The organism is Elusimicrobium minutum Pei191, from assembly GCF_000020145.1.
GTDB classification, from domain to species: Bacteria; Elusimicrobiota; Elusimicrobia; order Elusimicrobiales; family Elusimicrobiaceae; genus Elusimicrobium; species Elusimicrobium minutum.
Genome location: NC_010644.1, coordinates 1,095,001 through 1,152,671, shown reverse-complemented (window position 1 = coordinate 1,152,671; position 57,671 = coordinate 1,095,001). Strand labels below are relative to the sequence as shown.

At 39.4% G+C, this 57,671-nt stretch carries 51 protein-coding genes and 1 pseudogene (2 of these 52 only partly in view); 25 read left to right on the top strand and 27 right to left on the bottom strand.

From position 1 onward, the window contains the following. Positions 1-357, bottom strand: the 5' portion of a protein-coding gene (locus tag EMIN_RS09505; RefSeq protein WP_012415226.1) for a pilin. The gene continues 174 nt to the left of window position 1, outside the view; only the first 357 of its 531 coding nucleotides appear in the window; it begins with the start codon at positions 355-357; the stop codon falls past the left edge of the window. Between the two features lie 284 nt (positions 358-641). On the opposite strand from EMIN_RS09505, the gene EMIN_RS05405 reads away from it, so the two are divergent. Next, a complete protein-coding gene (locus EMIN_RS05405) occupies positions 642-2,114 on the top strand; it encodes an amino acid permease (RefSeq protein WP_012415225.1) in 1,473 nt (490 codons plus the stop codon). 131 nt (positions 2,115-2,245) lie between these two features. On the opposite strand, the gene EMIN_RS05400 is transcribed toward EMIN_RS05405, so the two are convergent. Further along, positions 2,246-2,698, bottom strand: a complete 453-nt coding sequence (locus EMIN_RS05400; protein WP_012415224.1) for an Rrf2 family transcriptional regulator — start codon at positions 2,696-2,698, stop codon at positions 2,246-2,248. Between the two features lie 317 nt (positions 2,699-3,015). Between EMIN_RS05400 and nrdG the strand changes: the two genes are divergently transcribed. From nrdG to EMIN_RS05380, 3 genes and pseudogenes are all read left to right on the top strand, one after another. Further along, positions 3,016-3,531, top strand: coding sequence for an anaerobic ribonucleoside-triphosphate reductase activating protein (gene nrdG, locus EMIN_RS05395; protein WP_012415223.1), 516 nt, complete (start codon positions 3,016-3,018; stop codon positions 3,529-3,531). Between the two features lie 17 nt (positions 3,532-3,548). Further along, a pseudogene (locus EMIN_RS05390) lies at positions 3,549-5,951 on the top strand (anaerobic ribonucleoside triphosphate reductase). Continuing rightward, positions 5,952-7,622, top strand: coding sequence for a formate--tetrahydrofolate ligase (locus tag EMIN_RS05380; protein ID WP_012415220.1), 1,671 nt, complete (start codon positions 5,952-5,954; stop codon positions 7,620-7,622). Between the two features lie 61 nt (positions 7,623-7,683). On the opposite strand, the gene EMIN_RS05375 is transcribed toward EMIN_RS05380, so the two are convergent. From EMIN_RS05375 to EMIN_RS05365, 3 genes are all read right to left on the bottom strand, one after another. Continuing rightward, the gene (locus EMIN_RS05375; RefSeq protein ID WP_012415219.1) at positions 7,684-8,097 is read right to left on the bottom strand and encodes a bacteriohemerythrin; all 414 of its coding nucleotides are present in this window, start codon (positions 8,095-8,097) and stop codon (positions 7,684-7,686) included. A gap of 138 nt (positions 8,098-8,235) precedes the next feature. After that, positions 8,236-9,681 (bottom strand): mechanosensitive ion channel family protein, encoded by a 1,446-nt coding sequence (locus EMIN_RS05370; RefSeq protein WP_012415218.1) that lies wholly within the window; start codon positions 9,679-9,681, stop codon positions 8,236-8,238. An 80-nt stretch (positions 9,682-9,761) separates the two neighbouring features. Beyond that, positions 9,762-10,643, bottom strand: coding sequence for a VIT1/CCC1 transporter family protein (locus EMIN_RS05365; RefSeq protein WP_012415217.1), 882 nt, complete (start codon positions 10,641-10,643; stop codon positions 9,762-9,764). Positions 10,644-10,756: 113 nt separating this feature from the next. Here EMIN_RS05365 and EMIN_RS05360 point away from each other — a divergent pair, with 113 nt between their 5' ends. Continuing rightward, positions 10,757-11,632 carry a diaminopimelate dehydrogenase gene (locus tag EMIN_RS05360; protein ID WP_012415216.1) on the top strand — a complete coding sequence of 292 codons (876 nt, stop codon included), beginning with the start codon at positions 10,757-10,759 and terminating at the stop codon, positions 11,630-11,632. Positions 11,633-11,677: 45 nt separating this feature from the next. Here the strand turns inward: EMIN_RS05360 and EMIN_RS05355 are convergent, their stop codons facing one another. The 9 genes from EMIN_RS05355 to EMIN_RS05315 form a co-directional block, all read right to left on the bottom strand. Then, the gene (locus EMIN_RS05355; protein WP_012415215.1) at positions 11,678-12,793 is read right to left on the bottom strand and encodes an ABC transporter permease; all 1,116 of its coding nucleotides are present in this window, start codon (positions 12,791-12,793) and stop codon (positions 11,678-11,680) included. Further along, a complete protein-coding gene (locus EMIN_RS05350; RefSeq protein ID WP_012415214.1) occupies positions 12,790-13,941 on the bottom strand; it encodes an ABC transporter permease in 1,152 nt (383 codons plus the stop codon). Before EMIN_RS05350 ends, EMIN_RS05355 begins: the two co-directional genes overlap by 4 nt. Continuing rightward, a complete protein-coding gene (locus tag EMIN_RS05345; protein ID WP_012415213.1) occupies positions 13,941-14,876 on the bottom strand; it encodes an ABC transporter ATP-binding protein in 936 nt (311 codons plus the stop codon). Before EMIN_RS05345 ends, EMIN_RS05350 begins: the two co-directional genes overlap by 1 nt. Then, entirely contained in the window at positions 14,866-15,585 is a 720-nt protein-coding gene (locus tag EMIN_RS05340) for an ABC transporter ATP-binding protein (protein WP_012415212.1), read from the bottom strand. The genes EMIN_RS05345 and EMIN_RS05340 overlap by 11 nt, the downstream gene beginning before the upstream one ends. 13 nt (positions 15,586-15,598) lie before the next feature. Beyond that, positions 15,599-16,318, bottom strand: coding sequence for an efflux RND transporter periplasmic adaptor subunit (locus tag EMIN_RS05335; RefSeq protein ID WP_012415211.1), 720 nt, complete (start codon positions 16,316-16,318; stop codon positions 15,599-15,601). 9 nt (positions 16,319-16,327) lie between these two features. Continuing rightward, positions 16,328-17,671: a TolC family protein gene (locus EMIN_RS05330; protein ID WP_012415210.1), complete on the bottom strand. Its 1,344-nt coding sequence runs from the start codon at positions 17,669-17,671 to the stop codon at positions 16,328-16,330. Beyond that, positions 17,668-18,294, bottom strand: a complete 627-nt coding sequence (locus EMIN_RS08315) for a TetR/AcrR family transcriptional regulator (protein ID WP_012415209.1) — start codon at positions 18,292-18,294, stop codon at positions 17,668-17,670. Before EMIN_RS08315 ends, EMIN_RS05330 begins: the two co-directional genes overlap by 4 nt. Before the next feature lie 121 nt (positions 18,295-18,415). After that, positions 18,416-19,342, bottom strand: a complete 927-nt coding sequence (locus EMIN_RS05320) for an SDR family NAD(P)-dependent oxidoreductase (RefSeq protein WP_012415208.1) — start codon at positions 19,340-19,342, stop codon at positions 18,416-18,418. 944 nt (positions 19,343-20,286) lie between these two features. Further along, complete coding sequence (locus EMIN_RS05315) at positions 20,287-20,655, bottom strand: YbbC/YhhH family protein (RefSeq protein ID WP_187146153.1); 369 nt, start codon at positions 20,653-20,655, stop codon at positions 20,287-20,289. 243 nt (positions 20,656-20,898) lie between these two features. Here EMIN_RS05315 and EMIN_RS05310 point away from each other — a divergent pair, with 243 nt between their 5' ends. From EMIN_RS05310 to EMIN_RS05290, 5 genes are all read left to right on the top strand, one after another. Next, on the top strand, positions 20,899-21,717 hold the full coding sequence (locus tag EMIN_RS05310) for a PI-PLC domain-containing protein (RefSeq protein WP_148204465.1): 819 nt from the start codon (positions 20,899-20,901) through the stop codon (positions 21,715-21,717). A 364-nt stretch (positions 21,718-22,081) separates the two neighbouring features. Next, entirely contained in the window at positions 22,082-22,483 is a 402-nt protein-coding gene (locus EMIN_RS05305; RefSeq protein WP_012415205.1) for a Fur family transcriptional regulator, read from the top strand. Further along, entirely contained in the window at positions 22,480-23,019 is a 540-nt protein-coding gene (gene rbr, locus EMIN_RS05300; RefSeq protein ID WP_012415204.1) for a rubrerythrin, read from the top strand. Before EMIN_RS05305 ends, rbr begins: the two co-directional genes overlap by 4 nt. 317 nt (positions 23,020-23,336) lie before the next feature. Next, positions 23,337-24,707 carry an amidophosphoribosyltransferase gene (purF, locus tag EMIN_RS05295; protein ID WP_012415203.1) on the top strand — a complete coding sequence of 457 codons (1,371 nt, stop codon included), beginning with the start codon at positions 23,337-23,339 and terminating at the stop codon, positions 24,705-24,707. Next, positions 24,704-25,090, top strand: a complete 387-nt coding sequence (locus tag EMIN_RS05290) for a GyrI-like domain-containing protein (RefSeq protein ID WP_012415202.1) — start codon at positions 24,704-24,706, stop codon at positions 25,088-25,090. Before purF ends, EMIN_RS05290 begins: the two co-directional genes overlap by 4 nt. Positions 25,091-25,301: 211 nt before the next feature. Here the strand turns inward: EMIN_RS05290 and carB are convergent, their stop codons facing one another. Together carB and carA are read right to left on the bottom strand one after the other, a co-directional pair. Next, positions 25,302-28,610, bottom strand: a complete 3,309-nt coding sequence (gene carB, locus EMIN_RS05285) for a carbamoyl-phosphate synthase (glutamine-hydrolyzing) large subunit (RefSeq protein ID WP_012415201.1) — start codon at positions 28,608-28,610, stop codon at positions 25,302-25,304. Between the two features lies 1 nt (position 28,611). After that, positions 28,612-29,784 (bottom strand): glutamine-hydrolyzing carbamoyl-phosphate synthase small subunit, encoded by a 1,173-nt coding sequence (carA, locus tag EMIN_RS05280; RefSeq protein WP_012415200.1) that lies wholly within the window; start codon positions 29,782-29,784, stop codon positions 28,612-28,614. 132 nt (positions 29,785-29,916) lie between these two features. On the opposite strand from carA, the gene EMIN_RS05275 reads away from it, so the two are divergent. Next, the gene (locus EMIN_RS05275; protein ID WP_012415199.1) at positions 29,917-31,395 is read left to right on the top strand and encodes a bifunctional metallophosphatase/5'-nucleotidase; all 1,479 of its coding nucleotides are present in this window, start codon (positions 29,917-29,919) and stop codon (positions 31,393-31,395) included. 66 nt (positions 31,396-31,461) lie between these two features. After that, positions 31,462-32,349, top strand: coding sequence for an SPL family radical SAM protein (locus EMIN_RS05270; RefSeq protein WP_012415198.1), 888 nt, complete (start codon positions 31,462-31,464; stop codon positions 32,347-32,349). Positions 32,350-32,556: 207 nt separating this feature from the next. Here EMIN_RS05270 and EMIN_RS05265 read toward each other — a convergent pair whose 3' ends face one another. Beyond that, positions 32,557-33,660: a GMP reductase gene (locus EMIN_RS05265; protein ID WP_012415197.1), complete on the bottom strand. Its 1,104-nt coding sequence runs from the start codon at positions 33,658-33,660 to the stop codon at positions 32,557-32,559. 445 nt (positions 33,661-34,105) lie between these two features. On the opposite strand from EMIN_RS05265, the gene EMIN_RS05255 reads away from it, so the two are divergent. The 7 genes from EMIN_RS05255 to EMIN_RS05225 are packed head-to-tail and all read left to right on the top strand — an operon-like array spanning position 34,106 to position 39,687. After that, positions 34,106-34,609 carry a MarR family winged helix-turn-helix transcriptional regulator gene (locus tag EMIN_RS05255; RefSeq protein ID WP_012415196.1) on the top strand — a complete coding sequence of 168 codons (504 nt, stop codon included), beginning with the start codon at positions 34,106-34,108 and terminating at the stop codon, positions 34,607-34,609. Then, the gene (locus tag EMIN_RS05250; RefSeq protein WP_012415195.1) at positions 34,596-35,954 is read left to right on the top strand and encodes a TolC family protein; all 1,359 of its coding nucleotides are present in this window, start codon (positions 34,596-34,598) and stop codon (positions 35,952-35,954) included. The genes EMIN_RS05255 and EMIN_RS05250 overlap by 14 nt, the downstream gene beginning before the upstream one ends. 34 nt (positions 35,955-35,988) lie before the next feature. Then, positions 35,989-36,969 (top strand): HlyD family secretion protein, encoded by a 981-nt coding sequence (locus EMIN_RS05245; RefSeq protein WP_012415194.1) that lies wholly within the window; start codon positions 35,989-35,991, stop codon positions 36,967-36,969. Between the two features lie 7 nt (positions 36,970-36,976). Then, a complete protein-coding gene (locus EMIN_RS05240) occupies positions 36,977-38,152 on the top strand; it encodes an ABC transporter permease (RefSeq protein ID WP_012415193.1) in 1,176 nt (391 codons plus the stop codon). Then, positions 38,152-39,033 carry an ABC transporter permease gene (locus EMIN_RS05235; RefSeq protein WP_012415192.1) on the top strand — a complete coding sequence of 294 codons (882 nt, stop codon included), beginning with the start codon at positions 38,152-38,154 and terminating at the stop codon, positions 39,031-39,033. The genes EMIN_RS05240 and EMIN_RS05235 overlap by 1 nt, the downstream gene beginning before the upstream one ends. Further along, complete coding sequence (locus EMIN_RS09690; RefSeq protein ID WP_012415191.1) at positions 39,024-39,287, top strand: hypothetical protein; 264 nt, start codon at positions 39,024-39,026, stop codon at positions 39,285-39,287. Before EMIN_RS05235 ends, EMIN_RS09690 begins: the two co-directional genes overlap by 10 nt. 37 nt (positions 39,288-39,324) lie before the next feature. Next, positions 39,325-39,687 (top strand): protease inhibitor I42 family protein, encoded by a 363-nt coding sequence (locus tag EMIN_RS05225; protein ID WP_012415190.1) that lies wholly within the window; start codon positions 39,325-39,327, stop codon positions 39,685-39,687. Positions 39,688-39,790: 103 nt separating this feature from the next. Here the strand turns inward: EMIN_RS05225 and EMIN_RS05220 are convergent, their stop codons facing one another. Beyond that, positions 39,791-41,053, bottom strand: coding sequence for an alginate export family protein (locus EMIN_RS05220; protein ID WP_012415189.1), 1,263 nt, complete (start codon positions 41,051-41,053; stop codon positions 39,791-39,793). 311 nt (positions 41,054-41,364) lie between these two features. After that, positions 41,365-41,970, bottom strand: a complete 606-nt coding sequence (locus EMIN_RS05215; RefSeq protein WP_012415188.1) for a LexA family protein — start codon at positions 41,968-41,970, stop codon at positions 41,365-41,367. Between the two features lie 120 nt (positions 41,971-42,090). On the opposite strand from EMIN_RS05215, the gene EMIN_RS05210 reads away from it, so the two are divergent. Next, the gene (locus EMIN_RS05210) at positions 42,091-42,657 is read left to right on the top strand and encodes a thymidine kinase (protein WP_187146174.1); all 567 of its coding nucleotides are present in this window, start codon (positions 42,091-42,093) and stop codon (positions 42,655-42,657) included. Between the two features lie 55 nt (positions 42,658-42,712). On the opposite strand, the gene EMIN_RS09500 is transcribed toward EMIN_RS05210, so the two are convergent. Genes EMIN_RS09500 through EMIN_RS05195 form a run of 3 tightly spaced genes read right to left on the bottom strand, consistent with a single transcriptional unit; the run spans position 42,713 to position 44,186 of the window. Next, a complete protein-coding gene (locus tag EMIN_RS09500) occupies positions 42,713-43,198 on the bottom strand; it encodes a type IV pilin protein (RefSeq protein WP_012415186.1) in 486 nt (161 codons plus the stop codon). Between the two features lie 13 nt (positions 43,199-43,211). Beyond that, positions 43,212-43,811 carry a nitroreductase family protein gene (locus EMIN_RS05200; protein WP_012415185.1) on the bottom strand — a complete coding sequence of 200 codons (600 nt, stop codon included), beginning with the start codon at positions 43,809-43,811 and terminating at the stop codon, positions 43,212-43,214. 57 nt (positions 43,812-43,868) lie between these two features. Continuing rightward, on the bottom strand, positions 43,869-44,186 hold the full coding sequence (locus EMIN_RS05195) for a thioredoxin family protein (RefSeq protein WP_012415184.1): 318 nt from the start codon (positions 44,184-44,186) through the stop codon (positions 43,869-43,871). 87 nt (positions 44,187-44,273) lie between these two features. On the opposite strand from EMIN_RS05195, the gene dapF reads away from it, so the two are divergent. Together dapF and EMIN_RS05185 are read left to right on the top strand one after the other, a co-directional pair. Continuing rightward, entirely contained in the window at positions 44,274-45,098 is an 825-nt protein-coding gene (gene dapF, locus EMIN_RS05190) for a diaminopimelate epimerase (RefSeq protein ID WP_012415183.1), read from the top strand. A 3-nt stretch (positions 45,099-45,101) separates the two neighbouring features. Continuing rightward, positions 45,102-46,331 carry an LL-diaminopimelate aminotransferase gene (locus EMIN_RS05185; RefSeq protein WP_012415182.1) on the top strand — a complete coding sequence of 410 codons (1,230 nt, stop codon included), beginning with the start codon at positions 45,102-45,104 and terminating at the stop codon, positions 46,329-46,331. Positions 46,332-46,362: 31 nt separating this feature from the next. Here the strand turns inward: EMIN_RS05185 and EMIN_RS05180 are convergent, their stop codons facing one another. From EMIN_RS05180 to EMIN_RS05170, 3 genes are all read right to left on the bottom strand, one after another. Beyond that, positions 46,363-47,379, bottom strand: coding sequence for a hydroxyacid dehydrogenase (locus EMIN_RS05180; RefSeq protein ID WP_012415181.1), 1,017 nt, complete (start codon positions 47,377-47,379; stop codon positions 46,363-46,365). Between the two features lie 17 nt (positions 47,380-47,396). Next, entirely contained in the window at positions 47,397-50,798 is a 3,402-nt protein-coding gene (locus EMIN_RS05175; RefSeq protein WP_012415180.1) for an acyl-[ACP]--phospholipid O-acyltransferase, read from the bottom strand. A gap of 206 nt (positions 50,799-51,004) precedes the next feature. Next, entirely contained in the window at positions 51,005-51,652 is a 648-nt protein-coding gene (locus tag EMIN_RS05170; protein ID WP_012415179.1) for a carbonic anhydrase family protein, read from the bottom strand. Between the two features lie 126 nt (positions 51,653-51,778). On the opposite strand from EMIN_RS05170, the gene EMIN_RS05165 reads away from it, so the two are divergent. The 3 genes from EMIN_RS05165 (at position 51,779) to EMIN_RS05155 (ending at position 54,807) form a co-directional block, all read left to right on the top strand. Further along, positions 51,779-52,273 (top strand): hypothetical protein, encoded by a 495-nt coding sequence (locus tag EMIN_RS05165; protein ID WP_012415178.1) that lies wholly within the window; start codon positions 51,779-51,781, stop codon positions 52,271-52,273. A 98-nt stretch (positions 52,274-52,371) separates the two neighbouring features. Next, a complete protein-coding gene (locus EMIN_RS05160; protein WP_012415177.1) occupies positions 52,372-54,252 on the top strand; it encodes an Orn/Lys/Arg family decarboxylase in 1,881 nt (626 codons plus the stop codon). Between the two features lie 264 nt (positions 54,253-54,516). Beyond that, entirely contained in the window at positions 54,517-54,807 is a 291-nt protein-coding gene (locus EMIN_RS05155; protein ID WP_012415176.1) for a TRL domain-containing protein, read from the top strand. 54 nt (positions 54,808-54,861) lie between these two features. Here the strand turns inward: EMIN_RS05155 and EMIN_RS05150 are convergent, their stop codons facing one another. Both EMIN_RS05150 and EMIN_RS05145 read right to left on the bottom strand, forming a co-directional pair. After that, positions 54,862-56,550, bottom strand: a complete 1,689-nt coding sequence (locus EMIN_RS05150; protein ID WP_012415175.1) for a diphosphate--fructose-6-phosphate 1-phosphotransferase — start codon at positions 56,548-56,550, stop codon at positions 54,862-54,864. 185 nt (positions 56,551-56,735) lie between these two features. Next, a protein-coding gene (locus EMIN_RS05145; RefSeq protein ID WP_012415174.1) for a hypothetical protein crosses the window boundary here: on the bottom strand, positions 56,736-57,671 show its 3' portion. Its footprint extends 135 nt past the window's final position; the window shows 936 of its 1,071 coding nt (coding positions 136-1,071); its start codon lies beyond the right edge, outside the window — the gene reads right to left on this strand; the stop codon is at positions 56,736-56,738.

The window sequence follows — 57,671 nt, the reverse complement described above, 5'->3', positions numbered from 1 at the left end:
ATCTTCCGGCGAAAATTCAATCTCATAAAAATTTTTAAATACTTGGCGTGTACCTCCGTCAATTAGCGGATAGGGAAATTGCACATCTAGCAATTCTAAATATTGTTCGGGGATATAGTCAAAATTATCAAAAGCAACCGGGTCCTGCAGCAACGTTCTGTTCATTGAATCACGCAACGCTCTGCCCAATGTAAGAACTTCCGCCGTGCGCGATTTCCTTACAGTTTTTTGGTATTGCGGCAGCGCAATAGCAGCCAATATACCTATAATTAAAACAACTACAAGCAACTCTATAAGCGTAAAGCCTTTATTTTTAATTCGAAAGATAGAACAAAAAAACATATTTCTGTTTAACATAAAATACTCCTGTAATAAATTTAAGATATATTAACATTTTATAGAAATTTTGTCGTTAAAAATTGCAGCGGCGTATACTTCCCCAACGGCGGCTTGTATCCGGCTTTGGCTTAAGCAGGCTAAAATATTTTTCATATTGCATGCGGCTTTTATTGTTAAAACCGGGTTTGACGCTTGCGCGATGACCGACGGGGTAGGACCTTTTTATAGGACTTTTTACTGTCGGGGTAAGACGTTGATATTTAATATAATTAAATGTAATCTATTTAAGATAATTGGAGAATATGAGGAAAGCGAAATTATTATTTAGAAGAAAACCGGTTGAACTTATTATAACCGAGTCTTTAGAAACGGAAGACGGGCTTAAGCGCTCTCTTTCTTTATGGCATTTGGTTGCCCTTGGTATAGGCGCTATAGTAGGCACAGGTATTTTTGTTCTTACCGGCACTGCCGCCGCTAATTATGCGGGGCCCGCGCTTACTATATCCTTTATTATCTCGGCTATGGGCTGCGCCATGGCGGGGCTTTGTTACGCGGAATTCGCTTCAATGCTTCCTATAGCTGGCAGCGCTTACGCTTACAGTTACGCCACCTTAGGTGAGTTTGTAGCCTGGTTTATAGGCTGGGATTTGGTGCTTGAATATTTATTTGCCGGCGGCACGGTCGCGGTGGGCTGGTCAGGCTACGTGATTAGCTTTTTAGAAGGTATAGGCCTTCATATTCCGGCAAAACTCGCGGGTGCGCCTTTTGCGCATATGGCGGGCGAATGGTCTTTAACAGGCTGTATCATTAACTTGCCGGCAGTGTTTATTGTTGCTATATTATCTGTTTTGCTTATTAGGGGAACAAGGCGTTCGGCCGCTTTAAACAATGTTATAGTCTGCGTAAAAGTAACGGTAATACTTTTATTTATCGGCTTTGGTCTCTGGCATATTGACACTAGCAACTGGGTGCCTTACATACCTGAGAACACGGGCCATTTCGGCCAGTTTGGCTGGTCCGGTATATTAAGAGGCGCGGGCGTTATTTTCTTTGCTTATATCGGTTTTGATGCTGTTTCAACAGCCGCTCAGGAAGCCAAAAACCCGCAACGTGATATGCCGCGCGCTATCATAATGTCACTTTTTGCCTGTACTATTCTTTATGTTCTTGTTACCGCGGTTATGACAGGTATTGTGCATTATACGGAACTTTCCGTTCCCGCTCCTATAGCGCTTGCCATTGACAGAGCAGGTTTGGTTTGGTTAAGCCCGCTGATAAAAATAGGCGCGATTTCCGGCCTTACAACGGTAATTCTTGTTATGCTTATGGGGCAGGCCCGTATTTTCTTTTCTATGGCGCATGACGGCCTTTTGCCTAAATTCTTTTCAGCGATTAACAAAAAATACCAAACGCCAAGCAATGCTACTTTTGTTACCTGTCTGCTCGCTTCGCTAATCGCGGGTTTTTTGCCCATTAACGTTTTGGGTGAAATGGTTTCCATAGGCACGCTGGCGGCGTTTGTAATAGTTTGCATCTCTATTATAGTTTTAAGAAAAACACGCCCTGAAATCAAAAGGCCTTTTAAAACGCCTTTTGTTCCATTGGTCCCTATATTAGGTTTAATCATCTGCGGCGCACAAATGCTTGCTTTGCCTGTTGAAACGTGGATGCGACTTTTTGTTTGGAGCGCTGTAGGTTTTTCCATATATTTCTTATATGGCAGAAAACACAGCAAAATGCGCAACAGGAAAAGAAGAAAACCTGAAAATGTTTAAAAAATAAAATTCCGCGCTTTAAAGCGCGGAATTTTTTATGTTTGTTATTTAATTTTAAAACCCGGGACTGTTTGCTATCTCTTGTTCGTTGGCTAAAATTTAAATATAAGATTTTGTTTTTGCAGCGTGTTTTAGTTAAAAACAAATCTGCTTACTCTTAAAAGTTCTTTTTTAGTTATAGGGCGGGTTATATCTTTTAAGGAGTACTTTGAAAGTATTTTTTCAGCCGCCTGGGAAGCTTCTTTTAAAGGATCGTATAAAGCGGAATGTATATTCGCTCCAATAAAACATTCTTTACTCGGGTTTTTGTGAAGAGGAAAAAACGTGTCCGACGGGCTTTTAACGGCATCATAAATTTCCAGAAGTGAAATTGTAAGCGGCCCTCTTTTAAGTGTTACGCCTTTAACGCCGGGTTTGCTGTCAACAATGTTCGCTTTCTTTAACATAGAGAGTATTCTTCTTACCACAACAGGGTTTGTGTTAACGCTTTTTGCCAGCAGGGCGGAGGTGTTTGCCTCTTTTTTATTTAAGGCAAGCAACGCTAAAATATGCACGGCAGTTGTGAAACGGGTATTTGTTTTCATACTGTGACCTGTAATTATTATAGTTACAATTTTACGCTTTGTCAATACAAAATGCTTAAAAAATAAGTACAAATGAAATATTTAGTATATTGTAACAAATATTGTTACAGCTTTATATTTAATTCTTTTGTATTATTTAACGCTGAAAAATAAAATACGACAAAAAATTTCAGACGTAAAAATGAGATTTTTTGCCTTTTGCTCTTTGTGTTCTACCTCGTGATTTGCAAAAACGTTTTTTTTATGTAAAAATAAATAAAACGCCTGCAGGGGAATATGTTTAAAAAGGGTGGTTTTATCTTTTTAGAAGGCTTTTTATGCAAGATGATTATTTACAAATTTCAGGCATTATTGAAGAATCTATAGTGGACGGGCCGGGGTACAGATTTACTGTTTTTACGCAGGGTTGTCCTCACTCTTGTAAAGGATGCCATAATCCCCAAACAATTCCCATGCAAGGCGGGAAACTCGTTCATATAAAAGATATTTTTGAAAGGTTTAAAATTAATCCTCTGCTTAGGGGTATTACGTTAAGCGGGGGGGAGCCTTTTATTCAGGCCAAACCGCTTGCCAAGCTGGCTAAAATGGTAAAGCAAACGGGTAAAGACATTGTTACATATACTGGATATATATATGAAACGCTTGTTGAAGGGGCTGACAAAAAAAACGGTTGGGCCGAACTTCTTAAAGAAACGGACTTTCTTATAGACGGGCCTTTTATACTTGAACAAAAAAGTTTGAATTTAAAATTCCGAGGTTCGCAAAACCAAAGGATAATTGACATAAAAAAAAGTGAAAAAGCGGGGAAAGCCGTTACGGCTGACACACTTTAAGGAGAACATACATGCTTATGACTAAGGTGCTTACTATTACAAAAAGAGACGGCAGAATCGTCTTATATGATGAGAAAAAAATAGCAAACGCTATTTTAAAATCGCTTGCCGCCACAGGGCAGGAAGACGCGGCCGCCGCGGCCCGTTTAGCTAATGAGGTGGGGAATACATTAGCGGAAAAAGGCAAGGACAACTACTTTATTGAAGATATTCAAGACGAGGTTGAACGCGCGTTGATGCATAACGGCTATGAAGAAACCGCTAAATCATATATTTTATACAGGGCAAAACGCACCAGAGTAAGAGAGTCAAACACCGCTCTTATGCAGGAATGCGACGAAATTACAAACGCCGACGCAAGAAACTCCAACTTAAAAAGAGACAACGCCAATGTTGACGGCAATACCGCTATGGGAAGCATGCTCCAGTTAGGTTCCGCGGCGGCTAAATCCTATAATAAAGCGTATCTTCTTACGGAAGCCCAGGCCAAAGCTTATGAGGAAGGCTGGATTCATATTCATGATTTTGATTTTTATTCTTTAACCACCACCTGCTGCCAAATTGACGTTGACAGGCTTTTTACCGGCGGTTTTAATACCGGCCACGGCCATTTAAGAGAACCGCAAGACATTCAAAGCTACGCGGCTTTGGCGTGCATTGCCATACAGTCTAACCAAAACGATCAGCACGGCGGGCAGAGCATTCCCAATTTTGACTATGCTTTGGCAAAAGGCGTAGCAAAAAGTTACAGACGTATTTTTATTGATAATTTATATAAGTCGTTAAATTTATCCTCAGATAAAGAATGGAATAAAGAGGAAGTAGCCTCTCTTATAAGCGGCGCTGAAAAAGAAAGCGGCGTAAAAATAGCTTTAAGCGGAAATGAAAAAAATATTGAGTATTTGACTAAAGCTTTAACGCAAAGCATAAACGCCCAAACGGCTAAAAAAATAATAGATTTTACCTTAAAAGAGTCCGAAAAAGAAATTGATAAACGCACTTACCAGGCAATGGAGTCGGTTGTTCATAATTTAAACTCAATGCATTCCCGCGCGGGAGCGCAAACGCCGTTTTCGTCAATTAATTACGGGACGGACACCTCGCCCGAAGGCCGCCTGGTAATAAAAAATATTATTTTGGCTACGGAAGCGGGCCTGGGCCATGGGGAAACGCCCATATTCCCCATTCAAATATTTAAATTAAAAGCGGGCGTAAACTTTAATGAAACAGATCCTAACTATGATTTATTTAAACTTGCCTGCCGCTGCAGCGCTAAACGTTTGTTTCCTAACTTTACAAATTTAGACGCGCCTTTTAACCTGCAGTTTTATAAACCGGGTAACCCCGATACCGAAGTAGCCACAATGGGCTGCCGCACGCGCGTTATAGCTAACGTGCACGATATAAACAAACAAACTACTTTTGGCAGGGGCAATCTTTCTTTTACGTCAATTAACCTACCCAGGCTTGCCATTGAGGCCAAAGGCGATGAAAAAGCTTTTTATAAATCTTTAGAATCCATGCTTAACCTTGTAGCGCAGCAGCTGCTTGACAGGTTTGAAATACAGGCCAAAAAGAAAGTGCGCAACTTTCCTTTCTTAATGGGTGAGGGCGTTTGGCTTGGGAGCGACTCATTAGGGCCGGACGATGAAATAAGGGAAGTTCTTAAACACGGAACTCTTTCCATAGGATTTATAGGTTTGGCGGAAACGCTTGTATCTCTTTTCGGGCACCATCACGGCGAAAGCGACGAAATGCAGCAAAAAGGCATTGCCATTATTAAATATATGGACGACTTCTGCAAGCAAAAAGCTAAAGAAACGGGTATGAATTTTAGTTTGCTTGCCACTCCCGCGGAAGGCCTTTCGGGCCGTTTTGTAAGGATGGATAAAAAAAGATACGGCGTAATAAAAGGGGTAACTGACAGAGATTATTACACTAACTCTTTTCATGTTCCCGTTTATTATGATATTTCCGCTTTTGAAAAAATTAATAAAGAGGCGCCTTACCACGCACTTACGCCCGCGGGCCATATAACCTATGTTGAAATGAACGGTGACCCGCTTAATAATTTGGAAGCGTTTATGTCCGTTATCCGCTATATGCATGATAAAGGCATAGGATACGGTTCGGTAAACCATCCCGTGGACAGGGACCCTGTTTGCGGTTACGTAGGCATAATTAACGATGTCTGCCCGCGCTGCGGCCGAAGAGAAGGCGAAGCAGTTAAACATAATAATTTTTGCAGTTAACTTTTGGAGGGGAAAAATATGGAAAACAATAAATTAAACAAAAACGGACAAGGCGTAGGCTTTGAGCGTATCAGACGTATAACCGGGTATCTCGTGGGCACCATGGATAAATGGAACGACGCAAAAAGATGCGAAGAACATGAAAGAGTAAAACACGGTTTAAAATAAATGTTAAGCGATATCGAAATTGCGCAGCGCGCTAAAGTATGGCCTATCGCCAAAGTGGCCGTAAAATTGGGTATAAAAAAATCCCAAATAGAACTTTACGGACACTATAAGGCAAAACTTTCTTTTGACTGCATAAAAAAATTGCAAAAGAAACCTGACGGCAACCTTATTTTAGTTACGGCCATTTCACCAACTGCCGCGGGTGAAGGTAAATCAACCACAACCGTGGGGCTGGCGCAGGCTTTGGCTAAGATAGGTAAAAAAGCCATTGTCGCGCTGCGCGAACCTTCTTTAGGGCCGTGTATGGGCATTAAAGGCGGCGCGGCGGGGGGCGGATATTCCCAGGTTGTTCCTATGGAGGATATTAACCTTCATTTCACGGGGGATATGCACGCGATCACAGCCGCTAATAATTTGTTATCAGCTATTATTGACAATCACATACACCAGGGTAATGAACTGGGTATAGACGAAAGACGCATAGTATGGCACCGTGTTGTTGATATCAATGACCGCGCTTTAAGAAACATAGTTGTCGCTTTAGGCGGCAAAGGTAACGGGTTTCCCAGGGAAGACAGTTTTGATATAACCGTAGCTTCTGAAGTTATGGCTATTTTGTGTCTCTCCGAAAGTTTGGCCGACCTTAAAAAAAGACTTTCTAAAGTTATAGTCGGGTATAATTTCGCGGATAAACCCGTTACCGCCGGCATGCTTAAAGCGGAAGGCGCTATGGCCGCCTTACTTAAAGACGCCATTAAACCTAACCTTGTGCAAACTTTAGAAAACGTACCCGCCATTATACACGGCGGTCCTTTTGCCAATATCGCGCATGGATGCAACAGCGTTATAGCAACAAAAACCGCTTTAAAACTTGCCGACTATATTGTTACGGAGGCGGGTTTTGGCGCTGATTTAGGCGCCGAGAAATTTTTTAACATAAAATGCCGCTACGCGGGACTTACACCCAAAGTAGCGATTATTGTAGCCACTGTGCGCGCGCTTAAAATGCACGGCGGCGTAAGCAAAGATAAATTAACCCATCTTGATAAACAGGCAGTAATACGCGGGCTTGTTAATTTAGATAAACATATTGAAAACGTTAAAAAATTCGGCGTGCCGCCTGTTGTGGCCATAAATATTTTCAGCGGCGATTCCAAAGAGGAAATCGCCGCCGTAAAAGCGCATTGCAAAAAAATAGGCGTGCCTGTTGAGCTTTCGGACGTGTTTGCCAAGGGCGGCGAGGGCGGTATCCAGCTTGCTAAAAAAGTTGTGGATATTATTTCAAAAAACAAAAGCAAATTTCGGTTTACTTATGAATCGGAAGACAGTTTAGAAGAAAAAACAAAAAAAATAGTAAAAAATATTTACGGAGCCAAAGACGTGTTTTTTGATAAAAAAGCTTTAGACTCAATAAAGAAATACGAGGCTATGGGCTTTGGCAATATCCCGGTTTGTATGGCTAAAACCCAGTATTCTTTTTCGGATAATCCAAAACTTTACGGAAGGCCCGAAGGCTTTACCATTGAAGTTCGTGAAGCCAGGATTTCCGCCGGAGCGGGCTTTGTCGTTATGTTAACGGGTAATATTATGACAATGCCGGGGCTTCCAAAGTTCCCCGCGGCTGAAAAAATTGATATTTCATCCGAGGGCGTTATAAAAGGTTTATCATAACTTTTAAAAAGACAAAATAAAAAAAGGGCTCCGAAAGGAGCCCTTTTTATTTTAAGTAAACCTATTCCTGTAAATCAATTTTTCTTATATGTTTGGCAAGTTCAAGATCGTCGCCTTTGATATGTGTAATAAGCCAGGAGGCTATTATCCTTATGGTTTTTTCAACCATATGTTTGCTATACCCCTCTTCAACAAGCTGCTGCACCAGGTCTTTTATTACAAATTTGAAATGATTATGTTGGTTTTTGTGTTCTTCGTAATTGGGATAGCGGTATTTTATTTGCAGCGCTTCCTCATCTTCAAAATGGCGGACGGTGTATTCTGTCATAAATTTAAGCGCGGCGTCCAGTTCAACCGGCCCTCGCGCTTCCTGATGCGCGATAATAAGATTATTGAGCATTTCAAAAAGCTGTTTGTGCTGCCTATCAATTATTTCATTGCCGGTTTCTAAATTTTTATCCCAAGCGTAAACCATTTTAAACCCCTTTTGCGCGTCTGCTGTCGCGTATCTGACCCTATATCAAGTTTATATCATTTTATAGGGTAAAAAGCCAGTTAAAATATCTTTGGGTAAAAAGAGATAAAAAAGCCTATTTTAATAGGCTTTTTTATTTTATTTTTTTATGTCCTCGCCAGGTTGTAAAATGGGGTTTGGGGGTTGGTACGGCTGTGTTTTTAAAGATAAAATTTCAGGCACGGCAAGCTCTATTTTTTCTTTTGTAAAAGAATCTTGAATATTTTTATAAAGAACGCTGTAGATATCAAACATTTTATTCGCGTTATCTGTAAAAACATTTAGCTGGTATTTAGCATAAGAATTTTCTAACCCTGTTTGTATAACAATAGGCGGCGGGGTTTTAAGAATATCGGGCATGTTTTGGGCAGCTTGCATAAGCGCGCCGTTAACCTTTTCCCACGGTACGTCATAAGCTACGTATACTTCTGCATACAGCATCAGTCCGTATTCTTTTGCGGACACCGTATAATTAATAGTGTTTGACGTCATTATAGTTGAGTTTGGTATTGTAACAACTTCATTTTTTATTGTTTTTATGCGGGTTACAAGGCCGTTTTTTTCAATTACGTTTCCTACATTGTCGCCCATTTTAATTAAATCTCCAAGTTTGAAAGGACTCATATACGTTATAACAAAACCCGATACTATATTGCTTATAAAGGTTGTTGAACCTAAGGATAAAAGCACGCCTAAAAATACAGAAATGCCTTTAAAAACAGCGGAGTTGGATTTGGGTAAATGCGGGAATAAAAAGATAAAAGTAAAAGCAATAAGTACAACCAGAGTTATATGGTAAGTGGGAATGGCCCAGTCCGGGTCAAAATCTTTTATAACTGTTTTGCCTGTGGCAACCCTTTTCGCGGCAAGACGCATAAATTTAGACAAACCGTAAGAAATGGCCAATATTATTATAATGGCTATCAGATTGGGCAGATAATCCCACACAGCTATGACAAATGACACCAAAGGACCTTTTATAAGTAAAAAAAGTTTAGAAGCTATACCTTTTGTTACCGGAAAAAGAAATAAAAAAGAAGAGCAGAAAATATATAGAATTAACGCTATTAAAATAAATCTTATAACTCTTATAAAAGCCAAAAGAAACTTTGTCTGCCTGCCTATGTCTATAATATTATGCAAGGCGTCGTTTGTTTTATCTTTCTTTTTCCAAATCAAGTTTATTATCTGGTAATATAGGACGTTAATAATTTTTATTAAAAGCAACGTGATTAATAAAATTATAAGGGCAATCACCAGTTGCTTTAGTAATATGTAAGATATTTTTAAATCTTTTACTATTGTTATTATAAAGTATTTAGATTCGACTTTAATAGGCGTTATTTGCGCGTCTTTTGACGGGCTGGCGGCAGAACCATCGTTCGCAGTTAATGCGGCGGTATTTTTCGGAGTTGTTTGGACTTTTGTCTGCACAACTATATTTACCTGTTGCGGTGTTGCCGTGTCCGCTATATTTTGCGCATGGGCAAAAATACTAAACATTATAAGAGAAGCGGTTAAAAAAGATATTAATTTTATTTTCATAGCTAGTAAAGGTCAGCTCCGTTTATTTTAACAATTTAAATAAATTATATCTTAAAAAGCCTCTTTGTAAGCGTTGTATATTAAACATCAATATTTAGAAAATGTTTTGCCGCTATACCTATACCGAAAGCTATTAAGGTCACGCCTAAACTTATGCAGGCCATTTCGGTAAATTTTTTAAAAAACGACAGTGATTTTGCTACGGAAATATAATAATTAAAGAAAAATATTATAAAAATCATTATCGCAAGCGTTGTAATAAACGCGAGTATATATCTATTGTTAGGATAGATTAAATAAGGCAAAACCAAAAGGATAACTGTTACAAGGTAAGCTATACCGGTATAAAAACTTGCTTTTAGGGCGTTAGGGTTCCCATTGGCTCTTTCAGCTAAATAGTTTGAAGCGGCCATTGAGAGCGTGGCTGCTGTTCCCGTAATAATGCCCGCCACGGCTACAAGTTTTGTGCTTGTAAGTGCAAAAGTAAGGCCGGCTATAGTGCCTGTAAGCTCAACAAGGGCGTCATTTAACCCGAGTATAATAGCTCCTATATATTTTAATCGGTCCTCATCAAGCAAACCTCTCAGTTTCTCCTCATGTTCTTTTTCCTGGCGTATTATTTCTTTTACTTCAGGAACTTCATTTTCGATAACAAGTAAATCGTTAATACCCGTATATTCATTCTTTTCCATAAGTTTTATGACAAAAGTGTATCCCATAACGCGGGCTAAAAAGCTGTACCATAAAAATTTTAATTTGCTGGGTTTTATGTTTTTGCCGCAGTAGCGTTTCCATACAAGGGCATGTTCTTTTTCGTCAGAAGCTATTTGCATAAGTATTTTTTTATTGTACTTGCTCTTTTCACGGGCGGCTATTTTTGTGTAAAGCATGTGCGCGGTTTCTTCGTCGCGCTGGTATTTTTCAAATAGCTTTTTTACTTTAGGCGAGTAGTCATTTTGCATAGTTAACCTCTTAATAATATTATAACAATCTTAAAAAGAGTAAGAGGAAAAAATGTTTTTTACAATTCTGTAAATTTTATAAAATATAATATCTGATTTTAGGGGGATTGAATGTGAAAAGTAAAGTTGCTGTCGTCGGGTTGGGAAACACCGGCCTTTACGCAATAAAGGCTTTGGCTAAAAGCGGGGATTTGGAGTGCGCGGGCGTAATACGCCGCGCGGCCGGCGCTGAAATAATTGAAGGCGTTAAACAGTATAATAATATTGATGAAATGCCCGTAAAACCGGAAGTTGTTATTTTATGCTTACCTTCAAAAAACATGCCGGAAACAGCCGGGTATTATTTATCAAAAGGCATCAGTGTAGTTGACAGCTTTGATATTCATTCGGAAGTATATAATACCGTTAATAAACTTGACAAAACTGCTAAAGCAAATAACGCGGCAGCCGTGGTTTCCGCCGGGTGGGACCCAGGTTCAGACAGTATGATACGGGCTGTTTTTAAAGCGCTTGACCCGCATTATCCTATTTACACGAATTTCGGCCCCGGTATGTCTATGGGGCACAGCGTTGTGGCAAAAAGCGTAAAAGGCGTTAAAGACGCCGTTTCAATAACCCTTCCTTTAGAAAAAGGCAAACACAAACGCCTTGTTTATGTTGAACTTGACGGCAGTCAAACAAAAGAACAGGTTTATGATAATATGAGGGCGGATGATTATTTTGCCCACGACCCTTTAGAAATTGAGGTTGTACCCAAAGCGGCGGATTATAAAGACGCCTCCCACGGGGGTAATGTGCATATGGAGGGGGATGAAATCACGGCGGATTTTAAAATGACTGTTAATAACCCTAAAACCACGGCCCATGTTTTAGTAGCCTGCGCCAGGGCCGCCTTAAGAATTCCACCCGGTGCTTACACCGTAATTGATTTGCCTTTGGTAACACTGCTTGAAGGCACCAGGGAAGAAAATATTAAAAAACTTGTGTAGCAGAATATAAAAAAAGCGCCTTAATTAAAGCGCTTTTTTTGTTTGTTAATTTAAGGTTGATTTAAAGTTTTTATAAGCGGCGCACGCTAAAATAATACCCATTATTAAAGTTATCAGCGTGTTTTGCCAAAATGTAATAAGGTCGCCTCCTTTAAGCATAAAACTTCTGAAGTTAGCCATTGTATATGTAAGCGGATTTAAATATGAAAGCCAGCGGAACTGGAGCGGAATATTTTCCACGGGGAAAAATACGCCTGAAAGCAGTATGGCGGGCATTATAAATAAAATACTTGCCATCATGGCCTGCTGCTGCGTTTTTACTATTGTGCTTAAAAGCGTGGCTATGGATAAGGCCGAAAGTAAAAGCACAAAACCCGTAACAAGCAGCTGCCAAAAATGCCCCCGCAACGGTACGGAAAATACTATTAACCCTATTGATAACATAAATAAAATTATAAATATGCCTATAATAAAATAAGGCGCGGTTTTGCCTATTATAATTTCTTCCGCCGAAGCGGGCGACGCGATTAGCTTTTCCATGGTGCCTGTTTCTTTTTCTTTAGCTATCGACATGCTGCAAACAAGTAAAATTACTATAAAACTTGCCATGGACATAAGCGCCGGTATCATAAAGTCCGAAGTGTTCATGTAATGGTTGTACATAATGCGTATGTCTATATTAATCAGCCCCGCGGCGCTTAAGTCATAGCTGTTATCTTCAGCCACGGAAAGTATTATTTGTTTTATATAACTGTCCACCTGCTGGGCGCGCTGGGCGTTGGTGGCGTTTATTAAAAGTTGTATGGGCTTGCCGCCGTGTTCAAGAGCGTATTCAAAACCTTCTTTAGGCGCTACAAGCACGGCTTCCGCTTTTTGCTCCGTTAAAAGAAGAACAGGGTCGGATACCTGCGCGCCGTTAACGCTTTTTACCTTTTTAAACCAGCCCGAGGCAAGCGCCCGCGTTTCTATCTGCCTTGATATCGTGGTTGGTTTTGACACTACCACAAATTTTATGTTTTTTACTTCGCTCGTAAGCGCGCTGCCAAACATTACAAGCTGTAAAATAGGAACAAATACAAGCGCGGCTATCATTTGGCGGTCGCGCAGGATTTGCATAAATTCTTTTTGTATAAAACCGTTTATAGCGCGTATTCTTATCATGGTTCCACATCCGTTTTAAAAATTTTTATCGCCGTTAAAATCATTACTGCGGCGAACACCGTTATAGCTAAAAAAGGAAACGCCATCGTTTGAACGCCCGGGTCGCTTAAAAACAGACTTCTGCTTATGGTTAAAAACCAGCGCTGGGGGAATATGATTGTAAAGTATCTGAAAAATACGGGCATGTTTTCAATGGGAAATATAAAGCCTGAAAATATAAACGAAGGCAGCAAACCTATGGCGAAAGCAAACTGTATGGCCGTTTGCTGAACGCGCGTAGCTACCGATATGCAAAGCCCTAAAGCCAGCGCGCCCGCTATATAAATACAGCAGGCTAATATAAATAAAGCGAAGCTTCCCAAAAAAGGTATTTTAAATACGAATATAGATAAAACAAACACAATTAAAATATCAAAAAAGGTAAGCGTAAAATAGGGAAATAATTTGCCTATCACTATTTCCGTAGGCCTTACGGGGGTTGAAAGCAAAAGCTCCATTGATCCGTTTTCCCATTCCCTTGCCACGGTAAGCGCCGTTAAAACAATGGCTAAAAACCCAATTATAATAGTGTTTAAAGCGGGCACTATAAACCAGTGGCTGTTAAGTTCCGGGTTAAATAAAAAACGAGTTCTTATTAAGTCGGAAGGATTTGCGCCGGCTCCTTGCAATTCGGAAAGCTCGGGGTTATTTTTTATAAAAACGGAATTTGCTTTTTGAACGGCAAGCGTTATATAGCTTAGCAAAATGCCTGATTTGGCATTGTCGCTGCCGTCAATCATAAGCTGCGCTCGGCCGGGGTTGGAAAAATCGCCTTTTAAAATATTTTTGCCAAAATCTTTTTTTATAATTAAAACGGACGCGGTATCGTTTCTGTTTAAAACGGCCTCTGTCTGCAAGTCGCCTTGCAGGGGCGTCAATTTAAAATAACCCGATGAAGATAACTCATTTAAAAATTTACGCGAGGTTGAACTTTGGTCATCATCTCTTACTGATACGCGGATATTTTTGTAATCCAAATCTATAACAAAGCCGAAAAAGGCCACAAATATTAAAGGCAAAAGCAACGTGACCGCAAGGGTAAAAGGGTCCCTTAATATGTGCTTATATTCCTTTAACGCTATTGAGCGCGCGCGTTTTAAAGACAGCATTATTCGGGTCCTCCTTTTTGGCGGAGCGCCTTTAAAAACACGTCTTCAAGCGTAGGGGCGCTTTCGTTAGTTTCAAAAACATCTTTATATTTTTTCTGTAAAATTTCAAATTTTTCCTCGTCTTCCACTTCCACCCTGAGGTCATTGCCAAACACTGCTAAAACGCCTATCTTTTCTTTGTAAAACTCTTGCCTTACCTCGGCTTGCTTAGGCTGTTTAAAAACAAGCTGTTTCGGCGCGCGGGGGAAAAAGGTTTTTTTCAAATTTTCGGGAGTGTCAAAAGCTATAATTTTGCCCCTTTCCATAAGAACTATCCTGTTGCAGTACTCAGCCTCGTCCATATAATGCGTTGTTACAAAAATTGTTTTTCCGTTTTGGGCCAAAAGTTTAATAAGTTTCCAAAAATCCTCCCTTGTGGAGGGGGATGTGCCCGCTGTAGGCTCGTCTAAAAACACGATTTCGGGGTCGTGCAAAAGAGTGGCCCCCAAGGCTATCATTTGTTTTATTCCGCCGGGCAAATTTTTTACTAAAGAATCGGTGTCGCTTTCTAAATTAATAAATTTAAAAATTTCTTTAGCTCTTTGTTCTATTTTATTTTTCGACATATTATAAAGGCTTCCTGCGAAATAAATATTTTCTTTAATGGTTAAATCCGGGTAAAGCGTAAATTTTTGGGACATATAACTTATAAAAGGTTTTAATACCGCCGTGGAGGAGGAAACATCCTTACCGTTTACTTTAACCGTGCCCGAACTGGGGTTTAAAATGCCGCATATGGTTCTTATAGTTGTTGTTTTTCCTGCCCCGTTCGCGCCTAAAAAACCAAAAATTTCCCCTTTTTTAACGTCAAAAGAAATCCCGTCCACGGCTTTAAAAGAGCCGAAGGCAATAGTTAAGTTGTTTACCTCAATTATATTTTCATTATTATTTGTCATGTTTTAAAAATATATCCGCAAAATTTGTTATTTTAAATTTTTCAATTAATTCTTTTGGCGTTCCGTTTGCTATTACACTTCCTTTATCAAGCACATGAACTCTGGCGCAGCGTTCGGCCTCGTCCATATAGGAAGTGTTAACAATAATGGTCATGTCTTTGCCCGCGAACTTGTAAACCAAATCCCAAAGTTGCTGGCGGCTTAGCGGGTCAACGCCTATTGTAGGCTCGTCAAGCAAAAGAAGTTTTGGCCTGTTAAGTAAAACACACATAAGTCCAAGTTTTTTATACATCCCGCCCGACAGTTTGCCCGCGGCGCGTTCTTTAAAAGGTTCCATTCCGGTGGCTAAAAGTAATTCCCCGCTTCTTTTTTCAAATTCTTTTTGTTCGATACTGTAAAGATCTCTAAAAAATTCCAAATGTTCCATACAGCTTAAATCAGGGTAAAGGCTTGGTTCTTGCGGGAAGTAGGCCGTTATATTTTTTACTTGCTGAAGGTATATTTCTTTACCGTCATTTTTATATTTAATCTGCCCGCTGTCAGCCGTAAGTAAGCCGGCGGTTAAACGCATAAGCGTTGTTTTGCCCGCCCCGTTGGGGCCGATAACGCCGTGCACTATACCCGCTTCAAACACAGCTGAAACCCGGTTTAACGCGGGCGTTGCGCCCATTTTTTTGCTTACTTTTAGTATATCCGCTTCTACGGCCATAAAAATTCCCCTGCTAAAATTGGACTTCTAATGTCATGCCGGGTTTAAGGCTTTGTCTTGAATCATTTTTAAATCTTGTTTTTATGCCGAATACAAGGCGCTGCCTTTCCTGTCTGGTTTGCACGTTTTTGGGGGTAAATTCCGCATCGTCGTTAATTGTTAATATAACGCCTTCAAACCTTTGGCCCGTTTCCGGTAAAACGGCTTTAATTTCCTGCCCTGTTTTAAGGTTTGAGAGCATGTCGTGTTCCACATATACCCAGGCGTCAACATAATTAAGATCAGCCACGGTAAAAACTTTTTTACCGGCGGGGGCAAACTCGCCCTCTTCATAAAATCTGTGCAGCACTTTGCCGTCAATAGGGCTGTTTATTTTACACCAGCTTTTAGCAAGGGCGGCCTGTTCAAAGAGGTTGCTTCTGAGGTCATAATTTTCCCTGGACCCGGCTGAGGATTTTAAAAGAGTTTGGGCTCTTTTAAATTCTTTCTCGGCTATGTCAAGTTCAAGATCTGTTTGTTTGCACTCAAGTTCCGCAAGAACTTGCCCCGCCGTTATAATCCCGCCTTCATCCGCGTGAAGTTTGGTTATAACGTCATTTAAGCGTGTGGGCACGTTGATTTCAACAGCCTCTATAACGCCGCTGTAGTTAAATGGGCGCTGCCTGAAAAACATTAACGCCACAACAACTAAAATAAGTAAAACCACAACTGCCGCGATTGCCGCTTTTTTCATAAATATCTCCTAATTTGTTCCTAAATTATCTATTACCGCTAAACGGTTAAGAGTTTCAATATAAACATCCGCAAGCGCGATCCGGCTTTCAAGAAGGCCGAGGTTGGCGCTGTCCACTTCTAAAAATGTTACTGAGCCCGCTTTATAAGCGTCGTAAGTAAGTTTGGCCGCTTTGGAACTTTGCTCAATCATTTGCTTTATAAATTCGGTTTGCACTTCTAAGGAATAAAGCATGCTCTTAGAAGAGTAAAATAAAGATTTAAGTTCGTCTTCCAGCTGTGCTCTTTGATAAGATGCTTCTCTGCCTTTGCTTTCCTGCGCGGCGGCTTTGTTGCGGGTTTTGCTTCCTTCAAATAAAGGCATTCTTAACTGCGCTCCCGCGCGGCCTAAGAAAACGTGTTCTCTTAAAATACCGTTATTAGGATATTCCCAATACGCTCCCGCACTGGCCGATAATGTCGGGTAAAGGGCCGACTTCATGCTTTGCGCCATGTACAGGTAATAGTCCGCAGTGTTTTGCGCGGCTATAAGCGCGGGGGAATTTTGGTCAAACTCAAGTAATGACAAAGCTTTAAAATCGTTTAAAGTGTTTTGCAGGGGGTCCGCCTTTACTAATGAACTGGCGGGTCTGTCTTCTTTATTTATTATTATTCTCCAGTCCGCTGGGTAGGAAGGGTCTATGCCGTAATCGTTTCCTGTTAATTTAAAAAGCTCCCTTAAATGCACGCCCAAAGAGCTGCGGGCGGAGCTTACGTTTACCTTTGCCTTAAGCTGTTGTTTTTTTGCCATGGCAAGGTCCAAATTGCTTTTTGAGCCCGCTTTTAAGGCGGAAGTTATATCCGCAAGCTGCTTATCTGCCACTTTAAGCTGCTCGGCCATAAAATACATTCTTTCCAAATCCTGCTGTACGGCAAAGTAAACCTGGCGCACTTGCAGTTTTACGGATTTTTGCGCGAAAGCAAGATCTTCCTGCGCGGCTTTATGCGCCGCGGCCCCGCCCTTAGCGGCCGAGGAACGCCCATTATAATCAAATAACATGTATTCCAAAGTAGGCCCTGCGGAGTAGCCCCAATTATCGCCAAATTCCTTGTTAACAGGCCCCAACTCAACTTTTGGCACTTCAGACACCCAGGAGCCTTTAGCGTCTATATATAAAGAAGGGTAAAAAGAAGATTTTGTTTCTTTATAGGTATGTAAAGCGGCTTGAACCGCTTGGGCTTTTTGTTTTATTTCATTTGAGTAAGACAGCGCGTCCTGCTGGCATTTTTCCAAAGATATTGTTTTTACCGGCGCTGATTGAGCAGCAGCGGCTAAAAGTAAAATGACAGGCAACGTTAATATATGTTTTTTCATTTTTCCCTCTTAAACACTAAATTAATAAGCATGTCTATGCGCCTTTTTTGGTTCATATCAGCTTTTAAAGAAATTAACTTTGATTTTAATTTGTTAAGCAGCCCTATATCAACCCTTTCAGCCAAACCGAATAAAATATTAGGCAAAGCCAAGGGGGGGATGATAAGGATTAAAGCGTCGGCCGCGGAAGGGGTGTTTAACTGTTTGTTTTTATGCGCTTTTTCAAGCTCGCCCAACATTATAAAAATATGTTCGGTAAAATTTTCGCTTATATATTTGATTATATTTTTATTGCCGCTAAAAACATCACCCGCTAAAGAGGAAAGCAAAATACGGTTTTCGGCTATAAAGTCCCAAACCGCGTATAAAAGTTTACGGGTATTTTCCTCGGGAGTTCCTTCTAAAGAGGTTTTCATTCTTAATATCATTGTTTGGTATATTTCGTTTAAAATAACTTTGTCAAAATTATCTTTAGTGCCAAAATAATAATGAAACATACCTAAATTGACTTTGCTTTTAGCGCAAAGTTGACGCACGCTAAAACCGCCAAGGCCGTTTTTTTTAGCTAATTCTAAACCTGTTTTTATAAGTTTTGTATCGTTGCCGGAAGAAGTTCTTCCCATAATGCCACCGCCTTTTTTATACAACTGTATAATTATTATACAACTGTATAACTATTTTTTCAAGGGGTAATTTTGCCAAGTTCTTAAATAACGGGCTTTTTTGTCGTATAAAGCAGGGGTGTTATTTATTCCACATAAGTTTAAGGCCTTCTTGCAAAGATATCGTAGTCTTAAAACCAAGTTTTTCTATTTTAGAAATAACCGCTGCGGAATGTTTTACGTCGCCTTCTCTTTTGGGGGAGAATTCTTTTTTATTTTTAACGCCGCTGACGGCGTCAATCATTTCGGTAAGTTTTAGTAAAGTGGTTGTTTGTCCGCTGGCTACATTGTAAATTTCGCCGGGTTTAGCTTTAGCGGCGGCAAGCAGGTTGGCGTTGGCCACGTCCGACACATAAATAAAATCACGTGTTTGGGTGCCGTCCCACTGGATATTATAAGACTTATTTTCTTTAGCTAAAGCTATAAATTTAGCTATAACGGCCGAATAAGGTGAGTCGGCGTCCTGCCCGGGGCCAAAGACGTTAAAGTATCTTAATATAACAGTTTCAAGCCCGTATAAATCAGTGTACATTTGGCAAAGCTCGTCCCCCGCCAGTTTGCCTAAAGCATATGGGGATTGAATGTTTGTTTGGGCTGTTTCCTGGTAAGGCGCGTCCGGGTTATTGCCGTATACCGCGCTGGATGACGCGAAAATAAAACGTTTAACTTTGTTTAGTCTGGCGGCTTCCAAAACATTGGCTGTGCCGTGTATATTTATTTCAAGCGATAACTGAGGGTTGTGCATTGATTCCGCTACCGACACCAAGGCCGCTAAATGGATAACATAATCAACATTTTTTAAAGCGTTAAGGATATTTTCAAAATTTCTTACGTCAAAGTTTAAAAAGGTAACCCGGTCGGCAAAGGGCGCTAAAGGGGTTTTGCCTATGTGTTTGGTATTATCTATGACAATAACATTTTGGCCGTTTTTTAAAAGTTCACGTACTGTGTGCGAGCCTATAAACCCCGCTCCGCCCGTTATAGCCCATGTATATTTTCTGTCAAACATTTTAACCTCTTTTTAAATACAATTAAGAATATCATATTTTTTTGCCTAATCCTATGATATAATAATCATATATAATAATTATTTATAATAATCATTATGAATATCATATATAATAGGGTTATTAAGGTTGGGGTGGCAAGCAAAATGCCATAAATATTAAGGGGCCGGATTTGTTTTAGTGGATTTTTTGCCCGGGCAAAATCTACGGCCCCTTTAAAAATTAAAAAATATTTACTTAAATCTCCGGTGCGGGCAGGAAACGCGGCCGGTATTTTTTTAACAGCGTTATGTTTAAGGCCTGTGGGCCAGATTTAAAAAAGTTCCCAATTTAAAAATATTCTTAATAACATAAAAGTTTGGTTAAACCTGTTATATTGATGCTTTTTTAAACATGGTTAGCGCTCTTTATTACCGGAGGCGTAAAAAGCATATTCTTGATATTTTGACAGGTGTGGCGGATAAAAAATATATACGGAAAAGCAGTTAAACGTTTTTTAAAGGTTGGAAAGCGCGCGGCGGCGGTTAAAAGTATTTTTAAATACGCGGACAAAAACTTTTTATTCTATATTATTATAATAGACGCTGCCGGGCGGCACTCACAATTATCACAAGTTTAGGCGAAATTTTGCCCGATAAAAAAGCACATTGACTAATTAATATAAATTAATTATACTTTATATGCTATACAGCGGTTGGACACAGGATAACAGAAGTGAAGTAAAAGACTTACAAAGGGTTTAGATTGTTAGAAATAATAAAAAGCCGCGCTGTTTAAGCGCGGCTTTTTATTATTTATTAGAGCTTAACAAAGGCCTGCTTAAGGCGGAAGATGGAAAATCCTGCTGTTGCATTATAGCCGCGAGGCAAAGCGGATGTGATGTTGTTTGTCTAAACATGGAAGACTTTTTGAATCAAAAGAAATTATGGATTTTGACGCGGGCATTTTATTTTTCATAAAATACCTGCAGGATTTTCCCATCTTGTTTTCTTAAAATAATATGCACAGCCCCGCTTAGGGTGCCGACCTCATTTGTACCGTATACAACCCACATATTGTCGCATCCGGCAGCCTTGAAAGGTTTTTGTGCGGACATAAGCTCCTGTCCCAAAATATAACCCAATTCCTCTTCCGCAGCGGCTATGGCCGATTGCTCGTTAAACAAAACAATTATTTCGGGTTCTGTCGCGGGGGATACTGTTGAAAGGATAGGTTTTTCCATAGAGCAGTATTTAGACGCGCCGTTAACATCCTCTTTTTTACAGGCTGTCAAAATAATAAGTATTAAAAATATTAAAATTTTTAAAGTCTTCATATTTATAGAATAAATGAATAATATTAAAATACAATATGCAAAAATCGTTAAACCTCTGCCGCAGAGGTTTAACATAAAGGGTGTAAGATAAAAAACTAGATTTTTTATAATTTTAATTTGTATAAAGTAATTTTAAAAAGATTGTTTATGCAGATATTAAAGAAATCTGTTAAAAAGGAGAATATAAATAGAAATAGTTATTTTTTCTTTACCTGCCAAGATTGTTTTGTTATAATGTTTTTTATGAAGAAAGCATTTTTATATACTTTAGCCGCACTTTTTGTAATCATAGTGATACCTCTTGTGAGTCTGTTTGCGGCGTTTTTTTATGTGGAGAGTAAATTCAATAATATTAAGCCTATAAGCCGTGTACATGAAACGGAAACCTATAAAGGCACAAGTTATCATAATGTTGTATTTCTACATCAGGTTAATACGTTAAAAAGAGCCAAAATCAAAGAGAACACTTTTAAAGGTTTTGAGTTTGATATTATGGTTTTAGATGACGGAAAAATAATAGTAGCGCATGATGATATTAAAAAGAAATTTGGTTATTGGACTAATTTGGAGGATATTTTTTCCGCTCTTGAAAGCCCAGATGACAACCTTTTTTGGATGGATTTAAAAAGCGATTTGAGTGAAGATAATATTAATGAAATACTTGCCTTGGCTGATAAGTTTAATATTCCGCGCGCCAATTTCTTTTTTGAAATAGGCGGCGGGGCCGGCGAAGAAACCGCCAAAAAACTTAAAAAGCAGAGTCTTCTTTTGATTTATCAAGTACCTCATGAAATGGATAAAGACGGCGGCGACCCCGCTAAAAGAGAAGCTGTTAATAATGAAATGCAGCGTATTATTGACGAATATGAACCTTTTGCTTTAGCCGGTAGTATAGGGAAATACCATTATTTAAAAACATATTTTCCCAATATGAAAAAGGCCATACATTACAGCACTACCAAACGCCCAAGCGCTAAAAAACTTTTTATGGAGCGCAAAATGTTAAAAGATCCCAAAGTGGAACTTTATATGATAGACGAATATACCTATCTACCTTTTTAAATAAATTATTAAGATAGCTTTTATATATAAAACTTCTTCGCGGAACGCGAAGGAGTTTTTTTATGGAAGTACAGGGCACCCTCTCTATAAGAAGGGGGAGGGATAGTATCCTGATTTACCCCCTCCCAGTTTTGTTGCCGGGGAGGCGTTGTTGTTTGTTGCTAAATAAAATAATAAGGTGAAGTTTTTAAACAAAAGAAGCCCAGCACGTGACCCTGGGGAGTTTTATAAAACTCTTATCTCTATTAAAGGTAAGATAGTGCTATTTTTTCTAACATATAAAAATAAAAAGAGTTGACAAAAGAGTATTTATTTATAATAATAGTAATTGTTACTATTATTAAGATTCTAAAAAGGCTTAAATATGAGATATTCAAAACAAAGAGAAATTATTTTAAACGCTTTAAAAAGTAATCCTATTCATCCGACTGCTGATTATGTTTATAACAGTTTAAAAAAGGATAATCCGTCTTTAAGCCTGGGTACTGTTTATAGAAATTTAAATTTACTTTCAGATATAGGGGTAATACGTAAAATAAGGGGCATGGGTAACAGTGAACACTTTGACTATAATACGCATAACCATGCGCATTTTATATGCGCAAAGTGTTCGCGAATATTTGATATTGACATAGACGGTAATTTTTATGAGATTTTAAACCTTATAGCTAAAAAGAACGGGCTTGATATTGAACCCGGCGGATTAGTTTTAAAGGGCATGTGTAAAAATTGTAAAAAGGATAAAAATAAGGAGAGAAAACAATGAAATTAAAAGGTACAAAAACAGAAAAAAACCTTCAAATAGCTTTTGCTGGAGAATCCCAGGCGAGGATGAAGTACGGCTACTATGCTAAAAAAGCCAAAGAAGAAGGATATATACAAATAAGTAAAATCTTTAAAGAAACCGCTAAAAATGAGCGTGAACACGCAAAACTATGGTTTAAATTTCTTCATGAAGGCAACATTCCTTCAACGTTAGAGAATTTAGAAGACGCTGCCAAAGGCGAAAACTATGAATGGACAGATATGTATGCCAACATGGCCAAAGACGCTGAAGAAGAAGGTTTTAAAGATATAGCTTTTTTATTTAAAAAAGTAGCTGAAATTGAAAAACAGCATGAAGAAAGATATAGAAAACTTTTTGCCAACATTGAAGGCGACAAGGTGTTTAAGCAGGACGAAAAAGTTGTATGGCAGTGTATTAACTGCGGTTTTACCTGCGAAAATAAAGACGCTCCGGAAGTATGCCCTGTTTGCAAATATGCAAAAGCATACTTTGAAATCAGGAAGATTAATTATTAAGCTATGATTGGGGCTATACTTATTAAATAGTTGGGGGAGAGAAAACAATAAAGCTCCGCATTGTAAAATGCGGAGCTTTTTGCTGTACAAAAAAAATTAGCTGTTTTGGCTTTGCCAAAATAAAAACTTGCTAAAATCTTAACTTAATATGTACCCGAGCAGTTACGCGGCCTTTTATCTATAAAAAAGTAAAGACTTTTTATTTTGCCATGGCTTTTTTTTAAAAGTCAGCAGGCATTTTTTTAATTATCTCTTTCATGCATACATTTTACAAAAAAGATAAAATATTAATATAACACTTTTACCGGGAGCTGGATATGTGTGGTGTTTTCGGCGTAGAAAACAATAAAGATGCGGCTAACATAGTGTTTCAGGGGTTGCTGAGCCTGCAGCACCGGGGGCAGGAATCCGCCGGTATAATTTCATCCGATACAAAAAATAATATTACCCGTGTCCATAGAGGCATGGGTAATGTTTCATATGTATTTAAACCTGAATATTTAGCCGGGCTTAATGGCGATATCGCGGTGGGGCATGTCCGTTATGCTACAGGGGGCAAAAGCTCGCTGGAAAATACACAGCCGTTTTGGTTTGACTGTAAACACGGGCGTGTTATACTTGCCCATAACGGCAATATAGCAAACGATAAGCAGCTTGCTTTTATGCTGCAAAAAACAGGCGCGATTTTTGCGCATAGTTCCGACAGTGAACATATTATGCATATGATAGAGCGCGAAAAAGGCGATCTTGAAACCGCATTACCTAAAGCATTAAAAAAGCTTAACGGCGCCTATGCTTTAATTTTATTACAAGGCAGTAAAATGATAGGCGTGCGTGACCCGCATGGTATACGCTCCTTAGTTTTAGGCAAGCTTGGCAAATCTTATATACTGACATCGGAAACTATAGCCGTTGAGCTTTTAGGCGGCAAAGTTATTAAAGAGCTTGCCCCCGGTGAGATTATTACTATACAAAAAGGGAAAATAAAAAAATCCTATATTTTTGATAAAAAAGATAAAGCGGTTTGTGTATTTGAACAAGTTTATTTTTCCATGCCGGCAAGCCGTGTGCAAGGCCAAGAGGTTGCCGTATCACGCATGGCTATGGGCGCGCAGCTTGCCAGACAAATGAAGGGTATTAAGGCTGATATTGCTATGCCCGTGCCCGACAGCGGCATGTTTGCCGCGTTAGGTTTTGCTAAAGAATCCGGCATCGATTTTGAGCAAGGTTTAGTTAGAAACCACTATATGGGCCGCTCATTTATTATGCCAACGCAAGAACTTAGGGAGCATTTGGTTAAAATGAAGTTATTTCCCATTAAAACCAGTATTATGGGTAAAAAAATTGTTTTGGTAGATGACTCTTTAGTTCGCGGCACAACATCAAAAAAAATAGTAAAGTTACTTAAAGATTGCGGCGCTAAAGAAGTTCATTTGGCATTGTCTGCCCCTAAAGTTATATCGCCATGTTTTTATGGGATAGACACCCCAACAAAAAAAGAACTTATGTCCACCCGTATGAATGAAAAGGATATTGCGGAATTTATCGGCGCTGAAAGCGTAACGTTTATTAAAATTAATAACATGCTTGCGGCCGTGGCGGGGAATGAACAAAATAAAAAGGGTAAATGCGGCGGTTATTGCGCGGCATGTTTTACAGGTAAATACCCTACCGGGTTAAAGGTATGATTCAAAATATAGAAAAACAAATAACAATTAACGGTTTAAAAGCCAGGGCAAACAATAAAACACCTGACTTATTTAAAATAGCGTGGGAAAATTTTTTTATAGACAATTCTCCAATTACAGAGGCTGTTTACGCGGTTTACACAAATTATGAAAGCGATTATAAGGGCGCGTTTGATTTTATTGTGGGAAGCGCCGGTGCTAATGGGGAGGAGTTTGTTATCCCCGCCGGTAATTATTATATTTGGGATACAAAGTCCGAAAATAATGAATGTATTGCAGGGGAGTGGCAAAAGATTTGGACTTCGGACATTAAGCGTAAATACACGGTGGATTTTGAGGTTTACATACCGGGTGAAACAATTAAAATTTATTTAGCGGTTTAAATGAAATTCCCCGAGCGCATACCTGGGTTTCTTTTGTTTTAAAGCTTCGCTTTGTGATTCACCTAGCAGCAAACAACAACACCTCCGCAGCAACAAGGCGGAGGTGTTGTGAAATCAAGATACTATCCATCCCCGGCTTACGCAAGGGAGTTTTGTAATCTCATAACAACAAAAAAGCCCGCGGACTTAGACCGCGGGCTTTTTTATTTAATTACAAATGTATTAAGTCGTCTTTTTCAGATAATGCTTTATAAGAATCAAACGCTTTAAAATAAGCTATCGCTTTTTCAAGGTTTGTTAAAAGCGAACAGTTTGATTTAACAGCCGTTTTTCTTATGGCCGAGTTATGTTCAAGCTCGTCAAGTTCCAAGCTTTTATGCACGTTAACCACAAAGTCCACCTTGCGTTGTTTTATTACGTCAACGGGCTTTGGGTCATGGTGGTACATAACGGGTATAGCATCATAGCCGTGTTCTTTAAGGTAATTTGCGGTGCCCAGCGTAGCGTAAACAGGCAGACCGAATTTATAGACGTTATCAATCACTTCCATAAATTTAATCTTATCTTTTTCACGGCCAGTACTTAGTAAAATACCTTTTTTTGGCATTTTTATATGCGTTGATTCCATAGCCAAAAGCATGGCCTCGTTAAAATTTGCCCCTATGCAGCCCACTTCGCCGGTGGAGGCCATTTCAACTCCTAAAATAGGGTCGGCTCCGTCAAGCCTTTGAAAGCTGAACATGCTTGCTTTAACGCCTGTATAAGGAATTTCCGACTCATCCATAAACACTTTATCAACTTTTTCATTGTTCATGACTTTGCAGGAAAACTCCGCCAGGTTTTGGCCCGAAACTTTTGTTATAAACGGGAACGAGCGTGAAGCGCGCGCGTTACACTCAATTACTTTTACGTCGTTATCTTTAGCTATAAACTGTATATTAAAAGGCCCGTTAAGGTTAAGCCCTTTAGCTATTTTTCTAACGATATCTCTAATTGAATTGGCTGTTTTTGTATAAATTTTTTCCGCTGGAAAAACCAATGTAGCGTCGCCGCTGTGAACGCCTGCGTTTTCAACGTGTTCGGAAATAAAGGAAAGCAGCACCTCGCCGTTTTTGGCAACGCCGTCGCACTCAAGTTCCTTGGCGTCTAAAATAAACTGGGACAGCACCACAGGGTAATCTGCCGAAATATCTTTGGTAAGCGACAAATAGTAGTCCAAAGATTTTTGGTCGTTAGCCACGTTCATAAGCGTGCCCGATAAAACAAAACTCGGTCTTATAAGAACAGGAAAGCCTACTTCTTTAACAAAGTCATTAACTTCCTTTCTTGAAGCGGCTGACGTCCATTTGGGCTGGTCTATATTTAAAGAATCCAGTATTGCTGAAAACTTTGTTCTGTTTTCCGCTTTTTCAACGGTTTCAAAACTGTGCCCTAAAATATTAACTCCCACTCTGCTTAAATAAGGCGTAAGGTTATTGGGGTTTTGCCCGCCCATGCAGGCCACAACGCCTTTGGGGGATTCAAAATCAATAATATCCATAACGCGCTCAAAAGAAAGTTCCTCAAAATATAATCTGTCCGAGCTGTTAAAGTCGGTCGAGACGGTTTCGGGGTTGCAGTTAATAATAATACTGTCGTCTTTTTGCTGTTTAAAGTATTTGCTTGTCATAACAGAGCACCAGTCAAATTCCAAACTGCTGCCTATGCGGTAGCTGCCGCTGCCAAGCGTAATAATACTTTTGTTTTTCTTTTTTAGCGTGATATCATTGTGAGTGCCGTCGTAAGTAAGATACAAATAATTTGAAGTCGTGTAATATTCGGCGGAGGTTGTGTCAATTTGTTTAACCACGGGCACTATATTCATTTTCTTTCTTAATTCCCTAAGTCCTAAAGATAAAGAATTAATTTCTTTATTCGTAAATTTCTCTTTGGGGGAAATTACGGAAAGTAAAAGTTTTGTAAGCTGGTAGTCGGAAAATCCCCTGCTTTTTAACCTTCTCAAATATTCCGTATCTATATTGGTAAACTGTTTTTTTATAAAGTCGGCCGTAAGTTTTTTGGGCGCTTTTACGCCTTTAAAAAATGTGGCTACTTCATTTTCAAGTTTTGCTAAGTAAAATAAATGGCTTAAAAACCAAGGTTCAATCTTGGTAACATTTTTTACTTTATCTACGCTAAAACCTCTTTTAAAAAGTTCATAAATGGCAAAAATTCTTAAGTTTGTAGGGTGCGCGGCTTCTTTAAGAAGCTCTTTATCGGACGTACCGGCAAAAACTTCTTTCATTAAGCCTTCTTCGTCTTCCTGCACCATGCGAAGGGCCTTTTGCACAACCTCGCAAAAGTTGCGTCCTATGGACATAACTTCACCCACGGACTTCATCTGCGTGCCTAATTCTTTAGAAACGCCGGTAAATTTTTTCAAATCCCATCTAGGTACTTTTAATGAAACATAGTCAAGCGACGGTTCGTAAAAAGCGGACGTTGTGCCCGTAACGGGGTTTTTAAGTTCAAGTAAATCAAAACCGCTTACAACCTTGGCCGCCACAAACGCTATCGGGTAACCCGTGGCTTTGCTTGCCAAAGCGCTTGAGCGTGAAAGCCTTGCGTTAATTTCAATTACGTAATATTCAAGCGTAAAAGGGCTTAAAGCGAATTGGACGTTACATTCACCCACAACGCCTATGCTTTTAACAATATTTAAAGCCGCGTCGCGGAGCATATTATTTTCCCTGTTATTTAAGGTTTGGCACGGCGCTATAACAATGGAGTCGCCCGTGTGTATGCCCATGGGGTCAAAGTTTTCCATATTACAAATTGTTATGGAGTTCCCGCACGCGTCGCGCATTACCTCATATTCAATTTCTTTCCAGCCGTGGAGGGATTTTTCAATTAAAATCTGCGGGCTGGAAGTAAGCGCAGAGGAGGCCAGCTTTTCAAGTTGTTCGGGGTTTTCAGCTAAACCGCTGCCTAAACCGCCTAAAGCGTAGGCCGAGCGGGTTATAACGGGGTAGCCTATTTCAAGCGCTGTTTTTAAAGCTTCTTCCACGGTTTCAACCGCTTTACTGGGAGGGGTGGGAACGCCTATTTCATGCATTCTTTTGGAAAATAAATCTCTGTCTTCGGACATTTCTAAAGAGCTTACTGGCGTGCCTAAAACTTTAACGCCGTATTTTTTTAAAACGCCGTTATTATGAAGTTCGATAGCGCAGTTTAAAGAGGTCTGGCCGCCGAATCCCGCTATTAAAGCCACGGGTCTTTCTTTTTTAATAATTTTTTCAATCCAAAAAGGTGTTACGGGGTAAAGGTAAATCTTTTTGTTGGGAGCGGGGTTTGTCTGCACGGAGGCTATGTTAGGGTTAAGAACAATTACTTCTAAGCCTTCTTCCTCCAAAGCTTTAATAGCCTGCGAGCCGGAATAATCAAACTCGCCCGCCTGGCCTATTGATAACGCACCCGAACCGAGCAATAAAACTTTTTGTTTTTTACCGTTTTTAGGTTTTAAAAAATTAAGAATGGGCATATTATTTCTTTCCTTTTTTTACAGTCTTATTCGATTTTTTTATAAGGGAAACAAAATCTTTTATAACCCAGGCCGTGTCATTGGGCCCGCCTGAGGCTTCCGGGTGGAACTGCGTCGTCATAAAAGGTTTTGTTTTGTGTTTAAGGCCTTCAATGGTAAAATCGTTAGCGTTTTCAAACCACACTTCCCATTCTTTGGGGAGGGAGGCTTTGTCCACCTCAAAACTATGGTTTTGGCTGCTCATAAAGGCTTTTCTGGTTTTAACGTCAAAAACAGGCTGGTTAAAACTGCGGTGTCCGCGTTTTAATTTTTTTGTTTTTGCGCCCGCCGCCAAAGCCAAAACCTGGTGGCCTAAACAGATGCCGAGTATCGGTTTATCGCCTTTAATAAGTTTTTTTACTCTTTGTATTAAATCGCCCGTTTGTTTAGGGTCGCCGGGGCCGTTGCTAAGCACCCATGCGTCCGTTTCAACAGTGTCAACATCTGTATCCCAGGGGTAAACCGTTACCGTGCAGCCGTAGTCCGTAAATATTCTTATAATATTTCTTTTTACGCCAAAATCTAACAGCGCTATTTTGATATCGCCTTTGCCAAGAGTAACAGGTTTTTTAACCGAAGCCGAAGGCAAAAGATTATATTTGGACGGGTCCACATAATCCGTTTTCTTAAAATGTTTTAAAAACTCAAACTTGGTGCTGTTGTAAGAAGAGCTTTTGCCTTCCGGCACTATGCGGCCGAATAAAGGCCCCTTAGAGTCGCGTATCATTTGCACAAGGTATCTTGTGTCTATACCGGCTATGCCGGGCACGCCGTTATCCTTCATCCAAGTTTTAATGTTGTTGCCTTTTTCGTAGTGAAAACAGTCGTCAAAAGTATCGGACACTATTATGCCCTGCGTTTTAATGCCGGCGCTTTCATAACCGTGCGGCATAAAAAAATCCCCTTCTTTAAAAGAGGGGATTCCGTAGTTTCCAATTAATGAAAAGCTAAAGACTAAAATTTGTCCGAGATAGGAAGGGTCTGTCATCGCTTCGCTGTAGGCAAGCATTCCGGTTGAAAAAACCATCTCTCCGCTTACCATTGCGTCCGCTCCGATAAGACGTCCTTCCATCTTTATACCGTTAGATAACTCTAATACGGCTTTTTTATATTCTTTTTTAAGTTTTTTTATCATAGTAGAACAGTTCTTTAAACTTATTTATTTTAACAAATTTATTAAAGGGTATGCAAATTCATGGGGACCCACGCGTAAATAGGCCTTTAGACACTTGTAAGTCTATTACAATAAAGGTTACAATTTTTATATATGAGAAAGTTAACCCTTCTATTTTTATTTATATCTCTTTTGGCCGTTTTGCAAGGCAAGGAAGTAATTGTTTACCATACAAGCGATACGCACGGATATTTTTTCCCCATAGGTTCAGGGGTGGAGGAAACCAAGGGCGGCTTTGCCGCTTTAGCCGCTTTTATTAAACAAGATTCCGCCGGTAAAGATTATTTGCTTTTAGACAGCGGCGATTTTATGCAGGGTAATATAGAGGTTAATGCCACAAAAGGAGCCGCCGCCGTAACTCTTTATAATGAGCTTGGGTACAACGCGGTTACCATAGGCAACCATGAGTTTGATTTTGGTAAAAATGCTTTAGACTCTGCCGCCCAAAATTTAAAGGCCGATATTTTAGTATCTAATATAGAAGGCATTCCAAACGCTAAACCTTATAAAACTTATAAAATTAACGGTGTTAAAATAGCTGTTATCGGTATCGGTCTTACGGGGCCGGGTAATAAAGATTATAAAGTAAACAACGCTTTGGAAAGTTATAAAATTGCAGCCGCCGAAGCGCAAAAACAAAACCCCGCCGCCGTAATTTTGCTTATGCATGCTTCTTCTTATGATAAGTCAGCCCAAGTAACGCCACAAGATATCGCCGCTTTAAAAGAGTATGCGCTACATGTTTCTTTAGGCGGGCATTTGCATGTAAATAAAATTGAGAAAAAAAATAATGTTTTATTTATTGAATCGGGCAGCAGGCTTTTAAACGTGTCAAAAATAATTTTAAATTTTGACGATAATACAGGCGTTTATAAAGGCTCGTCAGCCAAAACAATACCTTTAGTAATAAATAAACCGCAAGATGAGGACCGTGAAATAAAAGAACTTGTTTTAAATATAAAAGACATGTCTTATGAAACGCCCCTTTGCGAGGCAAAAGAATGTTTTTATTACCAAAGGAAAAAAGATTCTGTTTTAGATACCGAGATGGCAAACTTCGCGGCGGACGTTTTTTATAACCGCGCTTTATCCGCGGGGGAAAAGGTTGATTTCGCCCTTATTAACACCACTTCTTTTAAGGCTGATTTGCCAAAAGGCCGTTTAACCGAGCGTGATTTAAAGCAAACCATGCCTTATGAGGACAATATGTCTTTAGTTAAGGTAAAAGGCTCTTTTATTTACGACCTTATGCTAAATACAACTATTAAAGAATTTTCTTTTTTCCAGTTCAGTAAAAACATAAAAGCCGAAATAACTTTTAATGAGGAAGGCAAAGCCTCTTTCGTTAATATAAAGCTAAACGGACGCCCGCTCGAGCGTGAAAAAGAATATCTTGTAGCCACAAGCAGCTTTATAGTTTTTACCTCTAAATATGAAGCAAAATCTTTTGAAAATATACCGCAGGCTAAAAAACGCGAACTTGAAATAAAATTAAATAAAACCGTTAAAGAAGCCCTTTTAAAAGACTCCATGTTAACACCGCCCAAAACGGGTAGAATAAAAATTAAATAATTTACCGAACCCCCGCTTTTCCGGGGGTTTAGTTTTATAAAACTTAAAATGATAAAATGAACTCTTATGAAGTATATACCCGCCAAAACTTTAATAACTAAAGTCAAGCCTTCGCTCTTTTGGTTTGCCACAGATTATAATATGAATATATACAGGGGTTGCAGCCACGGCTGTATATATTGCGACAGCCGCAGCCAATGCTACCGAATTGAAAATTTTGACGAAGTCCGCGCTAAGGAGGATGCCGTTGCTAAAATATCTTTTGAGCTTAGCCGCAAACGCCAAAAAGGCTTAATCGCCTCCGGCGCTATGAGCGACCCGTATAACCCTCAAGAATCAAAACACAATCTTACAAGAAACGCTTTAAAAGAAATAGATCGTTACGGTTTTGGCCTTGCTTTAGCCACAAAAAGCCCGCTTGTAACAAGAGATATTGATATTATTAAAAGTATTTGCACCCGTTCAAGCGTTATTATAAAAATAACAATAACCTGCGCTCAGGACTCTTTGTCTAAACAAATTGAGCCTAACGTTTCACCGTCTTCTGAACGCTTTGCGGCTTTAAAACAGCTTTCGGATAACGGCATATTTTGCGGTGTTTTGTTAATGCCCGTTTTACCTTTTATTAATGATACTGAAGATAATATTTTAAGTATTGTCCGCCAAACGGCTGCCGCGGGGGCTAAGTTTATATATTCGTACTTCGGAGTTACTTTAAGAGATAACCAGCGGGATTATTTTTATAATAAAATAGCGGACCTTTTTCCCTACGCTAAGGAAAAATATATAACCGCTTTCGGCGAGTCTTACTCCTGCCAAAGCCCCAAAACAAACCAGCTTACGCGCGCATTTAAAAAAGAATGCGATAAGTTTGGCATTCTCTATAATATGAAAGATATTATTGCTGCTTATAAAAAACCGCAGGAAATTAAAGAGCAGCTTGAGCTTTTCTAACAAAAAAACCCCGCCGTTTGGTCGGGTTTTTTATGGATACTTTATAAAACGCATCCTTCGTAAACCGGAGGATGTATAGTATTCTGATTTTACAACGCCTCCGCAGCAGCAAGCTGGAGGCGTTACTGTTTGTTGTTGAGTGAAATCACAAAGCAAAGCTTTGAGACAAAAAAACCCGCCAAACGGCGGGGTTTTTATATATAAACTTTATTCGTTGCCGAAAACCGTGTTTAACTGCCTGTTTACACGGTAGAATGTGGCGCATTTAGGCATGTCTTTTATTCGTTTAGCGCCAACATAAGTCATTGCGCTTCTTACCCCGCCCAAGATAGCTAAAATAGTTTTTTCTATTTCGCCGCGGTAGGGGATTTCAACAAGTTTGCCTTCGCTTGCCCTGTATTTTTTAAGCCCGCCGTAAAATAAATCCTGCGCGTATTCCGAGCTCATGCCGTAAAATTTTTTAAAATATTTTTCTTTTAAAACATATTTAAGCTGTTCGTCGCCCGTGTCTTCAACTTCGGTGGTAATATATACTCTTTTAATAACGTCGCCCGCGCTTTCCTCATGCCCGGCAAGCATGCCGCCTAACATAATAAAATCCGCCCCCGCGCAAAAACTTTTGCATACATCGCCCGCTACGGTGCAGCCGCCGTCGGCGCATATCATACCGCCAACGCCGTGCGCAGCGTCCGAACATTCTATAACCGTTGAAAACTGCGGCCTGCCCACGCCCGTTAATTTGCGCGTTGTGCATACGGAGCCGGGGCCTATACCAACCTTAACAATATCCGCCCCGTTAAGAAGAAGGTCTTCCGTCATGTCGCCGGTAACTACGTTGCCGGCCATTATTAAGCATTTGGGGTAAGCCGCGCGCACTTTTTTAACATAATTTATAAGGTAGGGTGAATAGCCGTTTGCCACGTCAATACATATATTATTTATAAGTTTTGTTTTCATTACTTTTTGTATTTTTTTGTAGTCCTCTTCCGACACGCCCGAACTTATAAAAATATAGCCGTTGGTTTTAAAATTCTTTTTATTATCTTTTAAAAATTTAATAAGTTCTTCCGCCGTGTAATGTTTGTGAAGCGCGGTAAATAATTTATACTTTTGCATTATTTTGGCTATTTCAAATGTGCCTGTAGTAGACATGTTGGCCGCCATTACGCCCGTTCCTTTTATTTTTAAAGGGCACCATTTAAAATCATATTCTCTTTCAATATCCACTTCCGAGCGGGAAGATAAACGCGAGCGTTTGGGCCTTAATAAAACATCGCAATAGTCTAACTGTATATCATCGTAAATTCTCATACTTTATATCCTGTCTTTTTAATTTAGTAAAGCAAAACCTATTTATACTGCCAAAAATTCCGGGCAAATTACAGTATTACTTTAATCATATGCCGCATAATATATTAAAGCACAATTTTAACCTTAAGAACAATAATAGAAACCTTTATGATATTAAAACTGCCCTATTTAAAGGAGGGCCGGGCGGCGACAGATAAAAACAATTTTGCGATATGACAAAAAATTACCCGCTTAAAGAAATAAAATCTATAGTTAAAAAACTTATGTCCAAGATTAAAAATTTTGCCTTCAAAGGCCTCAATTTTAAAAGATTTTTATTTTATTATGGAGCCGAATTAAGGGGAGGCCCGGTAAGGCTTTTTTACTTACGCGGCGCAAAACGCGGAAAGAAAACTTAACATGTTAATTTTTACTATGTTAAGCAATCTTTTTATATAATGAAATTATGCTTACAAAAGAGCAGTTAAAATATATAAAAAAATTTAGCGTTATAAACTCCGCGCAGGAGCCGGATGTCGTGATGTTTCATGTCTTGGCTCTTTTATATACCAGAATAGAAAGGATTATAAATAACTATTTAAAAAGTTACGGCCTTTCAAGCGCGCAGTTTAACATTTTGATGGTTCTAAAATCTTATGGCGGGGCAAACAGCGTGAACCAGGTTGAAATAAGTAAAAAAATGCTTGTAAGCCAGTGCAATATCACAAGATTAATAGATAAACTTTATAAAGATAAACTTGTTACCAAAAAAGAAGATAAAAAAGACAGACGCAACAAGCTTATAAAACTTACCGCTAAAGGAGAAAGCCTTTGCTCTTTATTATGGCCCAAGTACAGGGCGCTTATTTTAGCACTTTCCAAAAATGTGCCTATGGCGGCAAAAGGTAATATTTCTCAGGGACTTATGAAATGGCTTTATTGTTTGGAGAAAGGTGATGAAAATAATTAAACAATGCGGGGCGGCGGTTTTTATTTTAACAGCCGTATTTTCTTATGCTAAAGACTATACATTTGAAAACGCTTTAAACCGCACTTTAGCGATTGATGAAAATATTTTAGCCGTTCAAAAAGACGTTTACCGCGCGGCGGCGGAAAACAGGGCCGCTGCGGGACTGTATTTTCCAAAAATAGGCGTACAGGGCAAATACACAAGGATAAATGACCCTATAGGCATAGATTTAAATTCTATAAGGGACGCTATACAGCCGCTTTATCCTCCGTCTGTTATTTTGCCTGATTTTTACACTCAGGTTCAAGACGATAATTTTTTTAAGGCGCAGGCTGTTGCGTCAATGCCGGTTTTTACGGGGGGTAAAATAAGGGCGGCTAATATAGCGGCGAAATCTTCTTTAGAAGAAGCCGTGGCCAAACTTGACGGCGCGCGCGATAATGTTTTGGTTGATGTAAGTACAAAATATTTCCGCGCCATGCTGGCTAAAAAAGTGGTAAAAGTAAGACGCGAATATATGAACAGCACAAGGGAGCACGCCGATAACAGCGCAAAAATGTTTAAAGCGGGTACTATAGCAAAGGTGGAAAAAATGTCGGCCGATCTTTCCTATACACAGGCCAGAAGGGATTTTAACTCCTCTTTAAACGACCGGGAACTCGCCTCAGTTATGCTGCAAAGCCTATTGTCTGAGAGTGAGCCCGTTAACACGGTTTCAGATTTATTTGTATGCCATAAAGAGGACGTTGATACTTTGGAATACTTTAAAAAACTGGCTTTTCAAAACCACTATTCTTTAAGAATTTTAAATTCTAAAAAGAAAGCGGCCGACGCCAATATAAAGGCGCAAAAATCCACGTTTATGCCTTCCGTTTATTTATTCGGAACGCGCGAACTGCATGAGCATGATTTAACTATTTTAGAACCGGAATACGCTTACGGCGTAGGTTTTGAATGGAATATTTTTGAAGGTTTTGGCGGATACAACAGAAGCAAAGCCGCAAAACGCCAAAGGGAAATGGTTGATTTCTTAAAAGAAAAACAGTTAAAAGACATTGATACTTACGTAGAACATTTTCATAAAAAAATGTTAAACGCCGTTTATAATTATGAGGCTGTGCGTGAGGAAATTAAATTTGCCAAAGAATTTTTAAGAATGAGAACTTTGGCTTACAAAGCGGGTACGGGAACCTCTTTAGAAGTAAATATGGCAAGAACCCAGCTTTTAAAAGCGGAGTTGGACAGTTTGTCCGCTTCATACGATTTTGTCGTGTCGCTTTCAAACCTGCTCAGCTTAACCGGGCGGACACAGGACTTTGCCAAATACCAGGGCAAATGTCTTTAAAAAAAGCGAGCCGTGAATTTGGAGGATACCAATAATGTTGAAGTTTAAATCTGCCAGGAAAATAATAATAGGGTCATTAATAGTTTTTACGCTTATAATTTTGTTTTTTATATTTAAGCCTAAATATCTTATTTTACAGGGCGAAGTTGTTATAAGGCAAATAAGCGTAGCCCCGAAAGTAACGGGCCGTATTGAGGAAGTTTTTGTAACGGAAGGGGACTTTGTTAAGCAGGGAACCGTGCTTGCTAAAATAGATTCACCTGAGATTATGGCCAAGTCAGAACAGGCTTTGGCCGCTTCCCGCATGGCGGAAGCGCAGTATAAAAAAGCGCAAACGGGTACCAGGGAAGAGGACAAAACTGCCGCTTACAGCCTTTGGCAAAAAACTTTAGTGGCGGAAGACCTTGCTAAAAAAACCTATGATAGAGTTAACGAGTTATATTTAGGCGGCGTGGTTTCCGCCCAAAAAAATGACGAGGCCCAAGCGCAGTATAACGCCGCCAAAAGCGACACTGAAGCCGCCAAAGCCCGTTATGATATGGCTATAACGGGAACCAGGGTTGAAGATAAAACGGCCGCCCGTGCCGCTAAAGACCAGTCTTTAGGCGCTGTAGCCGAAATAAAAAGTTACGTGGGGGAAACAACTTTAGTAGCTCCTATAGACGGGGAAATAAGCAGCGTTGTGGTTGAACGGGGCGAACTTGTGTCAGCGGGGTTCGCTATTATAACAATGCTCAACCTTGATGACGTTTGGCTTACTTTTAATATGCGTGAAGATCTTTTAAAAAATATAAAGATGGACCAGGTAATAGAAGTGCGAATCCCCGCGCTGGGCAGCCATAAATATAAATTTAAAGTTTCCTATATATCTAAAATGGGTGATTTCGCTGTATGGAGCGCTACAAAAACCAGCGGTGATTTTGACTTAAAAACTTTTGAGGTGCGTCTGAGACCAGATGAAAAAATTGAAGGCCTACGCCAGGGTATGACCGCCTTATTTAAAGTAAGAAAATAAACTGTTTATGCATTATAAAATATGGTACATAATAAAGCGTGAAATCCAATTTGTTTTTAAGAAAAAGAAATTGGTGGCTTTTTATTGCCTGGCGTACCCGCTTATAATTCTTGGCATAATAACGACAATCTTCTCAAACGCGGTAATACGCCGTATTCCTATAGCCGTTAACGACAACAGCAAAACCGCGCAATCCAAAGAACTTATACGCAATTTTGACGCAAGTCCGTTTTTGCGTGTCGCTTATTACACGGATAATCTTACCCGGGCTAAAGATTTAATGCAGAGAGGTAAAATTTTTGCCGTTATTAATATTGACGCGGACTTCCAAAAAGATCTTTTAAAAAACAAAAGCGGTTCCGTAACGGCATATATAAGCAACCAGTACCTGCTTGTGGGAGGGGTTGCCTCTAAGGGGATAATAGGCGCGGTTGACGATTTTTCCTTAAAATACAGAACCCAGGTTTTATCTGCCATGGGAGCGCCTTCTTATTTAGACGAGGCTTTTACAACGCCTATAGGAGTAACCGAAAGCATTTTATATAACCCGCAAAGCAACTATATATATTTTCTTGTTTTGGGGCTTGTGCCGGCTCTTTTACAGTTATTTGTATCGCTTACTTTGGTTTACTCTCTTCTAACGGAACTTAAAACAGGCAGCGCCAGGCAGATAGGCAGCCTTGTAAACAAACATCCTTTTCGTGTAATCAACGCCAAAATGGCGGTTTATATAGTTTTATATATCGCGCAGGCAGCTTTAATGCTTTCTGTTTTATTTATATTTTTTAAAATACCTTTAAGAGGCAGCGTTATTATGATAATTTTAGGCGGCGCGGCTTTTACTTTTTTCTGCTCTTCCATAGGGGTTTTGATATCCGGCCTTACAAAAAGTTTAAGAATGGGGCTTAGCATGGCGGGAATATATTCTGCGCCCGCTTTTGCTTATTTCGGGGTTACCTTCCCGCTTGAAGCTATGCCGCTTCTTGCCAGGATGTGGGCTTTTTTTCTGCCGGGTACGCATTTTAACAGAATTCTAATTAACGAAGCTATAAGAGGTTCTGGCACTTCAGGCAGCATTAACGCCGTGCTTATAATGCTTGGCCTGGGCGCTGTTTTCTTTTTTGTAGGAAGCAAGCTTTTTGCCCGCTGGACGGTAGATGAATCTTCTTGGGGGGCATCATAATGCAAGAGGTCATTCGCCTTTTTTATAAAGAAATAAGAGCTTTGTTTATGGACAAAGGCATTATGGTGCTGATGATTGGCGGGCCTTTGTTTTATTCCTTTTTTTATCCTTTGCCGTACTCACAGGCTACTGTGCGCGACATTCCCGTTGCCGTTATTGACATGGACGATACTTCAAATTCCAGAACGCTTATAAGAATGCTTGACTCTACCGAGGAAATAGTAGTTAAACAGCATACGGATTTGGTTTCCGCCCGTAAAGCTTTGTCAGCCAGGCAGGTTTACGGCATTATTTATATTGATAACGATTTTCAAAAAAACATTTTAAAAGGCAAGCCGCAGCAGGTAAAAATTTATACCGACGGCAGTTATTTAATTTATTATAAGCAGGTTTCATCAGCCGCGCAAAGGGTTATAAAAACAATGTCGGCCTCTATTGAAATAAAAAAACTGCAGGCCAAAGGAGCGGGCCGCTACTCTCCTTATATGCGAAGCCCGGTAAAACTTATAACTAAAAATTTGCACAATCCTTCCGGCGGATATACGGAATATGTTGTGCCGGCGGTATTTTTGGTTATAATACACCAAATTCTTTTAATAGGCATAGGCATGCGCGCCGGTACGTTAAGGGAAAGTAAAAAGAAATATAAGAAAAACACAAAAGTCTGGCATATTTTCGCGTCTAAAGTTTTAACATTTTTATTTTTCGGCCTGATTTATTTTGTTTATCTTTTTGTGATTATGTACAGAGTGTTTGGTTTTACCGGCGGGGATAATATTTTGGCTATGATGCTTTATTTAACGCCTTTTATGTTTGCCGTCATATTTTTAGGGATTTTCCTTTCCGGTTTTTTAAAGAGAGGGAAACCTCCATGCTTTTAATTATAGTAAGTTCCATGGCGGTTTTGTTTTCCTCAGGCGCGGTGTGGCCCAGGTATTTAATGCCTAAAGTTATACAAATTTTCAGCGTCTTTATACCCAATACTTTCGGTATAGACGGAGTGATAAGGCTTTATATTATGAGCGCGCCTTTTAGCGCTATGGCGTTTGAGTTCGCGGGCTTATGTATTTTAGCTTTGATTTATGGTATATTAGGGTACAGGGTGATTAAAAAAAGATATCCCCATAAAATATGAAAATATATAATAAGGGTTGCGGTTTAAGGGAGGTTTTATGAAAAAAGCAGTATTATTAATGATTGTGTCTTTGTCTGTATTTTGCGCGGGTTGTGCAAGCAAACAAGTTGTTTCTGCCAGATCAGGGACTTCTTTAGAAGTGTCTTTAGAATCTAATCCCTCTTCAGGCTATGACCTTGAAGTGTCAGAGCCGGAAGCATTAAAAAAAGTTATTTTTGTTAATAGCCTTTTCTTGCCTGCCGACCCTATGGATCTTAGCAAAGGCGGCACGGAAACATTTTTATTTAACGTAAAAAATGCCGAAACCGGACAGGAAACGGTAAAATTCGTAAAAGTTAAAAACATTAAAGGCAAAAAGAAAATAAAATCAGGTCCCGTAGTTATAATAGATATTAAATAAATAAAATCCCCGCTCTAAACCTGTTTAGTTTGGCAGATTAACAGCTTTTTGAAAGCTGTTAAAAGAGCGGGGTTTTTTATGTCTGATTAAAAAAATAAAATTTTTAAAAACGGATATTAAGCCTGGCGGCCAACTGCTTAATATTATTAACCTCATAACCAGGGGTTGAAGGTATTGCTTCTTTATAAGCGTTTCCAGGGTAAAATACCGCGTAAATAAGGCTTAAATCAACATTTTTAAAAGGCATTAAAGTAAGCGCTATATCCATTTCCGCCCCGATATCTTCTTGCTGGTAGGGCATTTTAGTTTTTGAAATGTTGTAAATATCAAAATCGATTTTAAAAAAACGTGTAAATTTAGGCGCTACCGTTGCTCCTAAATTATAAGCTGTAATATTGTCTATATTACCGAAAGGGTGTTGCGTAAAGCGGGAATAGGGGGAATTCCAAAACATATCCGTGCCTGAAAATATTGAACCTAAATATACATATGTATTAATGCCTTTAAAGGTTGAGTTTGTTGAGTTAAATTTTTCACCCGAGCTTCGTACATACATAAATCTCAAATTATAGCGGAATATTTTATTTTCTGTTTCAGCGTTGAACTTGGCAAGCCAGGCGTCGCCTTTGTTTTTGAATTTATAGGAAGAAAAATAGGTGTCTTCTCCGGAGTTTTTAGCGTATGAAAGGTAAAAATTCATACCCATACCCATATAAATATTAGATGCCGCGCCTAGTATTTGTCTGTCAATTTTTGTATAAAAATAATCAATATCGCTGTCTTTTAATTGGTAGACGAAAGGGTTTATATCAAAATATTGCGAAGGTTTAAAATGCAAAGAAGCCCCGTAAATTTCACTTTTTGAGTTTTCGGTAAAATCATCGTTTTCTTTGCCCGCCAATAGAGCCAAGCTTACCCAACCTGTGTTTAAATCTGCCTTAAAACCGTTTAGAGAAGAGGCTGTATGTCCGAAAAAATTATCATAAAGCCCGAAATAAGGGGTTAAAGTATTTTTTTCACCGTAAAATATACGCCCGGCAGTTAAAGCCGCCGTTTCATTTCCTAAAGTAACGCTCCCCTTATGTAAAAAACCTTTATAGCTGTTATTACTGTCAAACTCATTATAGTAATAGTTTTGCTTTGCCGAGGCCAGCATATCTAAATATATATTTTTAACGGGAGAATAACCGGCCGAAAGGAAAATATTGGTGTTTAGATTTTTCATCTTATTTTCATTTTGGGAATATCCGGGGATATTATTTAAAACGGAAGCGTTGGAGTTAAGCCAAAATTCAGTGTTAAATGTGCCTGAAAATACTGTGGAGGGGAAAAATATACAGAGAATATAAATAAAATAACGCGCCATTTATAAATTCTATTTTTTATGGCCTTAGGTAAAAATATATAAAAAGTATTATTTTGTTGTATACATTTTACATTAAATTATTGGATGTATGGGCGGGTTTTACGTCATAATAATTTAAATATTTTATTTTTTAAGAAGAGTATAAAAAGTTAAACCGCTGCGGGCCGCTTTGGTAAAAATTTTTACCAAAGCGTTTTTTTTTATACAACGTTTAAGCCGCTTATTTGCCTTTGAATTTATGTTTTAAGGCAAATAATCCACAGCTTTTATGTGTTTTACCACCCCAATTAAATTTAAATTAAAATCTTTTATTACGCTTCGCCTATTCCTCTTTTAATAACGCTTCTTACAATGCCCTCAACTTTAAAAGAGCCTTTATCCGCTATTATGGGAATAAATTTACGGTTGTCCGAAATTAAAATAATGCTGTCTCCTTCGGTGCAAAATCTTTTTACCATTGTTTCCTCATTATTAACGCAGACAACGATATCATTGACCTTTGGTGTGTTAGACTGTTCAACAATAAGCCAGTCCTTAGCGTGAATTAAATCCTCCATAGAGGAGCCTTTTGCTTCAACCATAAAACCTTTTTTAATGGGAAATTGCACCATACCCGGGTCAACAGGTACAATGCGTGTAGGCGTGCCGTCTAAAATAGTGCCTTCCGGCCCGCATTTTGCCATGCCGTACATGGGAAGATAGACAACCTTTTCCTCAGGGTTTTTAATTTGGTAATAGTGGGGATTGGTTGTGTTTCTTATTAAATAACCTTTTTTTTCAAGCTGTTTTATGTGATGGTGAACCACGCTTTTGCTTGATATATCCATTTCCTCCGCAAGCTCTTCCATAGAAAGCGGTTCCGCTATATGTTTTTGCAGTAAAAGTAAAAGTTTTTGTTGGTTTTTATGCAATTTCATAACCAATTCCCTCCGTATATAAAATAAATATAGAAAATAATAAGACATTTGTCAATGTTCTATATTTTGTTCTAAATTTAAATTTGCTATTATATATTATCAAACCACTTATGAAGGGATATCCAAATGTACACTTACACAAAAAAACAAGGACGTATTGAGGTTATTTGCGGATGCATGTTCTCAGGCAAAAGCGAGGAGCTTATTAACCGCCTTAGAAAAGCTAAAATAGCCAAACAAAAAATACAGGTTTTTAACTCATCTTTAGACAAAAGGTACGCTTGTAACGCCATAGCAAGCCATAATAAAACTAAGCTTGAAAGCGAGCATGTAAACACCGCGTCCGAAATTTTAAAACTTGTAAAACCTTCCACAACCGTAGTAGCGGTTGACGAAGGCAATTTTTTTGATAAAACGCTTGTTGACGTATGCGAAACTCTTGCCCAAAAAGGTAAAAGGGTTATAGTTTCGGGCGTTGATTTGGACTATACGGGCAAACCTTTTGAGGCCATGGCCTTACTTATGGCCAAGGCGGAGTTTGTTACAAAAAACCTTGCCGTCTGCACCAAGTGCGGCAGCCCCGCCAGCAGAACGCAAAGGATAGCAAAGGCCAAAAGCCGAATACTTGTGGGCGCTCAGGGTGTTTATGAAGCCAGGTGCCGCAAATGTTTTAAACCCGGCAAATAATTTGCAAATAAAAAAACCGCGGTTTAATAACCGCGGTTTTTTTATTTGTTAAATTTTAAAGCGTATAATATTCCGTATTTGACGGCCATTGTTTTCCGCCTAAGGATTTACACAGTTTATGACCTTGTTCGCTGCTGCTGCGTACAATGCAATTTCTTTCCTGTCTGTTTGGGTAATATTCAAGCGTGGCTATGGATTTGTTTCCCACAGCCATCCTTGCCTGAACCATACCGCTTGAAGGCCCGCGTAAACGGTAAATAAAATTATTGTTTTGTTTACATTCTGACCCTTCGTCCGCATCCCCGCAAGATGTTATCGTACCGGATATGTCAATATCAAGCTCCTCAAACTTTTCCGCATAAGCGCCGCTCTGTAAAAAAAACCTTTCCTGCGCGTCGCCCATTGCTTTAACCATAATATAGGCTTGCGCAAAACGGCTTTTTAAAACGGAGTTTTGGTATTGCGGCAAAGCAATTGCGGCCAATATACCTATTATAAGAACAACTACAAGCAGTTCTATAAGGGTAAATCCTTTTTTCATAATTTTTCCTTTTTTATTTAAAGATCTTAAGTCTTTTTTCTATGGGTAAAAATTCTTTGGGTTCAGCTTCGGCTTTTTTTAAACCGAAAGGCATTTGCGCTTTTAAAACCCAGTTTCTGTCTATATTCCATTCTTTATAAACGGCTTCGTCAATTATCGGATTATAGTGCTGTAACGTTGCTCCAAGGCCGGCGTCTTCAAGCATAGTCCATACGGTAAACTGATGCATTCCCGCTGTATGTTCTGACCATTTTGGAAAGTTTTCCGCATAAGCGGCAAACTGTTCCTGCAGGCCTTTTACAACGGTTTGGTCCTCAAAAAATAATATTGTGCCATAACCGCAGGCAAAACAGGAGTCAATTTTTTCCTCTGTTTTTTTGAAGGCGTCCTGAGGCACCATTTTTTTTATAGTATCTTTTACGATATTCCAAAATTTGGCGTGATGCTCCCCCAGCAATAAAGCAATTCTTGTTGACTGTGAATTAAATGCGGAAGGAACGTGCATAAGCGCGAATTCAAGAATTTCCTGTATTTCTTTATCTTTAATAGTTGTGTCGGAGCTTATTGTGTATATGCTTCTTCTTTTTTTAACGGCTTCTTTAAAGTCTGACATAGTTTTAACCCTCTTAATAATATTTTTACCCCGGCTACTGCGGCAGGGGCGGTTTATTTAAATAATTTCGTTAAGTATCTCAACAAGTATTTGCTTAGGCTTTTCCCCAACAAGTTCTTTAAAAGGTTTGTTTTCTTTAAAAAACACTATTGTCGGCGTGCCTGAAACTTTAAACTCTGCAATTGTCTTTTCGGCTATATCAACGTCTATAACAAAAATATCAGCCTTGCCTTCAAAATCAACCGCAAGTTCGTCTATAATCGGCGCCATACGCTGGCAGTGCGGGCACCAGGTTGCAAAAAATTCAACCATAAAAGGCTTTTCATGAGTTGAGGTGACCTGTTTAAAATTTTCATCATTTAGAGTTTTTTTCATCTTGCTTTCCCCTGGGTTTTAAAGATTGATAAGTCTAGTATACTATAATTTTTCTATAATATAAAAAAGGTTTAAGGAGTGGTTTTTATGGAATTTGTTAAATACCAGGGTTTGGGCAACGATTTTATTCTTATTGACTGTGTTAAAATTAAAATTGACGGTTTAAACGCGCTTGGAAAAAAACTGTGCGACAGGCATTTCGGAATAGGGGCTGACGGGCTTATAGCCGTGTTTCCTTCCGCTTCGGCAGATTATAAAATAAGAATTATTAACTCTGACGGGACCGAGCCTGAAATGTGCGGCAACGGCATACGCTGCGCCATGCGTTTTGTTTTTGATTATATTAAACCTCAGCGTAAGCTTACCTTTGAAACGCTTGCCGGGCCGATAAAAACAGAACTTCTGGCAGAAAATCTTGTTAAAGTTGATATGGGCGCGCCAAAGCTTACCGCTGCGCAAATACCTTTAAATATAAGTGATTCAGATGGCAGAGCGGTAGATATCCCTGTTAAGCTTGAAGGTGGGAAAATAAAAGGCACCGGCGTATCCATGGGCAACCCCCATTTTGTTATTTTTGTTGAGGATATAAAGAAAACCGATGTCGCCAAAACAGGTAAAGAGGTTGAGAACAACACCGCTTTCCCGCAAAAAACGAATGTTGAGTTTGTGCAGGTTATTACGCCTTCGCGCCTTTGTATGAAAGTTTGGGAGCGCGGTGTAGGCATTACTTTAGCCTGCGGCACGGGCGCCTGCGCCAGCTTGGTTGCCGGTGTTTTAAATAATAAAACGGAAAGGCTTGCCTTAGTAGAACTTGACGGCGGGCAGCTTACCGTTGAATGGCCCGATGACGGAGCCTCTGTTTTTATGACAGGCCCGGCGACGGAAGTTTTTAGCGGGGTTTTTAAAGAATAAAATATGACAAAACTTAATGAAAACTATTTAAAATTACAAAGCAGCTATCTTTTTTCAACTATAGCTAAAAAAGTGGCTGCTTACAAACAGGAAAATCCTTCGGCGGAAATTATACGTTTAGGTATCGGCGACGTTACTCTGCCATTGCCTTCGGCAGTTATAGAAGCCATGCACAAAGCGGTTGACGAAATGGCGGTTTCCTCAAGTTTTAAAGGCTACGGGCCTGATTACGGATATGATTTTTTAAGGCAAAAAATTGTTGAAACCGATTATTTGGCAAGAGGCGTACAAATTACCGAAGATGAGGTTTTTATAAGCGACGGCGCTAAGAGCGACGTGGGTAACTTTCAGGAAATTTTTGACGCCAAAGCGTCCGTTGCTATTACGGACCCGGTGTACCCGGTGTATCTTGACACAAATGTTATGGCTGGCAGAACGGGCGCTTTTAAAAAAGGTAAATACAGTAAAATAGTTTATTTGCCCTGTACGGCAAAAAATAATTTTATTCCTTTATTGCCTAAAAAACATGTTGATTTAATTTATATTTGCTCCCCAAATAACCCGACGGGCACCTGCTTAAACAAAGAAGAACTTTCCAAATGGGTTGAGTACGCGTTAAACAATAAATCCGTTATTTTATTTGACTCCGCTTACGAGGCTTTTATAAGCGAGCCTGACATTCCGCATTCAATTTTTGAAATCCCCGGGGCGGAAAAAGTAGCCGTTGAGTTCCGCTCATTCTCAAAAACCGCGGGGTTTACAGGTACAAGATGCGCTTATACTGTTGTTCCCAAAGCGCTCAAGGTATTTGATAAAGAGGGGGGAGAACATTCTTTAAACTCTTTATGGGGCCGCAGGCAGTCAACAAAATTTAACGGCGTTCCTTATATAGTGCAAAAAGGGGCGGAGGCCGTCTATTCCCCGGAAGGGCAAAAGCAGATTAAAGAAAATATAGCCTATTATATGGAAAACGCCAAAATTATACGTGAAGGTTTGCGTTCTTTAGGTTTAAAAATATTTGGCGGCGTTAACGCGCCTTATATTTGGATTAAACTTCCTAAAGGGGTAACCTCGTGGGATTTCTTTGGCAAACTGCTTAAAGAAGCAAACGTGGTAGGCACTCCGGGCGCGGGCTTTGGCCCTTGCGGCGAAGGCTGCTTTAGGCTTACGGCATTTGGCAGCAGGGAAAATACAATTAAGGCCGTTGAAAGAATTAAACAGTTAAAATTATAAAAAAAACCCCCGTAAAACGCGGGGGCTTTTTTTAAATCTTAGGTTCACTGGGTTTTTCTAGCTCAGCGTTATAATAGCCCGCTATGTTTTTGCAAGTTTGCGTCATAATTCTTTTTCTCGCGTCTAAAGTGTCAAACGCTATATGCGGCGTTACTATAACATTATCCAAATTCATAAGTTTTGTATTTATTGAATAGGTAAACAGCTCTTCTTTTGTTCTTTGGGCAAGCATGCCTAAGGTATCATCGCCAACCATAAGACCTTCTTCCTCAAGCACGTCAAGCGCCGTTCCCGCCACATGACCGGAAAGGAGCGCCCCGTAAAGGGCTTTATTATCAATCAAATCGCCGCGCGCGGTGTTGATAATATAAACGCCTTTTTTCATTTTTTTAAAATTCTCTTCGCCTATCATATGGTAGTTTTCTTTGGTGGAAGGAACGTGAAGCGAAATTATGTCGGAGTTTTTAATAAGCTCTTCCAAACTTACGTATTTTATGTTCGGGAAGTCTTTGGAAGGGTACGGGTCATAAGCTATAACATTCATGCCAAGGCATTGGGCTTTATTAATAACGCTTCTGCCAATGGCGCCCGCGCCTAAAACGCCTAAAGTCCAAGCTTCCAAATCCCTGCTGCTGTAGGATTTGATATCAAGCTGGTTTCTGTCCTTCATGTCATTATTCGCGCGTACTATATTTCTTGTAAGCGCGAAAATCATGCCGATAGTATATTCAGCAACGGTTGTTTCGCCGTATCTGGGCACGTTAAACACTCTTATAGATTTTTCTTTACAGTAAGTGGTGTCAATGGCGTCAAAACCTGTTGAGCGTACGGAAATAAATTTCAAATTAGGAAATTTTGATAATATATCCGAACCTATTTTTCTTGACGTTGAAAATAAAGAAATTCCTTCTGCGTCAAACACGTTGTCGTTTTCATCTGTTTCAAACACGTTTTTGGAAAGCTCAATAACCTCAACGTTAACATTCGAGCCGTCTAATATTTCTTTATCGGGCTTTATTTCGTCTAAATCAAAAAACACTATTTTCATAACATCCCCCGGTTTTTTTATTTTAAAAACTTTTCCTTAGCCATTGCCGTAAGCGTTATATAATCAATTTTTCCTGTTCCTATTAAAGGAATTTCTTTAATATGCTCAATAATTTTAGGAGCAAATAATTCAGGCTGGCCTATTTGCTGGAAGTATTTTAATAAATCTGTTCTGGAGCCGTCTTCCCTTGTGGTAAACAAAATAAGCTGCTCGCCCCTTTTTTCATCAGGTATGGAAACAAGAGCCTGCTGATAATCCTGCCAGTAGTTATTGATTTCCGTTTCAACGGCAAGGAGCGGCACCATTTCACCAGCTACTTTGGCAAATCTTGTGGCGCGGCCTTTGATGAAGATAAAGCCTTCTTTATCAATATCAACAATATCTCCCGTATCATACCAGCCTTCGGGCGGGGGTTGTATAACGCCCGGGTTGTCGGCTTTAATATAGCCGCTCATAATATTGTCGCCTTTAACTATAAGCCTGCCGCCGCTTTCTATACCCTCAACAGGCTCTAGACGGTAATCAACGCCCGGTAAAATGCGGCCCGCGGAACCCAGTTTAAAATGCATGGGAGTTGAAAAAGCTATCCCCGGCGACGTTTCCGTAGCTCCGTAAAGTTCCAATATTCTAAGACCGAATTTCCTTGCCCAAATGTTAAAGGTTTCCTCTTTCATTTTTTCCGCGCCCATACCCACAAGACGCAGGCTATAAAAATCAAACGGGTGGGCGGTTTTAGCATAACCCGACAGGAATGTATCCGTAGCGAATAATATTGTGGAGTTGGTATCGTAAACAAGCTGCGGTATAACGTGGTAATGTAAAGGAGACGGGTAGAAAAATGTTTTAAAACCCGAAAGAGCGGGCAGCAGGAAGCCCGCCGTTAACCCGAAGGAGTGAAACAGCGGCATACAGCAAAAAATCCTGTCGTTGACGCTTAAGGGCAAAACGCTTGAAACCTGCGCGATGTTTGATAGGAGATTTTTATGGCTTAATACCACGCCTTTTGGCGAGCCTTCCGAGCCTGATGTAAAAAGCAAAAACGCCGGGTCTGTAGGTTTTGGCATAACGGTATAAAAGTTATAAGTAAACCTGGGGAAAAAGGACTTAATAAGCCCCAGTATTTTGTTCATAGCGGTTATTTTAAATTCGTCTATAAAAATAACGTTAATGCCGTTTTCTCTTAAAGCGTCTACCATAGGCTGCATATCGGCCTTTTCTATAAAAACCTTGGCTGAAAAAACAGTTTTAATGCCCGCGGTTTTACATGAGTTGCATACATTTTTTATACCGGTGGAAAAGTTTATCATAGCTGGAACGCGGCCGTAAGCGTGCAGCGCGAGCATAGTTATCGCGCAAGCGTTTGAAGTGGGTAAAAACACGCCGCTAAACTCGCCGGGTTTTGTTGTTTTGGTAAATTTATCGCCTAAAACAAACGCCGCCGTTAATATTTTGCCGTAAGAAACGGGTTTTCTGTTAATATCCTCCATTATTTCAAAGCGGTACCCTATTTGGTAACGCGCGTTAATGAAACTGTTAAAAATGGTTTGATTTGTATTGACGTTATCAAACTTCATTAATGCCATAATATCGTAAAGCGCGTTATCTGCGGCGGCGCGCCTTTCTATACCTTTAAGGGCCGGGTTCACGTTTAATTTGCGCGGTTTGCTTATTTTTACGGTAACATCGCGCTCCGGCTTCTTTTTAAAATCGCGTCCGAAGCGTGAGAATATTGAAAACTGCGTTCCTTCTATTGATACGGGTATTATATCCGCCCCGCTGCGTTCGGCAATCATGGCAAGACCAGGGTGTATTTTCATAATACCTCCCGTGGTGCTTACGCGCCCTTCAGGGAAAATAACAAGCTTATTGCCTTTTTTAACTTCCTCAATCATTGACTTTATAATCATTGGGTTAGAAGCGTCAACAACATAATATCTTATAAGCTTTAAAAACGGGCGTATCCAAAATTTCCGGGCTGTTTCGGTGTCAACGGCAAAATACGGCCTGCCCGGAAGATATATGGCTAAAATAAGCGGGTCTAACAAAGAATTTTGATTTGCCACGATAACAGCGTTTCCTTTGTTTTTCCTAAGCTCTTCAATACCTTCAAACTGTACTCCGTAAATAAAATCAAGTATTGTGGTAAGCACGGAGCGTAAAATATGTTTGGGAAGTAGAAGGACAATTCCTATTGCGAAGAATGTATTACCTAAAGCAAGCATGCTTAATATCGATACGGGCCTCACATCCAGTTTTAATAAAGTAAAAGTGCCAAAACTGGCCGCTATAATAAACCCGGCTATGGTTACCTGTGACACGGCTAACATACGCGAACGTATTTGCTTGTGCGCGGCGGCTTGTAACATAGCGTGAAGAGGCAAAACAAATATAGCGCTGAAAAACGCCGTAAAAAATAAATCTATGGAAATCCTTATACCGTGTTTAAAAAAGAAAGTACGGAAAAGATATATTGAAGGGTCCGCCGGTATGGTGGCCGCTACGTAGGCTAAGTCTAATATAAAAATAGTTAAAAGTACAAAACTTAACGGGGCAAACCTTGTATTGACCTCTCCTTTTAAAAGAGTTCTGCAGGCAACGGTACCTAAAGAGAACGCGAAAATTATTATAAAGAAAAGATATGTAAAAATTTTATTACCTATTGCGAAGTTATCAATAATAATAGTTTGCAGCTGCGTAAACAATACGCTGGCTATAAGCCAAAACCAGGCTATGCCAAACGTGCACAAAAAGATATCCCTTGAATGTATAGCCAGGCGGAAATTAGTTATATTTAAACTTAAAAAGTTGGTTTGTATTTTATGTCCGGGGTCATTTATTTCACCGTCGGGTATAATAAGCGTTGAAAGCAAGCCCATTATTGCGGTAAAAGCTAAAATAACCGTTTTTCCCCAGTATCCGAAAAGCGGCGCGCTTATTAATCCAAAAAACAAAGCTGCGCAGCCGGCTATAAGCATTAATGCGTTGGCGTCTAGAAGTTTTTCCTTACCTACGTTATCAACAAGAATGCTGTATTTGACTGGGCCCAAAAAGGAGGATAATGTTCCTTTTGCCAGCAGTACTATAAGAAGCAGCCATTTGCTTCCCAACGCCAAACCTAAAATGGCCATAGCGCAAACTATAATTTCCGCCGTTTTAATATTTTTTATAAGTTTATTTTTTTGTATTTTGTCCGCTACTTCGCCTGCAAAGACCGTAAAAATAAAAAACGGGATAATAAACAGCAATATCCCGGAAAACATCCAAAGCCCTTGTTGATAATTAGTAGTTTCCGATAAAGAATATAAGGTGAGCGCTACAAAAGCGCTTCTTATAAAGTTGTCGTTGAAATTAGAAAAGAAGTGCGCGTATAAGTTGCCGCTTAATCCTTTATTACTTATAAGACTCCAAAATTTTAACATAAACTCTCCACAATGATATATTACGCTTAGTGCTCTTTGCGTTGTCGGGTATCATCCCGACTTTTACATTATATCATTTAAGATATACCCCCGCTTTGCGTGCGGGTTTTTAATACAGATTAAAAATTAAGAGTAAGGAAGTATGGTTGCGTTCTTTTTGAGTTATGATATATAGAAGAGTTGCCGTTAAAAGAGGCTGCGCGGGGTTATTCAAAGAAATCTACTTTGCCCGATTTCATATTATACATAGCGCCTACAGTTATTATTTTACCTTCTTTTTCCATCTTTTTAATCATAGGGCTTTTTGCCCTGAGCCGGCGTATAGCCATTCTCACGTTCATGTGGGTTATTGCGTTTGTATATTCAAGGTTACACGCGGTCTTTTTCCCTTTAAATGTTTTGTTTATTTCTTTTACGGCCGGGCTTATTTTTTTTAAAAGAGATGTAAATTTGCCCAGCTTTACGCGGTTTACGGCCGCTGTTATGGCGCTGCAGTTTTCATGCCCCATAACTAAAATTACCTTTGCCCCGCTTGAACAGGCAAGCTCAAAGGAGCCTACAATATCGTCATTTATAATATTACCGGCGACGCGGGCTACAAAAATGTCGCCTATACCTCTGTGAAATACGTCTTCAACGGGTACGCGGGAATCTAAACATGATAATATTACCGCTTTCGGATATTGTCCCATAGCGGCCGAACGTACCCTTTTAGTATTATTTCGTACGGTAAGTTTTCCTTCGGTAAATTCCTTATTTCCTTTTTTTAAAATAGATAACACTTGGGCCGGGGTTAGTTTGGCCTGTTGTTCTGCAGTAAGAAGCCGATTTCTAAGGATTTTTTTATCTTTCATTCTTTAAAATTATATGAATTTCATTCTTCACTTGGCAATAAATATTTTTAGTTTTCCTAATAAAAGGTAAACCCCTTGCATTATTGCGGTATAATAAAAGGTAAACCGCTGTATAAAGGAGGGGATATGCCAGAACAGGAAATAACCGTAAAAGTCAGGGTTTTAAAAATTAACCCTAAAAAAGCGATAATAAAACGCGGAGCCAAAGCAAAAACCTGTAAGGAATACCTGGAAGAAAATGGTTCTGAAATTTGGAATAAACTGCGCGGTATAAAAAATGCGCTTTTTGAGCCAATAGGCATATTATTGACCAAAGAGCTGCTTAAGCCCGGGACATCTGAATATGTTCAAGGCGTTGTAATGCATGGAAATTACGACGGCAAAATCCCGGAAGGGTTTGAAATTATTGACATACCTTCTTTTGAACTTATGCTTTTTCAAGGGCCTGTTTTTGACGAAGATAGAGCCGAAGAGGCTATAGCTGAAATTAGGCATATTATAGAAGAGTATGACCCGCGGCCCGAAGGCTTTGCTTGGGCGCCGGAAGAGGGGCCCATATTCCAGCCGGAACCACGCGGCTATAGGGGTTATATTGAAGCCCGGCCGGTAAAAAGGCTTTAATAATTTTTATTTTGGCGTAAACTTCCTCCGCGATATATCATGGAGGAAGTTTTTATTAGTATAATTATTTTAGTATAAATGCGGGAGGATGCGCTTAAGTGGACAGCGATAAAAAAAAAGAAGCCGCGCCTTTTTTTAAGGCGTTAAAAAATTTTGCCCTTACAAAGGCCGATATGTGGAGCACTCCGGGCCACGGCGGCGGGCAGGGCCTTAAATCAAGCGTATTGGGGCGTGAATTTTACGAGTTTTTCGGAAAGAATATTTTCCGCGCCGATATATCAAGCAGCGTTCCTTCTTTAGGCACTATTTTAGACCATGAAGGCGCCGCGGAAGACGCCGAGAAAAACGCGGCGGAAATATTCGGCGCGGACACGACGTTTTTTGTTCTTAATGGCACCTCAACCGCTAATAAAGTGGTGTTTTTCGCCACCTGCGCGCCGGGAGATATTGTGCTTGTCGGGCGCAACTGCCATAAGTCGATAATGCATTCCATTATTTTAAATGAGGTAACTCCCATTTATCTAAAACCGGCAAAAAATTCTTACGGGCTTATAGGCCCGGTACCTCAAAGCGAGTTTACGCATGAGGCTATTAAACAAAAAATAAAAGAAAGCCCCATAGTAACAAACAAAAGAATACGCAAAGTGCAGCTTACGGTTTTAACAAACTCCACATACGACGGGCTTATCTATGACGTCGATAAAATAAAAGAAAAAATGTCCGCGCTTACACATTTTTTACATTTTGACGAGGCCTGGTATGCTTACGGACACTTTCACCCTTTTTACGCTAACCGCTACGCTATGAGTCCGTATCAAAAAAAACGCGGCGTAAAAAGGCCGCCGGTTTTTGCCACGCAGTCAACGCATAAACTTTTGTGGGCGTTTTCCCAAGGTTCAATGCTTCATTATAAAATGGGAACGAATAAATTTGAGCTTGACGTGCAGGGTTTAAAAGAAGCCAACCTGTTCCACGCCAGCACATCGCCTTTTTACCCGTTGTTCGCCTCAATAGATATTTCCGCCGCTATAATGGATTCCGACGGGGAAAAACTTATGGGCAAAGCCTTGGACGAGGCCATTAAATTCAGAAAAGAAATTATTAACAGATATAAAAAACATAAAAAAGCCGACAGTTGGTATTTTGAACTTTGGCAGCAGGAAATGAAGCTAAAACATGTTAACAAAGATCCTAAAAACTGGATTATTGACGGTTCGGAACCTTGGCACGGATTTGAAGGGTTGGAAAAAGAAAATGTTTTGCTTGATCCTTTAAAAGTAACTTTGCTTACCCCGGGTATTGAGGAGAACGGCGAAATGCAGCCCTTTGGTATACCGGCAAGTATAGTAAGCAAATTTTTAAATACCCGAAAAATTATACCTGAAAAAACAGGTTTTTATAATATTCTTTTCTTATTCGCGCCCGGCGTGGGCGAACAAAAAGAGGAAAGGCTTGTTAAAGCGCTTGACGAGTTTAAAACGCTTTATGACAGAAATGAGCCTATATCCGGTATTTTTCCTGAGTTAATTAATGATTATCCGCATATTTATACACCGGAAATGGGGTTAAAAGATTTAGCTAATAAAGTGCATGATTTTTTATATATCAACCAAATATTTGAAATTATTCCCAAAATGTATAATGATTTGCCCGAGCAGGTTATGGCCCCGCACAAGGCTTATTACGGCCTTGTTGACAGTAAGGCCGAATACTTAAGCCTTGATGAAATAGCTGGCAGAGTAGCCGTCTTTATGATTTTGCCTTACCCGCCCGGAATACCGCTTATAATGCCGGGGGAAAGGTTTCCCCAAAGCGGCGGCATACTTGACTTTTTGCGCATGAGTGAGAGGTTTGATAATATGTTCCCGGGTTTTTCAACGGAGTTTCATGGCGTTAAAAAGATTGAAAATGAGGACGGCAAAATTGAATATAGAATAAGCTGCCTTAAAAGGTCTAAAAAAGAGGCCGCGGCGCAGTAGTCTTATTTATGAATAATTAGAAAGCTGCTCCGGCCCGTTAAAAATACTAAAAAACTTCTAAAGAACAATCTGTTAAAAGGCATATTGTTAAACACCGGAAATTTACTTCTTTTATAAATAGAAAAAAACTGTTTAATGCGGGCAAAAAAAAAGCCAAACCCGCAGAAAATGATAGATATATATAAATCACTAGAAATATATATAAATTAATATAATAAAACCTGCGGCAACAAACCCGCAATACCCAGGTTAATTGGAGATAAAATGAAAAAAGTATTATATCTTATGGCTGCAACGCTTATGCTTGCGGCATGCGCTTCCACGACATCCCCCATATCTAATGTTGTGGATGTTACTTCGTTGGATTTTTCTGATGTGCAAAATATCAAAACAGCCCAGTCCTGCAGGCACTTCATCTTGTTTATCCCTTTTGGTGAAAGAGATATTTTTGCAGCTACCAAAAAAGGTGGTTTGAAACAGGTTAAATATGTTGAATATTCAAACACAAGCTTTATTGTTTACGGAAAGTCCTGCTTAAAAGTTTACGGACATTAATTTGATGCAAAAAAAAGCCCCGCTCTTTAGAGCGGGGCTTTTTTTTGTAAATATTTATTTCTTTTTAGCTTGTTCGTATTGGAGTGTTTTTGTGGTCATATCCGTTACGTGAGCGGGGCCGAAATATTGTATAGGCCCGGGGAAGATGTAAGACTCTGTTTTTGCCCAGTTATCTCTGTTTTTAACAAGGTATTTAAACGGCTCACCTTTAAGTTCGACAAGCGCTTTTTTAATAACGGGTTTTTCTTTGCCTTTTCTTCTTTCAATATTCATCATCATTGTTAAAGGTATGCCGCCGCATTCCCAGTTTTTAGCGGGTTTAACAAGTTTTTTAACGGATGATAAATAACCGCTGCATTTGTTAAGCGCGAGTACGGCCGCGTTATAACCTAAAGCGTAGCAGTAGTTAGCGTCAAAGTTGGAAGGAATTCCGCAGCGTCCTTCATAACCGAAAAAGTGCATAATGGCTGAGAATTTGCCTTTAAATTTACCGGCCTTTCTAAGCTCTGCGAGTTTGTGGTGAAGCATTTCAACAAGCAGTTTTTCCGTTTCAATAAGAGAAACCTGAACGTTGCCGTGCGGATCTCTGTCTAACATAAGCTGTGACGCTATGCCCGCGGGCAATGATTTCATTAACTTAGCAAGTTTTGGTGAAAGTTTGGAAATAACAAATTCCTTCTTTTCCTCAATGGTGTGCATTTTTTCCAAAGCGGACTCATGGTCGGCAAGAACATCGTTAAGGGCGGAAATAAGCTCTTTCATTTCAGGAATAAATTCAATTAAACCTTCGGGCACTAAAGCTACGCCGAAGTTTTTGCCGTCCGCTGACCTGGCTACAATTGTTTTTGCTAAATAGTCTATAATTTGGGCAAGCGTCATTTTTTTGGCTAAAACTTCCTCGCCGATTAATACAATGTTGGGCTGTGTTTTAAAACCTACCTCTAACGCTATGTGGGACGCGCTTCTGCCCATTAGTCTTACAAAGTGCCAGTATTTTTGAGCTGAGTTTACGTCGCGGCAAATGTTGCCTACAAGTTCTGAATAAATTTTTGTGGCCGTATCAAAACCGAAAGAGGTTTCAATATGCTCATTTTTTAAATCGCCGTCGATTGTTTTAGGCACGCCGATAACGCTTGTATGCATGCCTTCTTGTTTAAAATATTCTGCAATAACGCCGGCGTTAGTGTTGGAGTCGTCCCCGCCCACAACTATAAAAGCGTCAAATTTGCCTTTTAAAATATTTTCTTTAGCTTGGCCCAGCTGTTCGGGCGTTTCAATTTTTGTTCTGCCTGATTGTATTAAATCAAAACCGCCTGTATTTCTGTATTGGGCCATTAAAGTCGGGGTAATTTCTTTAAGTTTGTTTTCCAAAACACCGCCGGGGCCTTTTAAGAAACCGAATAAGCGGTTTTTTGGATTTGCTTTTTTAAGACCGTCTAAAATACCTGCTATAACATTATGCCCGCCGGGAGCCTGGCCGCCTGAAAGCACAACAGCCGCTTTAATCGCTTTTTTTGTATCAGCGGAGCTTTTTCCTTTAACAAAAGATATTTCTGGAAGACCGTAAGTATGGGGGAACATTTTTTTTACCGTAGCCTGGTCCGCTACAGATTTTGTGGTTTTTCCTAATTTTACTTTAACGGAAGCAGGTCCGTTTTTAAACATTTCGGGAAGGGTAGGTTTAAAATTTAATCTTTCCGCCTGAAGTTCGGAACAGTTTTTTATTTTATACGTCTTAGCCATAGTGTTTTATCTCCTGATATTTAGATAAATCTTACACTAAATTATACATAATTAAATCAAATAGTTTATAGAGATAAAAAGGAAATATTATGATTGCGGAAAATAAAGCGGGTTTAGGACAACACGGCATATAAAAAAGAATAAAAAATTATACGCGAAAAAAGCGTGTAAAAGGGAGCGTTTTATTATTTAAAAATATTTTTAGAATATAATTTATTATGGAAAATAACCATATAATCCGCCGGAGGCGCTTTGTAGGCGGAGTGTTTTTCCATGCCTTTCGGAACCATTTTAATTACGGCGTTTTCTTCAAAAGCGTAGGTAGCCTGCCACTTTTCAAACTTATCAGGACTGCCCTTGCCTTTAAAAGATTTATAATCTTTTGTTTCTTCAATAATGTGCCTGGGAAGCAGCCCGTCATCTTCCCACGCTCCGCCAGCGTGAATAACGGAGGTAAACTTTATGTTTTTATTAAAATTATTTTTTGCCAACATTGTTAAGGTTTGGCTGTTGCCATTAAACCCATAGTTATAAATATGAGCCTGCCCGCCTAAAAAGACCGACTTTTCGTCTTTTTCAACGGCTTCTTTTATTTTTTTAAACATTGCCTCGTTTCTTTTTGTAAGGCCCTCATCGGAAAGCAAACTTATTGAAGTTCCTTTTATATATCTCATTGAAGGGTCATGGTCTAAATCTATAAAAGTAAATTTAACTCCTTGCGCTATAAGCCTGCAGGCGGCTTCGTCCGGTATACAGTATGAGGAGTAAAAGCTGTCGCACCTTTTTTCTATTTCTTTCTCATCAGCGTCTTTGAATGCTTCTTCTATTTGGGTTACTTTATGTTGGAAGGATTCATCTTCCTCAAAAAATACATTTTTAACGGCTTTGGAAGGAAATTTTTTATTATATTCCCATACCATTCGTAAAGACATTTTTCTGGGAATTTTATAATCATGTATTTCGCCGAATAAAACTAAATCGTTAGAATCAAAAAGATTAAAGTAAAAATCAAACGGAAGCGATTCCGCACCATACACTGTAGCGTGCTTTTTTACGTAATCCATTAAGTATTCTTCATCCATTATATACCATGGAATTTTGGGTTTGTATGATTTTTTTAT

Coding starts and splice junctions, on each gene's coding strand:
- EMIN_RS05235 (WP_012415192.1), top strand. CDS start 38,152: ATGCAAGAGGTCATTCGCCTTTTTTATAAAGAAATAAGAGCTTTGTTT.
- EMIN_RS05155 (WP_012415176.1), top strand. CDS start 54,517: ATGAAAAAAGTATTATATCTTATGGCTGCAACGCTTATGCTTGCGGCA.
- purF (WP_012415203.1), top strand. CDS start 23,337: ATGTGTGGTGTTTTCGGCGTAGAAAACAATAAAGATGCGGCTAACATA.
- EMIN_RS05265 (WP_012415197.1), bottom strand. CDS start 33,660: ATGAGAATTTACGATGATATACAGTTAGACTATTGCGATGTTTTATTA.
- EMIN_RS05310 (WP_148204465.1), top strand. CDS start 20,899: ATGAAGAAAGCATTTTTATATACTTTAGCCGCACTTTTTGTAATCATA.
- dapF (WP_012415183.1), top strand. CDS start 44,274: ATGGAATTTGTTAAATACCAGGGTTTGGGCAACGATTTTATTCTTATT.
- EMIN_RS05225 (WP_012415190.1), top strand. CDS start 39,325: ATGAAAAAAGCAGTATTATTAATGATTGTGTCTTTGTCTGTATTTTGC.
- EMIN_RS05185 (WP_012415182.1), top strand. CDS start 45,102: ATGACAAAACTTAATGAAAACTATTTAAAATTACAAAGCAGCTATCTT.
- EMIN_RS05370 (WP_012415218.1), bottom strand. CDS start 9,681: ATGAAAATAAAATTAATATCTTTTTTAACCGCTTCTCTTATAATGTTT.
- EMIN_RS05245 (WP_012415194.1), top strand. CDS start 35,989: ATGTTGAAGTTTAAATCTGCCAGGAAAATAATAATAGGGTCATTAATA.
- EMIN_RS05255 (WP_012415196.1), top strand. CDS start 34,106: ATGCTTACAAAAGAGCAGTTAAAATATATAAAAAAATTTAGCGTTATA.
- EMIN_RS05375 (WP_012415219.1), bottom strand. CDS start 8,097: ATGGTTTACGCTTGGGATAAAAATTTAGAAACCGGCAATGAAATAATT.
- EMIN_RS05220 (WP_012415189.1), bottom strand. CDS start 41,053: ATGGCGCGTTATTTTATTTATATTCTCTGTATATTTTTCCCCTCCACA.
- nrdG (WP_012415223.1), top strand. CDS start 3,016: ATGCAAGATGATTATTTACAAATTTCAGGCATTATTGAAGAATCTATA.
- EMIN_RS05170 (WP_012415179.1), bottom strand. CDS start 51,652: ATGAAAGATAAAAAAATCCTTAGAAATCGGCTTCTTACTGCAGAACAA.
- EMIN_RS05215 (WP_012415188.1), bottom strand. CDS start 41,970: ATGAAATTGCATAAAAACCAACAAAAACTTTTACTTTTACTGCAAAAA.
- EMIN_RS05270 (WP_012415198.1), top strand. CDS start 31,462: ATGAAGTATATACCCGCCAAAACTTTAATAACTAAAGTCAAGCCTTCG.
- EMIN_RS08315 (WP_012415209.1), bottom strand. CDS start 18,294: ATGGGAAGAACTTCTTCCGGCAACGATACAAAACTTATAAAAACAGGT.
- EMIN_RS05150 (WP_012415175.1), bottom strand. CDS start 56,550: ATGGCTAAGACGTATAAAATAAAAAACTGTTCCGAACTTCAGGCGGAA.
- EMIN_RS05335 (WP_012415211.1), bottom strand. CDS start 16,318: ATGAAAAAAGCGGCAATCGCGGCAGTTGTGGTTTTACTTATTTTAGTT.
- EMIN_RS05365 (WP_012415217.1), bottom strand. CDS start 10,643: ATGCAAAATGACTACTCGCCTAAAGTAAAAAAGCTATTTGAAAAATAC.
- EMIN_RS05405 (WP_012415225.1), top strand. CDS start 642: ATGAGGAAAGCGAAATTATTATTTAGAAGAAAACCGGTTGAACTTATT.
- EMIN_RS05330 (WP_012415210.1), bottom strand. CDS start 17,671: ATGAAAAAACATATATTAACGTTGCCTGTCATTTTACTTTTAGCCGCT.
- EMIN_RS05350 (WP_012415214.1), bottom strand. CDS start 13,941: ATGCTGTCTTTAAAACGCGCGCGCTCAATAGCGTTAAAGGAATATAAG.
- EMIN_RS05175 (WP_012415180.1), bottom strand. CDS start 50,798: ATGTTAAAATTTTGGAGTCTTATAAGTAATAAAGGATTAAGCGGCAAC.
- EMIN_RS05200 (WP_012415185.1), bottom strand. CDS start 43,811: ATGTCAGACTTTAAAGAAGCCGTTAAAAAAAGAAGAAGCATATACACA.
- EMIN_RS05275 (WP_012415199.1), top strand. CDS start 29,917: ATGAGAAAGTTAACCCTTCTATTTTTATTTATATCTCTTTTGGCCGTT.
- EMIN_RS05240 (WP_012415193.1), top strand. CDS start 36,977: ATGCATTATAAAATATGGTACATAATAAAGCGTGAAATCCAATTTGTT.
- EMIN_RS05345 (WP_012415213.1), bottom strand. CDS start 14,876: ATGACAAATAATAATGAAAATATAATTGAGGTAAACAACTTAACTATT.
- EMIN_RS05290 (WP_012415202.1), top strand. CDS start 24,704: ATGATTCAAAATATAGAAAAACAAATAACAATTAACGGTTTAAAAGCC.
- EMIN_RS05180 (WP_012415181.1), bottom strand. CDS start 47,379: ATGAAAATAGTGTTTTTTGATTTAGACGAAATAAAGCCCGATAAAGAA.
- EMIN_RS05380 (WP_012415220.1), top strand. CDS start 5,952: ATGTTAAGCGATATCGAAATTGCGCAGCGCGCTAAAGTATGGCCTATC.
- EMIN_RS05320 (WP_012415208.1), bottom strand. CDS start 19,342: ATGTTTGACAGAAAATATACATGGGCTATAACGGGCGGAGCGGGGTTT.
- carB (WP_012415201.1), bottom strand. CDS start 28,610: ATGCCCATTCTTAATTTTTTAAAACCTAAAAACGGTAAAAAACAAAAA.
- EMIN_RS05195 (WP_012415184.1), bottom strand. CDS start 44,186: ATGAAAAAAACTCTAAATGATGAAAATTTTAAACAGGTCACCTCAACT.
- EMIN_RS05250 (WP_012415195.1), top strand. CDS start 34,596: ATGAAAATAATTAAACAATGCGGGGCGGCGGTTTTTATTTTAACAGCC.
- EMIN_RS09500 (WP_012415186.1), bottom strand. CDS start 43,198: ATGAAAAAAGGATTTACCCTTATAGAACTGCTTGTAGTTGTTCTTATA.
- carA (WP_012415200.1), bottom strand. CDS start 29,784: ATGATAAAAAAACTTAAAAAAGAATATAAAAAAGCCGTATTAGAGTTA.
- EMIN_RS05315 (WP_187146153.1), bottom strand. CDS start 20,655: ATGAAGACTTTAAAAATTTTAATATTTTTAATACTTATTATTTTGACA.
- EMIN_RS05340 (WP_012415212.1), bottom strand. CDS start 15,585: ATGGCCGTAGAAGCGGATATACTAAAAGTAAGCAAAAAAATGGGCGCA.
- EMIN_RS09690 (WP_012415191.1), top strand. CDS start 39,024: ATGCTTTTAATTATAGTAAGTTCCATGGCGGTTTTGTTTTCCTCAGGC.
- rbr (WP_012415204.1), top strand. CDS start 22,480: ATGAAATTAAAAGGTACAAAAACAGAAAAAAACCTTCAAATAGCTTTT.
- EMIN_RS05355 (WP_012415215.1), bottom strand. CDS start 12,793: ATGATAAGAATACGCGCTATAAACGGTTTTATACAAAAAGAATTTATG.
- EMIN_RS05305 (WP_012415205.1), top strand. CDS start 22,082: ATGAGATATTCAAAACAAAGAGAAATTATTTTAAACGCTTTAAAAAGT.
- EMIN_RS05165 (WP_012415178.1), top strand. CDS start 51,779: ATGCCAGAACAGGAAATAACCGTAAAAGTCAGGGTTTTAAAAATTAAC.
- EMIN_RS05400 (WP_012415224.1), bottom strand. CDS start 2,698: ATGAAAACAAATACCCGTTTCACAACTGCCGTGCATATTTTAGCGTTG.